This window comes from Acidilobus sp. (assembly GCF_049973875.1).
GTDB lineage: Archaea > Thermoproteota > Thermoprotei_A > Sulfolobales > Acidilobaceae > Acidilobus.
This window is the reverse complement of sequence record NZ_JBMFJI010000005.1, coordinates 1-56,137: the sequence shown is the minus strand read 5'-3', so window position 1 is coordinate 56,137 and position 56,137 is coordinate 1. Positions and strand designations below refer to the sequence as shown.

Below are 56,137 nucleotides of genomic sequence, written 5' to 3'. Positions count from 1 at the left end.
CACTGGGCAACTTGCTCTCCTCTACTTTGGCTGGAGTTAAGGGGGTAGTAGATGCCTACTACGAGTTGGAGCACCCTCTGTTCAGGAGAATCAAGGTCTACGTAAGATTAGAGGATGGCTACGACATAAAGGAAGTTTTGAAGGAAGCGCTAAACAGGATAAAAGATATGAACGAGGCCTTTAGAAAGGAGTTCATTGAGCAAGCGAAGTCCCTGGGCGTAGAGGACCTCTCTTGAAGCGTGAGGCCAGAGTCCTGGTAAGCAAATGCAGTGGGCAGTTATGCGTCGGTATAGTGATCAGGCTGAACTCAATAGACGGTCTAGCTATTTCATTTGAGAGCTGTGAGGGGCTCTGCAGGAGGCTCGGCCATAAGGGATTCCTCGATGAGATAAGGTATTACATTGGCGATTGTGGCTGTGGCTTAGCGCTAATGCCAGGCCGTCAGGAGGTGCTTGGCTGGGCGGTTGCCTTTGCAGAAGATATAGCCAATTCCTTAGCTAGGGCGAGGGGCCTTCTGGGCGAATAATTTAAAGGGAACCAAAATATTTTGTAAGTCTGGTGCGGGGGTGCCCGAGCCTGGCCAAAGGGGACGGGCCTAAGACCCGTTGGCGTAGGCCTGCGTGGGTTCGAAGCCCACCCCCCGCACCACCTTATTATGGGTAAACAGCTTTGCCGCTTTCCGGTAAGGTTCTGTACCCTGGAAGCGTTCTGCTCAAGGCCTCTGAGAACTCAGGGCTCTTTAGAGTCTCTAAAAACGTCCTCACGCTCAGCTTGTTGATTCTGTCTTTCCTTACCACGAAGTCGTATATTTCCTCGCCCACAGGTATGAAGTCAAGGTTAAACATTCTTGCCACGGCCTCAAGCGAGAGGCCTACGTCAGCCCTCCCCTGTACTATGGCTGTTGCGACGGCGGTGTGAGTCTTGACCTCGTAGGTGTACCCATTTATCACCTTCTCCGGCCTCTCGCCCTTGAGCAGAGGCCTGAGCTTCATGTCAAGAAGTACCCTCGTGCCTGAGCCCTTGTTCCTGTTAACCATGACTACGTCAGGCCTCAGGAGGTCCTCAAAGCCCTTGATGTTCTTTGGGTTACCCTTCTTCACCAGGAAGCCTATCCTTCTGGCATAGCCTCTGTATATGTAAACTTCGTTTTCGAGGCCCATTATCTTAGGCATGTGCACGTTATACTGCATTGTGTTCTCGTCAAGTATGTGGGTTCCGGCTATGTCCGCATCCCCTCTCTTGATAGCTATCCACCCACCCATGGAGCCAACGCTTATTACTCTGGAACTCTTTGTCAGACCAGCAACCCTAAGAACTACTTCAATGCCAGGGCAGTTGCTGCCTATTATGTTAAGCTCGGGTATCCTGAGGCTGGGCGAGAACAGGTTGACGGTTACTTCCTCATTTTCATCGAAGTACTCTCTGTTCTCCTCTGCTGCAATGAAGCCATCGGAGAGGCCTATACCCGCGACTGATCCAGAGCCCGTCATCAGTGGGTAAGCAGAGAGGCTGCCATCAATGTTTTGTACTAGCTGGACAGGTATTAGCTCCATGAAGCCCCTCCCGGCTGGGAACCTGAAAGGTATCCTGGCCTTAACCTTAGGCAGCTCAACATTTGGCTCTAGGCCCCTCATAATCATTATGACAGGGGCTACTATGGTGTACATGTTCATCATGGCTGACAGCGGGAACCCTGGAAGGCCAAAGAGTATCTTACGATCCTTCACAGCTATGGCTGTGGGCTTTCCTGGCCTGGCCTTAAGGCCATGTACTATGAGCTCCGCGCCCAGGTCCCTAAACACCTTATATATCATGTCGCCGTAGCCCGCTGAGGTGCTTCCTGTCGTGATAACAATGTCAGACTTTTCAAGGGCGTCAGCTATGGCGGACTTCATCGCGTCATAGCTGTCTGGCACTATGCCTTTGAACGTGGCTTCCGCTCCCAGCTCGTTAAGCATGGAAGTTATAACGTATCCATCTACGTCATAAAGTTTGGCCGTTGTCAGTGGCTCTCCTGGTGGAACCAGCTCCACGCCAGTTGAGAATACGGTGACCTTAGGGGGCCTGTACACTCTGACCTTGCTTATCCCTAAGCCCGCCAGGACTGCTATCTCCCTTGAAGTTATTAAGGTGCCAGCTCTGAGGACATAGTCGCCAGCTGAGATGTCTGACCCAGCTTGGTTTATGTTCTCGCCAGGGGCCGTTGGCCTGTAGACGGTTAGCGTGTCGCCCTTTCTAACTACGTACTCCTCCATAACAACGGAGTCTGCCCCTCTGGGTATCATGGCTCCCGTAGCTATCTCGACAGCCTCGCTGGGACCCACGTGGTTCTCCGGAACGGAGCCTATGGACGCCTTACCTACTATTTTAAGCTGCACAGGCGTCACGTCGCTCGCGCCGGCCACATCGAAGCTCCTTATGGCGTAGCCGTCCACCATAGAGCGGTCAAAGGGCGGATAATCTATGGGGGCTTGTATATCCTCAGCTAAAACCTTGTTGAGCGACTCTAGCAGGGGAACCTCGATAACCCCAAGAGGTCTTATGCCTCCTAGCTTCTCTTCGAGCAGTTTGAGAGCCTCGTTTACAGAGACCAGCTTGTGGAACACTAGTGCCAAGGTTCACCTGCACCCAAGCGCTTTCAGTAGCTCTCCAATGGCATTAAACGTATACCGGGACGGGACAAGAAGCCTGGCCCCAGGGCACATGGAGTTAACCGTCGAGGCTGCCTTAGGTCCCATCGCTATAATTATGGCATCGCCCAGGTAAGGTCTTATATGGCTGCATGAAATTCTGGCTATCTCGGCAGAGGACACTATTATTAGGTCAAAGCGGGAGGCCAGCTCATTTACGTCTATGTCAGCTGGAACCTCACGATATATATCGACCCTGTTTACCTCAATCCCCGCCTCCCTAAGCTTTTCCTCAAGCTCGTGGTCCCCGGCCTCGGACCTTAGACTCAGGACTCTCCTGCAGTGGGACAACTTAATGAGCTCAGCGAGTCTGCCGCTGCTGTAGGTCTCAGGATAAGAAGCGTCTATGCCAAAAGCCTCCTTGAAGGAAGTCGCCGTAGAAGCGCCAACCGCGAACGCCCTGACATTAGGCGGCCAGGAGCTCATAAATTGCCTTAGAAACCTCGGAGACCTTGGGCTCAGGAAGGCGACGCAATCATAATAGCCTCTGACTACATATTCAGCTGCAGCTCTCAGAGCCTCAGGAACAGGTACTATCTCAACCGACTTTACCCACTTGATGCAACTGAAGCTACTCAGCGCCGTCGGGAGCTCCGGCCCTAAGTAGAGTACTCTATACCTCTTCTCCAAAGTTTTACCCTCTCGTTGATGCCCCTGCCAACATATATGACCGCTGGATTAATTATTACTCCTCTTCTCCAGGCATCCAACAGCGACGACATCGTGCCAGCGACCGTTAGCTGTCTCTCCGTGGTGGCCCACATCACGGCGGCCGCCGGTTCGTCCCAGCCCCTCACCTTAGCGATTTCAGTGAGTATCAGGTCAAAGTTCTTAACGCCCATAAGTATTATTAGCATGTCTGCGGCCTGCGCCAGGCCTCTTACTCTCTCAAGATACTCCCTCACGTCCTTGCCTTCGGCCAGGTGGCCAGTTATCACTGCAAACGACGAGGCGAAGCCCCTGCCAGCCAGAGGAATGCCTGCGTATGCCGAAGCCCCTACAAAGCTTGGTATCCCTGGCACCACCTCACACTCCACATTATTTGAAACTAAGAACTCGCACTCCTCCTCGCCCCTTCCAAAGGTGTATGGGTCCCCTCCCTTCAGCCTCACGACCAGTTTGCCTTCCTGGGCAAGCTTCACGAGAAGCTCGTTTATCTCCTCCTGGCTCATCTCACGTTTCTGCGGTTCCTTGCCCACATAGATCTTGACTGCCCCAGGTTTTGCTTGACTTAGGAGCTCAGTCGGAATCAGCCTATCATATACTATCACGTCAGCAGCCCTGATGGCCTCAAGGGCCTTAACAGTGATGAGCGTTGGGTCGCCCGGGCCAGCCCCCACTATCACTACCTTTCCGGGCAAGTCACGGCACCTTCAGGTTCTTGGCCAGCTCCCTGGCTATCCTTTCAGGTTCCCCTAGGCTGCCGGAGGCCCGGGCAAAGTTCATAACTTCGCCGTCAGGCGAGGCCGCGGCCGCTGTCATAGTTAGCCTGCCGCCTTCCAGCATGGAGACGGCCCCTATGGGCGTGTGACACCCAGCACCTATGAGCTCCACGAATTTCCTCTCGGCCATTGCCATAGCATAAGTTACCTCGTCCGAGGCCCTGCGTAAAAGATCGAAAAGCGATGATGAGGAGGGAGCCACGACTGCTATTATCCCCTGGCCTGGCTCAGGCGGGAACTTGTCGAGAGGCAGCATAACCCTTTTCTGAAGTATGTTGAGCCTCCTTAGGCCTGCCTCAGCCATTAGTAAGTAATTAACTTCCCCCCTGTTAAGTTTAGCTATCCTTGTATCTACGTTGCCCCTCACGACCTTTATGATGACGTTTCTGTTATAATGCCTTAGAAACGCTATTCTCCTCACGCTTGATGTGCCGACGCTGAGGCCTGAGGGCACGTCCTCCACGCCAGTGACCTCAGGGGATCCCATGCCTATTACAAGGGAGTCGTTAGGGACCTCCCGGGGAGGCACCATTGCTATCTCTAGGTCCCCCTCAAGTTGCGAGGGCAGGTCCTTCATGCTGTGGACCGCTACGTCGGCCTCACCGTTAAGGACCGCCCTGTTAACCTCCTTCTCAAAGACGCCCTTAACGCCTATGCTAAAAAGGGGCCTGTCCTGCATCACGTCGCCCCTGGTCTTAACTATCACCGGCTCATATTCTACTCGCTCCCCGAGCCTCTGCTCAAGGAACCTCATAGCTATGACTACCTGTTCAAGGCTTAGCTTGCTGCCCCTGGTGGCCACCTTGAGCTTTATCATTTCAGTTCACTCGCTACCTTCCTGAGGGCCTCCTCCGTAGTCGAAATGACCTCATCGCCGTGAACTGCGCTGGTGAACTGGGATTCAAATTGGCTTGGAGGGACAAACACCCCGTATTTTCTCATAAGTTCGTGGAACTTGGCGTACTTCTCGCGGTCGCTCGCCCTGGCATCATCGGGGCTTACAACACTGCGATGCGTGAAGAACAGCTGAAACATGCTCTCTACCCTGTTAACGCTAACAGCGCCGTTGAAGACACTTTCCGCATACTCAGCGATCTCCTTTGCCGCCTTTGAGGCCTTTGAGAGGGCGTCCGTTGCCTCAACGGTCTCTATGGTAGCTAACCCCGCGCTCATAGTTACTGGGTTAGCGTTGAAAGTGCCTGCGTTGAATACCGGCCCCCTGGGCGACAGAAGGTCCATAATTTCAGACCTGGCCGTCACAGCGCCTATGGGGAAGCCGCCGCCTATGATCTTACCTAGCGTCACTATGTCAGCCTTGACACCAAAGTACTGCTGGGCGCCCCCCATGGAAAGCCTGAACCCAGTAATAACTTCGTCAAATATTAACAACGAGCCATACCTGTCAGCTATCTCCCTGAGACCTCTGAGGAACTCCCTATCCGGAGGTATAACGCCCATGTTACCTATTACGGGCTCCACTATGATAGCGGCCAGGTCGTCGCCCGCTGCCTTGGCGGCCCTCTCCGCGGACTCGAGGTCGTTGTACTTAGCCACAACCGTGAGCGCTGCCGCCTGAGGAGGCACGCCTCTGCTGTTGGGCACCCCATACTCGCTGGCCGCGCTGCCGGCCTGAACTAGAACATAATCATGTGCGCCGTGATAGCAGCCGTCAAACTTCATTATCTTGTTCCTTCCCGTGAACCCCCTGGCAAGCCTTATGGCAGTCATTGTGGCCTCCGTGCCAGAGTTCACAAACCTTACCTTGCCCCCAGGCATCACATAGCTGACGACCTTCTTAGCCAGCTCAAGCTCAACTCTAGTTGGCGTTCCATAAAGCCAGCCCTTCTCTATCTGCTCTATGACCCTCCTCTTGACGGCGTCATTTGCATGGCCAAGTATGAGGGGCCCGTATCCTAGGACATAATCTACAAGCTTCTCGTTGTCCTCAGTAATTATGTAGGGCCCAATGCCTTCCTTGACGAAGAAGGGGTAAGGCCTGACGGCGGCGCGCACTGGGCTATCAACGCCACCTACGAGGAACTTTGAGGCCTCGTCATAGAGCTCCTTACTCATCTCCCGCGCCCCAGGGAATGCGCTTCCAGGGCTTTAATAGGAGGAACCTAAAGGGCGCCTTGTATGAAGCCTATTTCAGTCCATGTAATTGAACACAGCCTTTGCGTTCATGAGGTCTCTAGTGGTATTACAGGCCAGCCTACACCTTGTGGGGAAGTTAGGTAGTAAGTGCAGGAGGGTGTAACCCCTGTGTTGAGTCGAACGGACTGGGAGCTCTCGAAGGAGGCCCCGGCGGCCGTCGTTGAAGCGGCGATGAGAATAGCGGGGTCCGATAATTTGCCGAACTTAGTGGCTGTGCTCAAATCAATGGCCGACTCGGGGGACTCCTGGGTTTCGAGAGTAGCGGCCGAGCTTTCCAGTAATGTACAAGAGCTTAGCGCTCTAGTAAAAGACATGAAGCATGGCCTTAGGCCTAGGGAGGAGCTCGTGAGGGAGGTCCTCGGCAAGGTTAAGGGGGTTACTAAGCCTAAGATCTGATGTCCCTAACGCCTTCATTTAACATGTCCTGTAAGATCTTCTTGGCAGTTTCCCTTAAGTCCTTAGCTCTTGCCCTGATTAGGCTTAGATGGTCATCCATGTAGTCGGAGTATGCGTAGAGCAGAAGCACAGGGATAGAGCTCTGATCTACGATAGCTCTTAGGTAGGAGGACTCGCTCCAGTTGAACATGTTGGAGCCCCTCCGTAGCCTGTCCAAATTTATTATGGAACTGGAAAAGCAGTCTACCATGATATTGGAGTTACCTGTGGCCTTCCTAAGGTCGTCCTGGATGGCAGAAACTTTGTTACTAACATAGTTTAGTAAGTGGGATAGATTAGAAGGCGACGGCTCTAAACCGCGCTTCCTCAGGGTCTCCGTAGCCAATACCATCACTTCCTCGCTCCTCTTTATTAATGAAAGCGGAAGGAGGTCGCGCCTCTCTAGGAGGCTCAGCGCCCACCGCTTGATCAGCTTCTCTTCGCCGTGTGCTGCAGTTCTAGCTATAACGTCCAGCTCTGAGTCGTCAAAGTAATAGAGGTCATCAGCTATGGCTTTAGCCAGGGAGCTGGGCTTTATCGCCTCTCTCAGGTCCCCGCCGTAGGCCTCAGGCAGCTGTATGTGTGACTGGGGCAGCTCCCTTATGAACCTGGAGACCGATTTAGATATGGCTATGACCTTATGGTGATAGTATACCGAGCGGTACATCTTGTACCTTGCGTCAAAGACATCCTCAAGGGGTTGAAGGCTCTTTATGTCAAGCGATAAGAACGGCCTTCCGTCGTCAAGTAGCGAGACGCCTATTCCCTCCACCAGCCTGTCTAGGTCTATGTTGCCATATACTATTCCTGTGGCCTGCGCGTCCCTCTGGAGATAGTCAAGCCTGTCGGCGTCCGCTATTTCATTTGATATGATATCGTGAATAATGCTGTAGGCCTCAGGCCTTATACCGAGCTCTTCCAGGGGCTCCCTCACAGTAGGCCCTCCGGGTTTTAGGAGCTCCGTGACGGCGGACAGGTAGACCTCAAGCAGGGACCCTTCGAAGGAGGACGAGAGACCCTTTAGCTTCGAGAGGAAGGAGACTCCATAAGCTTCATGCACTTTAAGTGCGCCGCCTGAGAGCTCGGTTAACTCCTTGAAGAGTCCTTGCGACTGTTTATCTTCGCTGTACTTGGCCATGTACTCTATGGCCTCCTCGCTCATGTGGCTGTAGGCCAGGTGCCCCACGTCATGAAGTAGGCCGCTGAATCTAACTGTCTGCACGAAGCTGTTAAGATGCTCATAGTTACATTCGTAGAGAACTTCAGAGCAAAGCTTATCGTTATGCGACAGTGAGCCGGCTATTCTCTGGGCCATACGCGAAGCTATATGCATGACCCCCAGCGAGTGCTCAAGTCTGCTGTGGCGTGCCGATGGGAACACTAGGAACGCCATGCCAAGCTGCTTTATGTTGTGAAGTCTTCTCATGAACGCCGTCTGAAGGAGCCAGTACTCGGCTTCATTTATCGGTATAAAGCCGTGCACGGAGTCCTGCACTACGCCCTTCTGCTGATATGCGCCTACCAGCTCGCCCTGCATTAACTGCACCTAAACACTCTTCCGCTTGCTGGTACCTTACGGAACCTTAAAATGCATTGCTAAATTCTTAGTTAGGAAAGTCCTGCCTTCTCGAGGGCCTCCTTATACCTTCCTGTTATTGAGGTGTCGCGCGGGTCCACGCCATTAAACATAGCTAAATACGTTGACGTGTAGCCTCCAAGCAGCGAGCCCTGGAGCAGCTGGGCCAAAACTCCGTTGCCCCTGGGCGTTACTCTAACAACCGCGTCCCTCTGGTCGTTATAGATTTGCCTTAGGAGGTCTTCAAGGACAGCGCATACCCTACCGTCGCCCTCTATGAGCACAAAGCCCTTCCTTACATTGTGCAGCAGCTGCCACACAACCATATCATTATGGGCTGACTCGGGGTAGAACTCGGTCTTAGTTATAGCCTTAGCGTTCTCGCTGAACTCCTGCCTCCACCTGTGGGCCACTATGTCAAAGAGGCCGCACCCTGCGACCACGTATACGTCCTTGCCGGCGAGGGCCCTTGCTATGGTTTCGCCCTCGCCCCTTGAAGTTGACCTAAGGGCGTCAGCCGCATCCTCAACCTCCTTATCAGCGGCTATCTTAATTCCGGAGGAGTTGATGATACCTATGGTGGCCCCAGCCAGCATTCCGAGCGCTGTCCTTGGGTAGTAGCCCGGCTCTATGAGCGCGAGCGGGAGCCCGTTCTCTTTAGCCCACGACGCCAGCTTGCCGCCGCTCGTTACTGAAAGTACTGTAGCTCCTCTGGCCTTAGCTTCCCTTGCGCAGCTCACGGTCTCGTAGGTGTTCCCGCTGTAACTTATTGCAACAACCAGGTCCTCCGCTGTTACCCAAGGGGGAACGCCCTCGGCCTTGTGAACTATAACTGGGAACCTTAGAGCCTTGGCTGCGGCAAGTGCCCAGATGTAGTCCCCTGCAACTCCGCTGCCTCCCATACCACACAGTAACAACGCGCGGGGGCTCACCTGGGGCGATTTAATCGTAACTGCGCTGTTGTATGACGAGAGGAGCTGAGAAGGCCACGTATCATAAAGCTTCAACATTTCCTCAGCAGCTGCCTGCGCGCTCAAGCCTTTCACGCGAGTAACCTGAGTTCAAAAACTAATTAATAAGGACTTGCAGCGTTACAGAAATGGTAAAAGGCTTGACCCATTTATGTTTGAAGTGTGGCACTAGTTAATTAAAAGTCCTGTAGGGCCTTAACGGTAGTCCTTAATCTCTGGGTCAGCGGGCTCTTACGTCAGGTCGAACTCTCCATATAGTATCCTCATTTCATCAAGGCTCAGGGCCTCTCCTCTCTTGGCCTTCTCCTCTATCTCCTTGCGCCTCTCCTCAAGGGCTTTGAGCTCAATGCCGCGCTGCCTTGATATCTTAAGCTCCTTTAGCTTCACCATCAGCTCCCTGTACTTGTTGTAGAGCGCGTCAAGCTCCCCAGACAGAATGTCTATGTTCTTACTCTTCTCGTCAATGGTCTGCTTGAGCGAGTTTATCTGCTTGTTAAGCTCGTCAATCTTGGGCGTTAACGATGCAATCTGGGCCTTGAGGTTCCCTGCCTTCTGCCTGAGCTCGTTTATCTTTGTGTTGAAGTCGTTAAGCTTCATCTTGAGCGCCTTAACCTCAGCCTCTATCTCCATTATTGAGATCTCTTCCTGGCGCGCTTTCCTTATCCTCTCCGCAAGCTCCTCAAGTCTTTCAATTTCCTCTACAAGCCTCCTTTCCTCCTGTGGAGGCAGAACGGAGGTCTGCTGCCTCCACTCGAGTTCCTCTATTCTCTTCTGAACTCTCTTGAGGCTGAGCTTAGCGACGTTGCCCTCCTTATCAAGCAGCTGCCTGGCCTCCTTGAGCTGCTCTATCTTAGCCTTAAGGTCGTTGAGCGTCGAACTCCTGTCCTGGTTAAGCTTGGCCAGCTGATCAAGAACTTCCTTGCGGTCGGACCTCAGCTTAAGCAGCTGGCTCACAAGCTCCTTCTTTTGCTCAATTAACTTGACCCTCTGGTCGCGCAGCCCCTTAACCTCATTAATGAGCTGCATTCTGTTATTTTTGACCTCAATTATCTTATCCCTTATTGCATCTACAAGCTTGTAAAGGTCCTCCTCTTTCATGTTAGACGTGTCCGTGGTTACCAACTGCCTTATATCTTCAGGAAGGGCCTCTGGTGGCAGAGGCTCAGGGGCCCTCCTAGGCCTCCTGGCTTCCTGCTGGTTTCCTGTCTGCCGAGCCTGCACAGCCTCAGGGGAAGTCTGAGGTTGGACATTCTTAGGCTCGTTGCTGTTTGTGTCAACGTTCTGGGCCTTCTCAGCAGCCAGGCGGTCACTTCCCTCCAAGCTTTTTATCCACCTCCAACTATTATGCGTGCGTCAACGGCTGTCGCTTGTTCTATGCGTGCCAGAACGGGATTTATATCTACCTCTTTTATAGGTAAGTGGTTGTAAAGTAGGATACTTAACCTAGAGATTACTTCTGCCACGCTTTCTAGGTTGGCCTGCTGCATACCTCTGTAGCCCTTGAGCAGCGTGTACGCCCTAGTGGTTGAGATCATCTGTAAGGCTTGCTTCAAGCCAACAGGGGCTAGCCTCATGGAAATGTCAGAGACAAGCTCCACCAGGAGGCCTCCTAAGCCGAAGGTAACTATGGGGCCAAACTGGGGGTCGCGCGTGCCTCCTACTATAACCTCATATCCATCTCTTACCATCCTCTGAAGTAGGACGCCCCTAACATCAGCGTGAGGCGCGCGAAGCCTAACGTTAGAAAGTATTGACCTGTAGGCAGAGGTCGCTTCACTAACGCTATTTATGTTAAGCACAACGCCTCCCACGTCGCTCTTGTGAATGATGTCAGGGCTTATGACTTTCATTACAAGGGGAAAGCCAAGCCCCTGCGCGCACGTCTTTACAGCATCCTCATCAGTGGCGGTGCAATAATCGGCAACAGGGATCCCATAGACCCTCAGGACTTCCAGCGACTCATCCTCAAGCAGCTTGTTACGGCCCTCCTTGATAGCGCGGGCTATTATATTATTTACCAACTCGGCAGCGCTGCTATTAACGGTCGGCATAATGTCACCACTATTACTTTCAGCCTCGACGCAGAGCCTGCACTTCCATAGGTCAGACAGGGCCCTGGCGGCGCGGTCAGGGAACTCGAATGTTGGTATCCCAGCGGCCTCGAGCATCTCCGCCAGCTTTTCGCCGTAGCTGGCGCCTATGGTAACTACAGCCAGGGGCAGGTCAGGGTGGCGCTTCCTGACATTTATTATGGCGTCAAAGGTCTTGTTGAGGTCCATGGTTGGCGGCTGCACGAGGGCCACCAGCAGAAGGGCGTCAGCGTCGTTATTAGAGAGGAGCGTTTCTGCGACAAGTTCTACCTGCTCGGGCCTTGCGTCGCCCGTCAGGTCAAACGGGTTGCGCAGCGACACCCGATGGGGGAAGAGTCCCTTGAGCGCATCTAACGTGGCCTGTGACGGCTGAGGTACTTGCAGCCCCCTGGATACCAGGTTATCGGTGGCTATGACGCCGTGGCCCCCTGAGTTGGTTATAACTGCCACCCTGGGACCCCTTGGCAGGGCGCCTGAGCTGAGGACCTTCGCAGCGTCAAACATCTCCTGGAGGTCCTCAACTACTATTGCGTTAGCTTCGCTCATGGCCTCCTTGAAAACGTTGTAGGAGCCCGCTATTGATGCCGTGTGGCTAAGCGTGGCCCTGGAGCCCTCGGCTGTCCTGCCTCCCTTGAGCACGAGCACCGGCTTCCTACTGCCGTAGGTTACCTTCCTGATGGCGTCAACCAGCTCCCTGCCTTTTGTGACACCCTCCAGATATATTAGTATGACCTTCACGTCAGGCGCGCCGGCAAGGTAGTTTAGGCTATCAATCTCGTCAATATCAACCTTGTTGCCAAAGTTTATGGCTTTAGATATACCTACGTTGTTAGCAGCTGCCCAGTCCATGAGGGTTGCCAGCAGGGCCCCGCTCTGGCTTATTATTGCTATGGGCCCAGGCCTGGGTCTCCTCATTCTCTCCTCTGGCAGGAAGAAGGTGTCAACGCCGTTTGCAGAGTTATAGACTCCTATGCAGTTGGGCCCAAGGATTCTCATGGAGTACCTCCTGGCTATCGAGACCACTTCCTCCTGAAGCCTTATGCCCTCCTCGGTGCCCGTCTCGGCGAAGCCCCCGCTGAATATTATGGCCCCCCTGACGCCCTTCTTGCCAGCGTCCTCTAGCACTGAAGGCGTTAGTGCGGCGTTAACCGCAACTACAACCAGGTCCACATCTTTATCTATCTCGCTCAGGGAGCGATAGCTCCTCAGGCCTTCAACATAATCATATTTAGGGTTTACTACGAATAACTCGCCCTTATACTTGGACTTCAAGTTAGAAAGTATTACTCGGCCCATATTGTCAGCTCTCGGCGAGGCTCCCACTATAGCTATGCTCCTTGGCTCAAAGAACACTTTGGCGTCAGCTGTATACATTATTACACCATCAACTGCTACTCCGCATATTGAGTTTAATAAAGCTTAAGATTTGAATGCTGAGGGAGCAGAGGCCCTACGAGTTTAAATAAGAGTTGCAGCGCTAATCGCGGGATTCTTTAAGATAACCTATGAGGGACCTATGGCCTCTTAGGCCCTTGTTAGTAATGCATATTAGTCCTGTGGAGTTGATATACTAGGGGCTTATTAATGGCCTCACAGAGCGTAACGCTAACCGTGGAAGAAGCCTACAGGAGTGACAGGCCAGGAAGAAAGATCGTGAGGATAAGCGACTCGGCCATGGAGAGGCTCGGCATAGAGACAGGGGACTTCGTGCTGATAAGGAGCTCTAAGGCAGAGGAGGTTGGCGTGGCATGGCCGCTCAGGGACGACAGTAACCCTGACATAATAAGGATAGACGGACACATGAGGCAGGTCCTTGGGGTTAGCGTGGGGGACAAGGTAGAGGTCATGAGGGCTGACAACGTTAAGCCGGCGCACAGGGTCGAGCTTGCCCCAGTGGGCCAGGCCACGGTTCAGACGTTCTTCGGAGCCGTTCCAATAAACATGGTTGTGTCGCCCGAGGATCTGAGGGATGAGCTCATACGCAAGCCTCTCATCAGGGGTGACCTGGTGCCGCTCTCTGACGAGATACAGTTGGCTGTAGTAAACACTAACCCCTCCGATCCAGTTTACATAACCGACGATACGGAGATAATCATAAGGAACGAGCCGGTCAAGCCTTCAGAGTACCCATTGTTGAGCAGAGGCACCAGGGTTACGTGGGAGGACATAGGCGACCTTGAGGAAGCAAAGCAGCGCATCAGGGAGATAGTGGAGCTCCCCATGAAGCATCCTGAGATATTCCAGAGGCTCGGAATAGAGCCTCCCAAGGGAATACTCCTTTACGGTCCGCCTGGCACCGGCAAGACGTTACTTGCTAAGGCGCTAGCTAATGAAATAGGCGCTTACTTCATAGCAATAAATGGACCTGAGATCATGAGCAAGTTCTACGGCGAGAGTGAGGAGAGGCTGAGGGAGGTATTCAAGGAGGCGCAGGAGAACGCGCCGTCAATAATTTTCATCGACGAAATAGATTCCATAGCGCCCAAGAGAGAGGAGGTGACGGGCGAGGTTGAGAAGAGGGTGGTGGCCCAGCTCCTGACGCTGATGGACGGCATACAGGAGAGAGGAAAGGTGATAGTGATAGGGGCTACTAACAGGCCCGAGGACCTGGACCCCGCGCTCAGGAGGCCCGGGAGGTTTGACAGGGAGATAGAGATCAGGCCGCCAGATAAACAGGGGAGGCTTGAGATACTTCAAGTTCATACGAGGAACATGCCACTTGACAGTGATGTAAATCTTGCTGAGATAGCCGACCTCACAAAAGGCTACACCGGCGCTGACCTAGCTGCATTGGCCAAAGAAGCCGCCATGGCCGCAGTGAGGGAGTTCATGAGCTCAGGCAAGGTAGACCTGTCAAAGCCTGGGGAGATAAAGAAGGAGATCCTTGAGACGCTCAAGGTGGGCAGGAGGCACTTCCTTGAGGCTATGAAGGTTGTCAGGCCAACGCTCATACGCGAGGTCTTCGTGGAGGTGCCAGAGGTTCACTGGGACGACATAGGTGGCCTTGACAACGTGAAGCAGGAGCTGAGGGAGGTCGTCGAGTGGCCTCTTAAGCACCCAGACGTGTTCCAGAAGATGGGCATTGAGCCCCCCAAGGGGGTCCTGCTCTTCGGCCCGCCGGGCACCGGAAAGACAATGCTTGCCAAGGCCGTCGCCACCGAGAGCGGGGCCAACTTCATAGCCATAAGGGGGCCCGAGGTGCTGAGCAAGTGGGTCGGCGAGAGCGAGAAGGCCATAAGGGAGACCTTCAGGAGGGCGAGGGAGGTAGCGCCTGTAGTGGTTTTCTTTGACGAGATAGATTCCATAGCGCCCGCGAGGGGCTACAGCTTCGACAGCGGGGTCACGGACAGGATAGTGAACCAGCTCTTAACAGAGATGGACGGCATAGTTCCGCTCTCTAACGTAGTCATACTGGCAGCCACCAACAGGCCCGACATACTGGACCCCGCGCTCCTCAGGCCAGGGAGGTTTGACCGCGTGATCTACGTGCCGCCACCCGACAGGGAGTCCCGCAAGCAGATATTCAAGGTGCACCTCAGAAAGGTGCCGCTTGCCAACGACGTAGACATAGACAGGCTCGCTGACCTGACAGAGGGCTACACTGGAGCAGACATAGCGGCCGTTGTAAGGGAGGCCGTCTTTGCAAAGCTGAGAGAGAAGCTGGAGCCAGGCCCTGTTGAGTGGAAGCACTTCGAGCAGGCGCTCAAGAGGGTCAAGCCGAGCCTTAGCCGTGAGGACGTTATGAGATATGAGCAGATGGGCGACAGGCTCAAGAAGATGATAATGTCCGTCTGAGGCGATTTACTTGGATCATGTGGAGGTGGAGGTCAAGCTAAGGGTGCCCTGCAGCCAGCTTGAACAAATTGCCAAAAGGGCTATAGAGGCGGGCGGCAAGGTGGAGGGACCCTTAGAGGAGGTTGACGTCTACTATCAGCATCCCTGTAGGGACCTTAGAGCCTCCGACGAGGCTTTGAGGGTCAGGTACGTTAACGGAAGCCCTCGCTCCATAACCTATAAGGGACCTAGGGAGACAGGCCAGTTCAAGGCAAGGAGGGAGGTTATAGTAGACGTGGGCTCCGACCCCGATATACTTCTGAGGCAGCTAGGCTTTGAACCAGCCATAAGGGTGTCTAAGGTTAGAACTTACATAAGGCTAGGTAACGTGGAGCTCACGCTCGACAATGTAGAAGGGCTCGGATGCTTTGTTGAGGTGGAGTCGCTAAGAGGTAAAGAGGAGGACGTGAGTACGGCTGTCAAGGTACTTGATATACGCGGCGAGGTTGTAAATCGTACGTACGCAGAGCTTGTGGCAGAGCTTTCCTCAGGGTCGGTTAGAAGTACTTAGCCAGCTCAGGCCTTTCCTTTACTATCTCGTTGGCTATTTCCTTGGCGACCTCATCAAGGAGCGAGCGTCCCTTGGGGCTTAAGACCCTTCCGTGCCCCGTGCTTTTGACAAGGCCTGCCTGCTCCAGCTGCTGCAGTATCCTCCTTACGTTACTTCCCCCTCCTTCAGCAAAGTGCGCGGGCCTAACGCCGTTGCGCTTCCTGCCGCCATATATGACCCTGAAGGCGCCCACCCCTATTGGCTCCTCGGAGAGGTAGAGCTTTCTTAGTATTGAGGCGGCCCTCGTGTACCACCAGTTTGGGTCGTCAGGGGGCCTCTCCCTTGAGACGCCGGTCTTAGCGTAAAGCGTCCACTCTGGCGGCTTCACCTGCTCAATGTTCTTCAGTCTGGCCGCAAGCCTCTCGATGAACTTGTCAGCCGGCACGTCAGCCACGGTTACCATATCTACTCCCACCAAGCCCTTATTCGCCTAGGGGATTAAAGCGTTTTGGGCGAGCAAGGGTTGATAAAGGGCGCATATTATGAGTTCATAGCGTTTCCATGCACGGCTAACGCAAGGTACTCGATGCCGTTAGGCGTTCTGTGGAACGATGAAAGGACGTTCTCCGTGTACCGCGGCGCCGGCCTCCTCAGGTTCCTTGCGGACGGGGGGACCTTAATGCTGCTCTCGCCGTCCGACCCCTTGCTCTTTGTAAAAAGCGTCAGCCACTCCTTGGAGCACGAGGTTGAGTGGGGACCTGACGGCTGTCCTAGGCTTTCAGGCTTAGGCGGCATCTACAGGTGCGAGTACCGGAGGCTGAAGGAGCGCCCTGAAGAGGTGACCTTCAGCTGTAGTTTAACGGAGGTTGAGAGCCCTCACGTGCCCTATACTAGAGCCTATGGATGTCTTGTTGAGTTATTAGTTCTGCTAACTAAAGCTAGGGCTGGAGTTGTCGAGAGCTGGTACGTTGACTATGCCAGGGGGCTCAGGTGGTGCGTTGAGAGGTCGACCAGAGGGTTACGGGACTACGTGGACGCCGCTGACGCAATACTGCGCGAGCTTGAGGGAATTGCTGGCAAGGGCAGAGGCGGGGGTGAGGGCCTACAGGGAGGTAGTTGAGAGGATGCTAGGATATCCTGAGGTTAACGAGCTTAACACCGCAATGCACTTTGACGGCTTTATTTCATGCGACGAGCTGTGCGCCAAGCTCCTGGAGATAATGGAAAGGGTCTCCGGAAAGGAGGTCTGCGTGGTTGGACCCCTGGCCTCGCCAGATGAGATCAGGGGCTGCAACGCAATAATGGCGCCTGAGGGCGGCGTTATTTCCCTGCTCGAGGCAGGCCTCAGGCCCCTTGCAGTCACCACAGACGGAGATTCATCCCTTCAGGTATTTTATCAGGCAGCGGAGGTCTCAGACTACGTGCTGTTGCACATACACGGAGACAACCTGAACAGGGTCTCGTCGCTGGCTAAGGAGATACCCAGGAGCAAGCTGCTCATAACGTCGCAGGTCTACACGCCTTACTGCGTGTACCCTTCAGGCGCGTTCACAGACGGCGATAGGGCCATAGCTATATCCATGGAAATGGGGGCCGATGAAGTCAAGGTATTTGGATTTAACTTCGATCTCGTCTCATGCGCTCACAAGGACTACTGCGCTGACACAAAGCTTCAGAAGCTCAGGGCTGGCAGGGAGGTGCTCCTTAATATAGCGTCAGGGCTTGGGTACAGCGTTGACATAAAAAATAATTTAATGGTTTTTAGCAGGGTAAACAAGGCTTAGCCTCTATCCCTGGGCCTTATAAACTTAAAGTCTAGGCTTATTGTAGGAGAAGAAAAGTGCGGACGCGGAAAGGGGAATATAGAGCGCAGATGGAAAAGACCTACCGGACTTAGAGCGTGGGGAGAGGTCATGTCGGTAAAGAGAACTATGGAAGGCTTTAAGATGCTCGTCAGCGTCGACGAGGCGCTCAGGAGCATCCTAGATAATATAAACGTGATGCCAGATGTAATAGAGGTAAACATACAGGACGCCCTAGGCATGCCAGTAGCTGAGGACGTGATTGCGCCATTGGACGTGCCGCCCTTTGATAGGAGCGCCGTCGACGGCTATGCTGTGAGGTCATCCGACACTCTCGGGGCCACCCTCCTGAACCCTGTGAGGCTTAGGATTGTAGGCGAAGTTCAGGCGGGCGATGACCCATCAAGGCTCCCACACGTTGGCGAGGGCGAGGCGGCAATAATATACACCGGGGCGCCGCTGCCCCCAGGAGCTGACGCTGTAGTAATGGCCGAGGACGCGTCCAGGGCCGGGGAGTACGTCGAAGTTAAAAGGCAGGTGACACCATATATGAACGTCTCAAGAAAAGGCGAAGACTTCACTAAGGGTAAGATAGTGATTAGAAGAGGCTATAAGGTTCAGCCATGGCATGTAGGCGCCCTGGCCTCGCTGGGCATAAGGAGAATCAAGGTATTCAGGAGATTAAGGGTCGCCGTTCTCTCCACTGGCACCGAGGTAGTAGAGCTGGACGATCCGCGCGCGGGTACCCCGGGAACAATAATAAACAGCACGAAGCCTATGCTAATTTCATTGCTTAGACAGGACGGCTTTGAGCCCATAGATATGGGTACGGTACCTGACGACGTTGACATGATAAAGTCAAAGATATCCGAGGGGCTGAGGGTCGCCGACGCCTTTATAACTACAGGGGGCACCAGCCTGGGAGCCTACGATCTAGTTCCTGACGTTATTGCTCGCATGGGCAAGGTGCTTTTTAACGGCGTCAGGATGAGGCCTGGGAAGCCCACGGGTGCTGGCATAATCGACGGCAAGCCCGTTTTCATGCTCTCAGGGTTCCCAGTGGCGTCTCTTACGGGCTACATAACGTTTGTAAGGCCAACCCTGAGGCACATTACAGGCACCCCCGAGGACCCAGTACCCATAGTAAAGGGCAAGATAACTAGGAGAGTGGCTAACGTGGCTGGCATAAGGACCTACCTGAGGGTGAGGGTATACCCCAATGAGATAGGGGAGCTCATGGTTGAGCCCCTGGCGATAACAGCGTCAGGTGTGCTCTCCACGCTGACGGACGCCAACGCAATACTAATACTTAATGAGAACGTGGAAGGCTACGATGCCAGCGATGAGGTTGAGGTCATGTTAATTTCCCCACTTGAAACTTACTAGCTGCTAAACTTATTTGTCTTTCAGGTAAACCTCTGAGAGGGCCCTCTGTATTGGTAACTAACATAGAGATTTCAGGCTTCACTGAAGAGGTGCTAGAGGCCCTGGTAAAGGCTGGCATCTATGGAAGCAAGACAGAGGCCATAAGGGATGCTATAAGGAGGCTCCTAGAAAGCTACGACCTTAAGGAGATATCTCTTAGGGCGTACAAGAACGGGGGCATCAGCTTTCAGCTGGCAGTAGAGATAAGCGGCCTTAGCATGGATGAACTTACGTGGTACTTTCTCTCAAGGGACACCACCCCACTGCTTGGATCCGACAACGCCTCTGAGATTGTATCAGGGGAGGAGCAGCTGAAGTCCAGGGACTCAATAACCTTCGACCTCTCGTCCCTTTATGCAGTGCTTGAGCTGAACGCGCTTGACCTCCTGTCGCAGCTGGGTAAGAAGCTCTCCATATCGTCCAAGACTATGGAAAGGGCTAAGGCTTTAGTCCTGAGGCTCTCCAAGGCTAAGGGCGTTGCGTACACGTTAAGTAGCTTCGACATAGTCAATATAAACAAGTCGCTCATGGAGTTCTCCAGGAGGAACGGCATATCGCTTCAGGAGGCCCACTCAATTTACATAGCTAAGAAGTTAAATGGCATTTTAGTTAGCGATGACGCTAAGACTAGGCAGGTTTCAAGATCCTATGGGGTCCCTGCGGTTCCTACGCTCTCCCTTTTGTCCTACGCCAGATCCCAGGGACTTGTAAACAATAATTACTTCAAAGAACTTGTGATGAAGATGGCCACAATACCCTTTATGGTCCCCAAGGACTTCATAGGCTAGTAGATAGTCATGAGGCTACCCCTTTAAGGCTTATTACTGCAATGTTACAGTAAAGAACTAAGGTACTTGAGTATTGAGCGCCAAAACCTCCCCAAAGGGCCTAGGCCTTGCACTAGTAATAGCCATAGATAGCAGCGCCAGCATGATGCTCAAAGACGTGAAGCCTAATAGGCTGGAGGCTGCAAAGAGGAGCGCTATTGTAATAATTAGGAGTGTCATAGGAAGCGGCATTCCAACGTTGGTTGGCGTGATCTCTTTCTATGGAAACTCCTTCCCAGTGATGGATCTTACGGACAGCGTGGAAGAGCTTGAGGAGGCGGTCAACTCAATAAAGGTCTCAGGCAAAGCTACAAATCTAAGCATGGCTGTGAAGGACGCGTTCTATATGTTCAAGGACTCGCCGCCTGGCTATTCAAGGAGGCTCATAGTAATAAGCGACGGCGACTTCAACGAGGGGCCTGGACCTGACGAGGTTCAGTTCCTTGCTAAGTCCAGCGGCATGAGGGTCGACTTTCTAGTGATAGGTAATTCCCAGCACGTTAAGTCTGACCAAATGGTTAAGCTTGCTAACGTAACAGGTGGCAAAGTGGTCTACGCCAGGTCCCTTGAGGAGGCGATAAAGAACGCCTACAAGATAGCTATAGGCGAGTGAGCGGCTCCTTAGCCTTTTAAATTGCCCAGGCCTCCTCAAGCCTGGTGCGAAGGCATGGGGGACAAGAGGAACAAGGTAGTCTTCATATTCATGGGGAAGGGTAAGGGCTACCTCAAGGTCAGGCTCTTTAAGAAGAGAAAGGAGGAGGACCCTGACCGGGTCGTCGTGCTTGGCAAGGTCGAAAGGCCTCTCCCGGGGTACCAGGTAATAAGGCTTGAGGAGCTGGAGGCAGCTGTCAGGGAGAAGCTCGAGAAGGCTTAGAATGCTTAAAAAGCAGGTCTCAGCCAAGGGAGCGAGGAGCTGATAGGTAGGTGCTGAAGGTTGCCAAAAGCGCTCTACGTCAAGAGGGAGGTCGAGGTCCCGCAGGGCGTGACGGTGAGGGTAGAGGGCCTTAAGGTTACTGTGAAGGGTCCTAAGGGCGAGGTTCAGAAGGACTTCTCTCATGCCAGGGGCATAGAGCTGAGGCTTGAAAACAACAAGGTTATAGTGGAGGCCAGACTCGCAGATACTAAAACTAAGGCGGTAGTAGGTACAGTGGCCGCGCACGTAAAGAACATGATAACCGGAGTTTCTAAGGGCTTCAGGTACAAACTTAAGATAATATCAACTCACTTCCCTATAACCGTCAAAGTTGAGAAGAGCAGGGTAGTTATAAGCAACTTCCTGGGGGAGAAAGCCCCGCGCTATGCCACAATAATGCCCGGCGTCACAGTGAAGGTGCAGGGACAGGACATAATAGTTGAAGGAAGCGACGTGGAGGCTGTAGGACAGACCGCAGCTAACATCGAGAGAGCAACACATATAACTGACTTTGACCGTAGGAAGTTCATGGACGGCATATTCATATACTCAAGGGAGGTGGCCAGCTGATGGCCTCGGAACAGCTAAAGCTCCCAGAGCAGCTCAAGGAGAGGAGGAGGGTGCAGGCTCTCATAAGGAGGAAGCTGAGGCTTCGCTTTATAAGGTACCTCTCGTGGCGCCTGAAGAGAATTGATGAGCCGTGGCGTAAACCAAAGGGAATAGACAACAAGCTGAGGCTTCAAATTAAGGGCTTTGGAAGGCTTGTTAAGGTGGGCTACGGCTCTAGCTCCGAGATCAGGGGAAGGCACCCTTCAGGACTTATACCGGCCGTGGTGTCCTCCATAAAGGACATTGAAGGCCTCAGCCCAAGCACTCACATAGTTTATATTTCTGCTAAGGTCGGGCTGAGGAAGAGGCTCCAGCTGCTTGAGGAGCTCAGGAAGAGGGGCTTCAGGGTAGCTAATGGTGGTGAGTGACCGTGGACTACAAGCTTCAGAGGAGGCTGGCGGCTGAGATACTGGGCGTCGGCGAGAGCCGTATATGGATAAGTCCAAACCCCGAGGACAGGGAGGATATAGAGGGGGCGGTCACAAAGGATGACGTCAGGTCGCTGATAAGCAGGGGGCTCATAAAGGTACTCCCTGCCAAAGGAAATGCCCACAGATGGCTTGAGAGGAAGGGGAAGAGGTCCGAGGGCCACAGAAGGGGCCCTGGAAGGAGGAAGGGAACGGCGTTCTCGCGCAGGGACCCAGAGACTATGTGGGTCAACAAGGTCCGCAAGATGAGGGCATACATAAGGTGGCTGAGGGACCATGGCATGCTGAGCAGGAAGGACTATAGGGCCCTCTATACGCTTATTAAGGGCAACAGGTTTGCAAGCCTCTCAGACTTAAGGAGGTACGCCGAGTCCACTGGTATGATCAAGGGAGGTGGGGCTAAGTGAAGGGAGGCCCTAATTACAGGGTTCCGCTTAGGAGAAGGAGAGAGGGCAAGACCGACTACTACAAGAGGTTCGCACTTCTCAGTTCAGGGAAGCCAAGGATGGTAGTCAGGATATCAAATAAGTACATATGGGTGCAGTTCATTCAGTTCGACCTTAAAGGGGACCGTGTCATAGCGGCAGCGCATTCAAAGGAGCTAACAAAGCTTTATGGCTGGAAGGGCGGCGGCAAGAGCGAGTGCGCCGCTTACCTGACAGGTTTCCTTGCTGCAGCAAGGGCCCTGGAAAAGGGCGTTAAGGAGGCCGTGCTTGACATAGGCCTTCACAGGCCAACGCCGGGAGGCAGGGTATTTGCCGCCCTTAAGGGGGCTCTAGACGCCGGCGTGCACGTGCCACACAGCGACGAAGTTCTACCCTCGGAGGAGAGAATAAGGTGTGAGCACGTGGCATCATATGCTGCTGAGCTGAGCAAGAACGACCCAGAGAGGTACAAGAGGCTCTTCTCGGCACAGCTAGCCAGGCTGCCACCTGAGGAGATACCGAAGAACTTTGATGAAGTCCTAGAAAATATAAAGAAGGCCTACAAGACTGTCCTGGAGGCTGCCGGAGGAGCTGAGCAGGCGGTGATGGAGAAGTGAGCAAGCAGACGGGTGCGCCAGGCCCGAGCGCTCCTCAGGCTGAGGAGTGGGCGCCGAAGACTAAGGTGGGCCAGCTGGTCAAAGAGGGCAAAATAGCGTCCATAGACGAGATATTTAGGAGAAACCTGCCTATATTGGAGCCGGAGATAGTTGATGTCCTGCTGCCAAACCTGCAGACAGAGGTGCTAGACATATCCCACGTCCAGAAGATGACCGACGCCGGAAGGGTCACGAGGTTCAGAGTGGTAGTTGTAGTAGGCAACAGGGATGGCTACGTTGGCATAGGAAAGGGGAAGGCCAGACAGCTCAGGGAGGCCCTAGACAAGGCTGTCAGGAATGCCAAGCTTAACATAACGCCGGTTAGGAGAGGCTGTGGCAGCTGGGAGTGCACGTGCGGAGAACCCCATAGCGTGCCCTTCACCGTAGAGGGCAAGAGCGGGAGCGTGAAGGTCATACTCAAGCCAGCGCCCAAGGGCACGGGCCTCGTGGCCGGCAACATAGCCAAGGTAGTGCTCTCAATGGCAGGCATCAGGGACGTGTGGTCTCAGGCGTTTGGCGAGACCAGGACAACGTATAACTTCGCAAGGGCTGTATACATGGCGCTCCGTAACACCTACAAGGTGGTCACCTATCAGGACTGGACGAGGTGAGCGGACGTGGCCTACCTTATAATAAGGATACGGGGCGAGCCTGACCAGAGGCCTGAGGTCAGGGCGACACTTAACGAGCTGAGGCTGCGGAGGATATTCACGGCTGTGGTTTACCCTGACAACATGCAGGGCATAAAGGAGATGCTGAGGAAGGCCCAGCCAGCTATTACTTGGGGTGAGGTCTCGCCAGATGTTCTGGCCAGCCTGATAGCAAGGAGGGGCAGGCTGGTGGGGGATAAGCCGATAACCGATGAATGGGTCAAGGAGAGGCTCAAGCTCAGCGGCTTAAGGGAGCTTGCAGAGAAGGTCGCAAACAATGAAATTAAGTACTATAAACTGGATGAGGTGGGAGTTAAGCCCTTCTTCAGGCTCCACCCGCCCAGCGGCGGCTTCAAGAGGTCAGTTAAGAAGCTGTACCCTGCTGGAGAGCTGGGCTATCGCGGCAAGGAGATAAATGACTTAGTTCTCAGGATGTTCTGAGCTCCTAGCTTTTTAATCCCCTTTCCTTAGTGTGGTAGAGGGCTGAGCGAACATGACCTGGACAATACCAAGAGCCCGTAAGAAGGTGAGGAAGCTAAGGGGAAGGACTCGCTCAATGGGCTGGGGCCGCATAGGGCAGCACAGGAAGACTGGCAAGAAGGGAGGCAGAGGAGCCGCAGGCATGGGCAAACATAAGAAGAGCTGGATGCTAAAGTACGCCCCAGACTGGTTTGGCACAAGGGGCTTCAGGAACCCTACGAGCAGAGGCGAGCTTAACACTATAGACTTGGAGAGCCTTGACAGGCTGGTAGCTGACCTGACCGCCAAGGGCCAGGCCAAGACGGAGGACGGGCTCATAGTTGTTGACCTTAGGGCCCTTGGCTATGAGAAGCTGCTCGGAAGGGGAAGGCTGACAAGCAAGGTCAAGGTAATAGTGCCTATGGCAAGCGATAAGGCCGTCCAGAAGGTTAAGGAGGCGGGCGGTCTAGTAGTTACAGAGGAGGCGGGCGAGGGCTCAGAAGAGCAAGGCGGCGAGGAGAATGAGGGCCAGTGAGCGGCCCCTGCAAGCCCCTCTCGCCTCTTCCCAGGGAGCTTTCTGAGCTTATTGATATTGACAGGTTTGTGGTGGTTTATGGCCCCTTTGGCACTGGAAAGACCAGGTTGGCCTTCGAGGTAGCCAGGCACCTAATGTCAAATGGTCATAACGTGAGGCTCCTGGCTACGGAGCCAGGCACGCTGTCCTACGCAAGGAACGTAGTGACGTGCGTGCCATACATGACGATATTAACAGCTGACCAGCTGGTAAACGAGGTTGTCAGAGCCGCATCAGAGGGCGTGAAGATAATAGTAGACTCCATAAACTGGCCCTTCAGATCGCTGCAAGGGGACTACCCTCTCAGGCTGCTCTCCTTCGTCTCGGCAGTACTAAGGCAGGTGGGGGGCTTCGCCGTAGGTCAGATAGCTGACGTGGAGGGCGGCGAGTTCGAGATGTCCCTCGGGAGGTGGGTCCTGCCGTGGGCTGACGCTATAGCTTACACTGAGAGGATAACGTGTAAGAGGGGGCCCTGCGTGGCTCTAACCTTTATCAAGCCGTTCATTAACACGCTCATATTTGAGCTGAAGAAGGAGGGTGTTGAATGGGTGGCCTGATAATTTCGCTGCTACTGCTGTTAGAGTACATAGCGCCAGCGATGGTTGCTAACGGAGCCCCAGTCGTGCTTCATGGACCGCCGCCCATAGACTTTGGAAAGAGGCTACCTGACGGCAGAAGAGTTTTTGGCGATGGAAAGAGTTGGGGAGGCCTCCTGGCTGGCATAACTTCCGGTACCTTCGTAGGGATCATAGAGTGGCCGCTCCTGGGTCCTCAACATATAGCCTATGCCGCGTTGGCCTCAGCAGGCGCCATGTGCGGCGACCTCTTTGGCTCATTTATTAAGAGGAGGGCAGGCCTTGAAAGGGGGGCCGAAGCCCCGGTCCTCGACCAGCTAGGCTTTTATGTCTTCGCATTGTTGTTCCTCTACATGGGTGGCATCACGTTTTCTATATACGCTGAGCTTATATGGGCCGTCATAATATACGTGCTCCACCGCGCGACAAACTGGGCCGCCTATAAGTTAAAGCTTAAGTCGGTTCCCTGGTAGCAGCATTAGCTCATGCGGTTGGCAAAATGTCAGGCAACATTACTTTTGGAATTTTAGATATCATGGGCCTCATGTTTCAAAAATAGAAATATAAGGGTGACCCGCACCGCATTCATGGGGATTCTAGTGTCGTCTGGTGGGACAAAGACTACCCTGAGCGTGATAAAGGCAGATATCGGGAGCATAGCTGGGCATCATAAAGCTCACCCAGACACGCTTCTTGCCGCCTCAAGGGTCCTGGCCGAGGGCAAGAAGAAGGGTATAATAGTGGACTTCTACGTGACCGCGATAGGTGACGATATTCAGCTCATAATGACTCACTTCAGGGGCATTAACGATCCCCAGGTTCACGAGCTTGCGTGGGACGCGTTTAAGGAGGCAACGTCCGTGGCTAAGGACCTGGGCCTATATGCTGCCGGCCAGGACCTGCTAAGCGACACCTTCAGCGGTAACGTCAGGGGGCTGGGGCCGGGGGTCGCGGAGCTGGAGTTTAGTGAGAGGCCTTCAGAGCCCGTAGCCATTTTTATGGCTGACAAGACGGAGCCAAGCGCCTTTAACCTGCCTCTCTACAAGATCTTTGCTGACCCGTTTAACACTGCAGGGCTTGTAATAGACCCTAAGATGCACAGCGGCTTTGTGTTCACAGTGCTAGACCTTTACGAGGGCAAAGCAGTTGACCTATCGACGCCTGAGGAGCTCTACGACCTGTTGGCGCTCATAGGCACCACGTCGAGGTACGTCATAAAGTACGTCCATAGGAAGGACGGCGAGCCGGCGGCCGTGGTCAGCTCGGAGAGGCTCAACCTAATAGCGGGCAAATATATAGGCAAGGACGACCCAGTTATGATAGTTAGGCTTCAGTCAGGCTTCCCCGCGCTCGGGGAGGCGCTTGAGGCCTTCTCGTTCCCTCACCTGGTGGCCGGCTGGATGCGCGGCAGCCACTTCGGTCCACTTATGCCAGTTGGCCTTAAGGATGCCAAGATGACAAGGTTTGACGGGCCCCCGAGGGTACTTGGCCTTGGCTTCAATGTAAAGGCTGGCAGGCTTGTGGGCCCCACAGACCTCTTTGATGATGTGGCCTTTGACGAGGTCAGGAGGCAGGCCGCAGAGATTGCAGATTACATGAGAAGGCACGGCCCCTTCATGCCGCACAGGCTAGGTCCTGAGGAGATGGAATATACAACGCTGCCCGACGTACTAAAGCGCCTTGAGGGCATGTTCAGGCCGTTTGACCTAGGGTATAAGCCCATCGTAAAGCACGAGGACCTGCTGGAGTGATGGCTTGTTACGTTAACATGTCTTGGAAGAGCTACATGTCCTTTTTAGGAACGGGGCTTGCTCTTAACTTGTGACCAGGCATGCCTAGGCTAGTCTTTGCCGTGAATTTTAAGGCATACGAGACCGCATTTAATGAGAAGTCCCTGGAGATAGCTAGGGAGGCGTCAAAGGCTTCCTCAAGATACAGCAACGTCCGGGTGATTCTTATAGTGCCTGCTGCGGTTGTATCAAAGGTGCTCCAAATCTACGACGACATCTACATTGAGCATGCAGATCCGGTGGACTACGGGGCTTACACGGGTTACTTGCCAGCCAAGGCAGCTAAGCTGCTTGGAGTTAGGGGCATTCTAGTGAATCACAGCGAGCACAAGATGATCTACAGGGATGTAGCTAAGGTTGTCGAAACAGCGTCCAGGGATGGTATTGAAACTATGGCCTGCGCCGACACACCTGGCGAGGCCGCCGGGCTGGCTTACTTGAGGCCAACCTACATAGCAATTGAGCCGCCAGAGCTCATAGGCACTGGGGTCTCAGTTTCCAAGGCCAGGCCCGAAGTTATTACTGAGGGCGTTAAGGCCGTAAAGGCGGTGGCCGATATACCTGTGCTGGCCGGCGCTGGGATCACGTATAGGGAGGACGTCATACGTGCTGTGCAACTCGGCGCCAGCGGCATACTGCTGGCAAGCGCTGTAATGAAGGCCGCGGATCCAGGCAAAGCGCTCAGCGAGTTCGTAGACGCGCTCAGCTCTGCTGCATGACTGTTTGAGGTCCTTCGACTTCCTTAGCTTTGGACTCTATTAGCTTCTCGACCTCGTCGAGGCTCTTCCTGCACTCGTCGAGCATTGCCAGCAACTTGTTGACATTAAGTTTGACCAGCTTTCTCGGCCTCCCCCTTCCCTCTATCTTGAGCTTGCTGGTGGTCACTATTCCCAGGCCCGTCAGGTCGTTGATTACCCTTAGGACGAGCGGGTAACTGACGTTCAGCTCTTTCGTAATATCCCTGACGCTTATCTCCTTGCGATCAAGTAGAACCTCTATTATTTGTGCGGAGACCTCGGGGTCCGGCACGGAGGCGCACTGAATTAAGGCTTTCAGATACTTTAAGGTTTTACCTTCCACTTCTAGTCCCGTGTCGCACTTTTCAAAGGAAACTTATTAATTTTTCTCTTTTAAATATTAAGACTTAGAACCCAGGTTCAAGCTCCTCTGTACTTCTTGACGACCAGGTCACCTATGAAGTCATAGAGCACCTCCCTGGCCCCAGCGCCTATGTCAAGCATCCTGGCATCCCTCGCGAGCCACTCGAGCCTTGATCCTCTTGAGAAGCCAGTTCCGCCCATTATCTGTATTGCGGTCCACGTAGCCTTTTGCGCAACCTCGGCTCCGAGCAGTTTTGCCATAGCGGCGTCGTATGGATCTAGGCCTTCCTTCTCAGCCTTGTCTATGGCGTCCCTTATAAGGGCGTCGAGGGCCCTTGACCTAATCTCTAGGTCAGCTAACATCCACCTCACGCCCTGGAACTCCCCCAGCTCCTTGCCGAATATGACCTTTCTCAACGCCTTGGGGCCTGCCTCCTCGAGGGCCCCTTCCTTTATGCCAAGACCTATCATGCCATATCCCAGCCTTTCGTAGTTGACAGTCTCTAGCGCCTCCCTAATGCCTTTGCCTGGGGTTCCAATTCTGATGCCGTGAGAGCCGTTGAACTTGACTCTCGAGACTCCGGCGCCCCTGAACGTGAAGAGGTCCTGAACTTCAACTTCAACTGAGGAGTCCCTTGTGACCATATACAGAGTTGGTCCCTTAGGGCCATTGGCAAGTACTAAGAACCTGTCCGCGTAGGCCGCGTTGCTAGCGAAGACCTTCTCACCGGTAATTATAGCCTCGTCGCCCTTCTCCTCAGCAACGGTTTTTAGGTTAGCCTTTATGTCAGTGCCTCCCCCCGGCTCAGTTATGCAGATTGAGTATATGTGGCCCTCCTCCTTAAACCTGAGGGCGACCGTTGATGACGACATTATTACGTGTGCCACTGCTGGGCTCCACTTAGAGGCCTCCCTCACGACCTCGTATACGGACCTCATGCCAAGGGATACCGCATTGAAGGCTCCAGCTGAAGAAAGCTTATCTATGATGTCCTTATCAACTAAGTTCCTATCGTCTATATCCTTTGCCTTGGTAGGCAGCAGCTCATTAAGGACTTTCAGCACTTCCTCCTTTGACGCCATGTCAAACACCCATGCGACCAGGCTTCAAACTAATATTTAAAGTCCAACCAAGGAAGCTATCTGGAGGGCGAAGCATTATGCCCATGAGGCCTGGTCGCTGCTATTCCCATATAACTAGCCAGCCTTATACTAGGAAAGAGTATATACATGGGGCTCCACAGCCAAAGATCTCGAAGTTCACTGCTGGAAGCCCGGCCGTTCAGGGCAACTACGAGGTGAGGGTTCAGCTTATCTCGCTTGAAAGGGGCCAGATAAGGTCCAACGCGCTGGAGTCCGCGAGGTTGATGGCCTCTAAGTACCTTTCAACGACCGTAGGGGATTCAAACTATTTCCTCGTGGTGAGGACATACCCACACCAGGTTATAAGGGAGAATAAGATGATGGCTTTTGCAGGCGCCGACAGACTCCAGGACGGCATGAGGCTCTCGTTTGGAACTCCCGTCGGCGTGGCCGCTGTCGTGGACATAGGCGATGCGATAATCGACGTGTTCGGCAGGGCATCAGACCTAGACAAGATAAAGGAAGCTCTCAGGAGGGCTGCCTCTAAGATACCTCACAGGACCCGTATCGTGATAAGGGAGATGAGAGGCCAGGGGCCTACCCAGAAGGCGAGCCAGGGGCCCTCCAAGGCAGCTTAGGCTCTAACAGCCAAGTTCTCTTGATTGGCGTCTCTAATCTCTTTTAACAGTTTAACAGCATAATCACAGCAACGCCGTCATTAGCACGCCAGTCGGGGCTACCAAAGCCGCTAAGCCGCCACTGAGGGATGCTGCTGGGTGCCAACAAGGACAAGCTCCGAGCGGCCAGAGTCGCCTAGTGCTGCATTCTCTATGACAGCCTGAATAATCTCCTCTACGAGCTCCCCATATGACTTGAGCGGATCAACCCTTATCTCTTTATCGCCTACCACCACAGTTGGGTCTTCGGTCGTCTGGATAGGCGCAGTTAAATGGCTGTTTATCTCTACGAAGACCATAAGCGAGTACTCCCTCCTCAGCACCTCAGCGGCATCAAAGGCGGCCTTCACTACCATCTCATCATCCCACGGCGTCTCATTAACTATCAGGTTGAGCATTCCAGACACCCGGGTAAGCGGAAATCCTATGCTCCAACCGGAATACTTGTCATAGGGCATATTTATTATATTAGGGCTCGTAATCCGGTGCTTCTGGATGAAGGAAACTAAAATGTAAAATACGACTACCAAGCTAAACTGATGCTTTAACAGTATGGTATACTTTTAATCAAAACAGCGAAGCCTCATTTGAGGCCTAAACGTTATCTCAATATTTGTTTTGTTGCCATTTATCTGCGCATTGGGAGCCACCTAGAGGTGGGATGCTGACAGGCATAATAACTCGCGGCGGCAGCTCACTTGTGAGTGGGAAGATTGATAGACAGGGACACCTTTGTCAAGATTTTTGAGTTAACGAACTCTCAAAACGTGTGGAGGCTAAAGGAGACCATAAACCTCATAGCAAGCGAGAACGTTATGAGTCCCGCGGCTATGGCCGTTTACATTAATGACTTTATGCACAGGTATGCGGAGGGCAAGCCCTTCAAGAGGCACTACCAGGGCACCAAGTACATAGATGAGCTTGAAGTTCTTGCGGACAAGCTCATGGGTGAGCTGCTCGACACCGACATGGTCGACTTAAGGCCCATAAGCGGCACCATAGCTAACGCTGCGGTCTTCAGGGTGCTAGCCGCCCCAGGCGAACAGGCAGTCATAGCTCCCGTCCAGGCTGGCGCCCATGTGAGTCACACAAAGTTTGGCACGCTGGGGGCCCTTGGCATCAAGCAGATAGAGCTGCCCTATGACGAGGAAAGAATGAACGTAGATGTAGACAAGGCCGTTAAAGTAATAGAGCAGGTGAAGCCTAAGTTCGCCGTCCTAGGAGGCAGCGTCTACCTTTTCCCACACCCAGTTAAGGAAATAGCGGACGCTGTCCATTCGGTTGGCGGCAAACTTGTCTACGACGCAGCGCACGTGCTCGGACTTATAACAGGTAAGGTGTGGGAGAACCCGCTTAAGCACGGCGCTGACGCCATCACGGCGTCGACGCACAAGACGTTCCCAGGGCCCCAGGGGGGCGTCATATTCTTCTCGGACGAGGCCACGTACAAGGAGGTTGGGAAGACTATATTCCCATGGTTTGTGAGCAGCCATCACCTGCACAGGATACCTGCCACTGCAGTTGTAGCCCTGGAAATGAAGGACTACGGTCATGACTACGCCGAGCAGATAACTAAGAACGCAAAGAAACTGGCCGAGGCCCTTGCTGAGAGGGGGTTCACAGTCCTTGGAGAATCTATGGGCTATACTATGAGCCACCAGGTTCTAGTTGACGTCTCGAAGCAGGGAGGCGGAGCCAAGGTCGCCGCTGAGCTGGAGCAGGCCAACATAATACTTAACAAGAACCTTCTACCTCACGACCCACCTGAGGCTGTAAAGAACCCAAGCGGACTGAGGATAGGAGTTCAGGAAATGACAAGGTTTGGCATGAAGGAGTCCGAGATGGAAGTGATAGCGGACTTCATGGAGAGGGTAGTGATCAAAGGCGAGGACCCAGCTAAGGTGAGGGAAGAGGTTAAGCGGTTCAGGTCACAGTTCACCAAGATCCACTACGCCTACGCGCTTGAGGACCTGCAGGGCATAACTTTCATGGACGCGATAAAGCTCCTAGAGTGAGCCTCCCGCCCTAAGCTCACGCGGATAATAGTATACATTTTTGTATTAAGATAATACCCTTAAGTTAAAGTCTTAGACCAGCGCTGATCAAACTCAGGCTCTTTTTAGGCAGCTCTGCAGGTGCTTATGGTAAGAACAGGATCGCCTAGCATAATAATTTAAAGTTCAGATCTGTAGCTGTAAAAAGGCCCCAAGAAGGAAGGGGAATTGCATGCCGCCTCTACTTAAGGTGGAGAACCTGAAGATATACTTCCACATGCCAAGGGGCTACGTGAGGGCAGTAGATGACGTGAACCTTGAGCTGAACGAAGGCGAAATAATAGGCGTGGCAGGGGAGAGCGGCAGCGGCAAGAGCACCCTGGCCCTAGGAATAATGAGGCTCATAGTGCCCCCAGGGTTTATAGAGGGAGGCAACATATACTTTGAGGGTAACGAGATCCTGCACCTGCCCGAGAAGGTCTTTAACTCGGAGTACAGGTGGAAGAGGATAGCCATGGTCTTCCAGGGCTCAATGAACGGCTTCACGCCCGTCTATAGGATAAGGGACCAGATCAAGGAGGTTCTGGAGGTTCATGGATATACGGGGGACCCGGACCAGCGGGTCAATGAGCTCATGAAAATGGTGAACCTGGACCCCTCAATAGCAGATAGGTACCCACACGAGCTCAGCGGAGGGCAGAGGCAGAGGGCCTTCATAGCTATGGCCCTAGCGCTCAATCCAAAGGTGCTGCTGGCTGACGAGCCTACCACCGCTCTCGACGTTATCACTCAGACCCATATAATAAACCTGCTCAAGCAGCTGAAGAAGGAGCTCAACCTTTCAATACTGTTCATAACGCACGACCTGGCGCTTATGTCAATGCTGGCGGACAGAATTTATGTGATGTACGCTGGCCGGATAGTTGAGCACGCGAGCACTGGAAATATAGTCAAGAACGCGAAGCATCCATACACTAAGCTCCTTATGGAAGCAGTCCCTGACCTAAGTAAAGACTATGTTAAGGGCATACCAGGCTCAATGCCTGACCTGGCCAGGCTTCCGCCCGGCTGTAGGTTCAGCACCAGGTGCCCCTTCGTAATGGACAGGTGCAAGGTCGAGGAGCCGAAGCTGAGGAGGGTAGGTGAGAACGATGTCGCGTGCTGGCTTTATTGAGGGGTGAGGTGGATGGTGTCGAATGATATCTTAATAGAGACGCGTAACCTCAAGGTGTACTTCCAGAAGGGGGGCCTCCTCGGCAAGAAGTCATTCGTTAAGGCTGTAGATGACGTAACTATACAGATACGCAGGGGCGAGATACTCGGGCTCGTGGGGGAGAGCGGCAGCGGCAAGACAACCCTAGGCAGGACCACAATAGGGCTTCAGGCGCCCACGTCAGGGCAGGCTATATACTATGACAGTAAGGGGACGCCGCACGAGATAACTCCCAAGAAGATAAATAAGGAGATCAGGAGGAAGCTCCAGATGATTTATCAGGACCCCTTCTCATCAATAGATCCCTACATGAAGGTGTACGACGCTTTAAGGCAGCCCCTCTACTATGCTGGCGTTAAGGACTCGGCCGAGGCCACGGAGATAATTCACAAGGCTTTAGACGAGGTAGGGCTTCCATATGACCTCTTGTCGAACTTCGTGTTTCAGCTCAGCGGAGGGCAGAGGCAGAGGGTAGCCATAGCCAGGGCCCTCATGCTAAATCCTGAGTACCTGGTTGCTGATGAGCCTGTGACCATGTTAGACGCCTCGCTCAAGGGACTCATAGTTGACGACCTGAGAAAGATAAACGCCGAGAGAGGAATATCTATACTGTTCATAACTCATGAGCTCCCAATAGCAAAGGTAATCTCGCACAGGATAGCCATAATGTATCTAGGAAAGATAGTCGAGATAGGTCCGACCAAGAAGGTGATCGAGAACCCGCTTCATCCATACACTCAGGCCCTGCTTCAGGCCTATCCAAGGCTGGACCCAAGCCTAAGGGATAAGATGATAAAAGTTAATGTCAGAGAACTAGAGCTAGTTGTGCCTAAGAGCGGCTGCAGGTTCCACCCCAGGTGCCCCTTCGTAATGGACAGGTGTAGGGCTGAGGAGCCGTCGCTTAAGGAGGTGGAGCCTGGCCACTTTGTAGCATGCTATCTCTACTAGGTTGGGGGGCTTTTGTTGAGAGTCTACTTCAGGTTCCTCATCGTTGGGACGATAATGATGGGCTTAACTTACATTCTCACAATAATAGCCATAAGGTATACGAGCCTTCCGTTGGAGGTATTGGCGTTCGCTATAGCCTTGGCAGGCGCCATGATACTCTTCAGGGGCCTTGCAGAGTTCTTAAGGGACGTGATCAGCGGCGAGTACAAGAAAGAGAAGGCAGCGCCAAGGGGCGCAGCGACGAATCAGATGAGGGCCAGGGGACTGAGTGAAAAGGGCGCAGCCCCTTTCCTTTTCACTAGGCTCATAATTAGCACCTATGGTGCGGGGGGTGGGCTTCGAACCCACGCAGGCCTACGCCAACGGGTCTTGGGCCCGCCCCCTTTGGCCAGGCTCGGGCACCCCCGCACCATAAGAAGCTGTAAGTGTGAGTGGAAATAAGGCCTTACTCTGGCAGAGGCTCACTAAGCTAGCCCACAGTTTAGGCCTCTATCTTAACTACCATAGTTTGTTGCGCGTTGGGGCCCGTGGCTACTGGGCTTGGAGTGGTCGTCGAGGGCTGGGGCTGCACGGCTTTCTGAACCTCGCCCTCGCTGGCCAGCTGCACCACCTTATCTAGCTTGTCCAACAGGTCCTTGGCAGCCTTCTTTTCCTCGCCTAGGCTGTCCTGGAGTTTCCTGAGGTGATTCATGCTCTGCGTGTAGCTTCTCTCGCTTATCTCCCCGCTGAAGTAGGAGATCCCTATAGTTGCTATTGCCCTGGCAACTTTGAGGCTTTCGTCATCTATTTCACCTATTCTTGAGTTTACGACCTTCTTGACCTCGTCAGCCTTTAGTTTGAGCGCCTTTATCTCGTCTTCAAGCTTTCTCTTCATGGGTTCTATTACGACAGCTGGAAGGTCATTCCTGCTGCTTATGTTCTCAATGGCCTTTCTCCTCTTGTAGGCCCTGTCAAGATTCTCTATCACCTGCAGTATCTCAAACTTCCACTCAGGAGTCACTGTTATCTTGTCGTCACTAACCTTGACTCTCTCACCTTCTATAACATCAAGTGACAGGTCCTCGGACTTAACTATTATAGACGACACCTTGCCGTCTATGTCACTCTCCACAGCTATGAGCGTGCCGAGGCTCCTGCCGAAGTCATCAAACACTTCAGAACCTATGAACTTAGAGATCTCGTCAACCTTAATTGCGGGCATTCGCTGCACCAGTGGGTCCTAGCTGGGCCGTATATAAAACGCGGAAGCCCGCTTAACTTTGGCTGTCCCCCTTTAAGCCTATGTAGTCAAAGGCGCTGCTGGAGCAAATCCCGGTGATAAGAAGTGAGCGGGATAGAGAGCTGGCCCAAAAGGTGGAGTGAGGAGCCAAAGAGGGACACGATAGCTGAGAAGGTTAAGAACTTCATATCTCCACCCCCGCCCCTGAAGAGGCAGATAATGATAGCGAGCTATAGGGTAGCCACACAGATGAACAAGCTGGACTACACGCTCAGCAAGCTGCAGGCCTACGACAGGCAGCTCTTTGAGAAGGTGGTCAACAGCCTCACGGAGGGCGACAGGAGCAGGGCTGCCATGTATGCCAATGAGGTCGCAGAAGTAAGGAGAATGACTAAGGTAATAATGACCGTCAGGTACGCTCTCGAGAAGGTCAAGCTGAGGCTCGACACGACGCTGATAATGGGTGACGTTAACGCCGACCTGGCGCCTGCAATAGTGGCCCTGAAGCAGGTGGCCGGGTACCTCAGGGGTACCATGCCTGACGTGTTCACTGACCTGATGGACATAGACGAGGAGCTGCAGACCGCAGTAACGCAGTACACAAGCGGAGCTGTGCCAATGCTTGACAACGAGTTCGTGACTGAGGAGGCGCAGAAGATACTGAAGGAGGCAAGCATAGTCGCGGAGCAGAGGATGAAGCAGGAGTTCCCGGAGCTGCCCTCCGTGGAGGGAGCCCCAGCCTCTACGGGCCAGCAGGGAAGCGCGACGGTCGGGGCCTCAAAGTGAGGCCCCACCGGCCTCAGCTTCGTAAGGTTATTTTAATTATACCCTAAGTTTGTTAGTTATAGTCCAGTAGTTCAAATCCTTTGCAGAAGTAGCAGATATTAGGTCTTTGTAGCATTAAATAAAGGGCAGAGCAAGGATTGAGCAGTGAGGATAATATAATAGAGGCGCTCAGGAGGGCCCTGGACCTAACGCTCTACGAGGCAAAGCTTTACGTAGCCCTCCTTCAAGGGGCCAAGGACCCAAAGGAGGCGAGCGCGATAAGCGGGGTGCCGCTCCCCAGGATATATGACGTTATAAGGGTCCTTGAGTCTAAGGGCATGGTTTACCGTGACCCAAGCGGCTGGTACAAGGCCATAAGTCCTCAGTCATTGGCCGCAATGAGCATTATAAGGATAGAGGAGGAAATGAGGAGAAGGGTAAAGGACGTAGAGAGCGCGGTTAAGATGCTGGAGAGGTTTGACAAAAGACTTTCATCTCCCTCAGCAACTGTTGTCAGGGGCCTTCTTAACGTGATAAGTGCTGCCGTTGATTACTTCAGAACTTCCTCAGTGGTTTACGTTACTGCGGCCTACGTGCTGGCAAATGGAGACTACCTGGGCAAGCTCGTCAGCTCTCTCGCCGCGTACGTTTCTGACGTCAGGGTTCTCGCAAGCTTTACGCCTCAGCTTCCTCAGTCGCCTGGGGTCAAGCTGAAGAGTAACGTGGCCTCGCTGTATGTCGACTCAGTGGCCTCAAAGTCGTCACTGATGGTTATAGTTAAGGATCCAGCAAACGATGAACCTATGAGCCTTCTGGTCAACGACCCTGTGCAGGCCAACACGTCATTCAAGGCCCTCTCAACTCTCTGGCAAGTAGCCCAGTAAGCAGTGATTACTTAATGTATATCATTTAAATCAGCGAGTGGCTGTGCTGGTGGCGTAGCCTGTAAGCCTTAATACCCTAGCTTGTGAGAAACCTGAATACGGTATAATGGGAGAAAAGCAGTGCCTGCGCTGCTGCCAATCTACGAGCGAATGTGTCCTAACTGCGGCAGGGAGATAACAGCTGACAGGCTTGAGAAGGGGCTTCCCTGCACTGTTTGTCTCCCAAGGGAGCCTAAGAGCAGCGACATACTTGAGATAGGGCTTGAGTTAGCGAAGGAGGGCAAGTTAAAGGGTTATTCCTCGCTATACCTCATGGAAAAGAGCTTCCGCGAATTCTCTAAGTTCTTCGAGGAGAAATACGGTTTCAAGCTCTCCAGCGCGCAGAGGAGTTGGGCCAGGAGGCTCCTCTCAGAGGAAAGCTTCTCCATAGTGGCGCCAACGGGCGTCGGAAAGACTACCCTCCTGATGGCTTACGCCGCCTTCAAGGTAATGCAGGAGGGCTACAAAGTAATGTATCTTGTCCCCACGGAGAACTTGGTGGCGCAGACAGCCGGAAGGCTCGCATCAATGTTGGGGGATAAGGTGGCCTTTTACTATAGCAGCCTTCCGAAGGCCCAAAGGAGCCAAATGCTGGATAAGATAACGAGAGGGGACTATTCCGTTGTAGTTATAACTCCAGGTTTCATGGTAAAGAACTTTGACGTGCTTAAGAAGCAGTCACCGTTTAACCTAATGATAGTGGACGACGTTGACAGCCTGCTGCGGAACAGCAAGAATATAGACAGGGCCCTGATACTCATAGGGTTTGACGAGGATTCCATAGCTACGGCATTTAAGATAGTCCAGGAGAAGCTTGAGCTGGCAACCTTAGAGGCCTCTGGGAGGAGCGAGGAGAGAATTAGGCAGCTCCAGAGCGATATAAGTTCACTGTCGCTTAAGCTTAGTGAGAAGGTCCTCGAGGGCCCTAAAGGTCAGCTAGTAATAGCGTCTGCCACCGGAAGGCCTAAGGGGGTGAAGCACCTCATATTTAGGGAGCTGTTAGGCTTTGAAATAGGAGGCGGCACTGACTACCTCAGAAACGTTGTGGACACCTTTCTCATAACAACCTCGCCGGTGGACTCTGTAGTAAGCCTGGCTAAGAAACTTGGGAAGGGGGGCCTGATATTTATCTCTCAAGCTTATGGGAAAGCTTATGTTAAGGAGCTTTTGGACAAGCTCGCAGGGGCTGGAATCAAGGCCGTTCAGGCCATAAGTAACTCCAGGAGGGCTGTGGAGAAGCTCTCGTCAGGAGAGGTTGACGTGGCTATAGGCCTCGCGAGCAGGTACGGCGCGCTGGTCAGAGGTATTGACCTGCCCGAGGTTATCCGTTACGCGATATTCCTTGGAACGCCAGCAATAAAGGTGGAGCTTAAGACGGCCCTTCTCTCGCCCAGAAGGCTTCTCAGGGTCCTAATATTTCTTGAGGAAAAAGATAGCGGCTTCAAGGAGTACAGGGAAAAGCTGGAGAACCTGCTCAAGAGCTTTAATGTCGAGAGCAACATCCTGTCAGCCGCCATTAGGGGTGAAATAGAGGCCAAGGGGAGGCTCGAGGTGCTGAGAGAGCTCGTCCTAGAGGCCTCAGCCAAGGCCGTTCAGGCGATCAGCAACATGATTGTCCAGGACGGACAAGTTCTGAGGATAGGCACGATGGTACTCAGGAGGGAGGGCTCATCAATATGGCTTTACTCACCTGACGCGCCGTCGTACTTGCAGGCAAGCGGCAGGACCAGCAGGCTCTACCATGGAGCTATGACCAAGGGACTCTCTGTCATAGTTGATAACATGAAAGAGCTCGTAGATGCTATGGAGGACAGACTTAGGTGGATGAGCCAGGCGACCTTCGTAGACTTCAACAGCGTAAACCTTGAGGACGTGATGCGTGAGATAGAGGCCAGCAGGTCTGAGAAAGGAGAGAGAAAGCAGGTTAACATAGTGACTGAGCTCATAGTTGTGGAGTCGCCCACTAAGGCAAAGACCATTGCCAACTTCTGGGGCAGGCCAGCGAAGAGATCCGAGGGAAGGGTTAGCATATATGAAACCACGGTAGTTGACCAAGAGACGGGAACAGTGCACCTGATAACTATAACGGCGTCGAAGGGCCACATTTATGACCTCGTAATAGAGGGAGGTGACGAGGCTGGCAATAGCCTCTTCGGAGTCAGGTTTAACAACGCCATACAGCCGGTCTACACTACAATAAAGAGGTGCCTCAGCTGCGGCTACCAGTTTACTGAAAACGTTGATAGGTGTCCAAGGTGCGGTTCAACCGCAATAATAGACTCCAAGGGCATAGCTGATACCCTGAGAAAGCTCGCGACGCAGGTCGACAGGGTAATCATAATGACTGACCCTGACAGGGAGGGGGAGAAGATAGCATGGGACCTATACCTTACCATGAGGCCGTACAACCAAAACATTTACAGGAGCGCGTTCCATGAGGTGACGCCAAGGGCCTTCATGGAGGCCCTGAGGCTTCCGGGCTCCATAGACGTAAACCTAGTGAACGCTCAGATGGCGAGGAGGATAGACGACAGGTGGATAGGCTTTGTGACAAGCCAGTACCTCTGGCTTAAGATGAACAAGAACTGGCTGGGGGCTGGAAGAGTTCAGACACCGGTTCTGGGCTGGATAATAGACAGGTATAACGAGTACAAGGAGGTCATGGGCTACAAGGTCAGGGGCCTGCTTCCCTCCGGGACCCCAGTTATATTTTACACGAAGTCAAGCGAGGAGGCCGAGGAGGCGTCAAAGCTCAACGTAGCGATCGCCGTTACCGAGAAAGTCTGGACCGAGGACGTAAACCCAATGCCCCCATACACCACGGACGAGATGATATTTGACGCCTCGGCCAAGCTTGGCTACTCGGCGGAGCTTACAATGAAGTTGGCCCAGGACCTCTTCTACTCAGGCCTCATAACATATCACAGGACGGACTCGACAAGGATTTCAGAGGCGGGCATGGCGGTTGCGAAGCAGTACCTCGAGTCACATGGTCTTGCCCAGTACTACAAGCCGAGAAGCTGGGGCGCCGGGGGAGCCCACGAGGCCATAAGGCCCACGAGGCCTCTGAACGCTGAGGAGGTCGAGAGGGCAATCCTTGACGGCTCCCTGAGGGTTCCCACGGCGCTCTCAGGCGCTCATTATAAGCTGTACCAGCTAATATTTGAGAGATTCATGGCAAGCCAGATGGCCCCTGCAACGCTCGAGAAGGCGTCAGTGACGCTGAGGCTGGGGAACCTTACTCAGTCCATGGAGGTGGTGACAGCGGTGGTAAAGGAGGGCTTCACGGCTATAATGCGTCCAAAGCTTGAGACTTGGGTCCTCAGGGAGACTGACAAGGAGTATGAGGTCCCCTTAACTAACGTGGTCATGTTTAAGGGAAGCCTCATTCAGCCTTACAGGAGCGGCGACCTAGTTATGCTGATGAAGAAGAAGAACATAGGGAGGCCGAGCACGTACGCAAAGGTAATAGAGGCGAACCTAAGACATGGATACGCGGTTGAGACTAAGAAGCTGAAGTTCCTAATACCAACGCGCCTCGGGATAGAGGTCTACAGGCTGCTCAGCAGCTCGCCCTTCAGTGACATGTTGAACGAGGAGGCGTCAAGGAGGCTTGAGGAAAGCTTAGATGCCATAGAGTCTGGGTCTCAGGACGCTGGGAGCTTCATAATGAGCGTTAGGGAGGAGATCTTCAGGAAGCTCAGCGAGGCTAACCTAAGGCTCAGGTGATGTAGCTCCGCGTAGCATATTTAGCAGCTTATCATACTCGCCATCCTTCATGTGCCAGTACATTTCCTCTGGAGGGAACCTGCTGTTCTCTACGTCATCCTTATATGACTTGATAGCGGAGGCTATGATATCCTTGAGGTTCACGTATCTTTTGGTGAACGGCGGCGACGCGTCAGAGAGCCCTAGCACATCATGAATTACTAGCACTTGTCCGTCACAGAAGGGACCTGAGCCTATACATATTGTGGGCACCTTGACCCTTTTGGTGACCTCCGCGGCGACCTCGGAGGCTGTGTACTCTATTACAATTGAGAACGCGCCGGCCTCTGCTATGGCCTCCGCGTCCTCAATGATTTCCTTGGCCTCCTCCGCGGTCTTGCCCATGAGCCTGTAACCTCCCAGGAGCTTGTGCTTTTGGGGGGTCAGACCCACGTGACCCATGACTGGGATGCCAGCGCGGGTCAAAGCCTTAACTACGTCGGTATACTCCGAACCTCCTTCAAGCTTGACTGCGTCCGCGCCAACCCTGAGGAACTCACCGGCATTTCTTACGGCCTCGTTAACGTTAACCTCATAACTAAGGAACGGCATGTCGGCCACCAGGAGCGACTTAGGCTGAGCCCTCGACACCGCTGCTGTGTGCCTTAGCATGTCGTTCATGTCAACCTGCAAGGTTGAGGGGTTACCGAGAACGGTCATTGACAGGGAGTCCCCGACCAGTATTATGTCAACACCTACCTCGTCAACAATTTTTGCGGTAGGGTAGTCGTAAGCTGTTATCATCACTATAGGTTTCTTGCCCTTGAGGTTTACGATCTTACGCACGGTGACCTTCTCCCTTTCAGCCACCTCGAGGCCACCTCCACCGCCCTGTACACAGAGAGGTTTGCCACGGCGCGTACCTGTAAGCTTACTGAGGCGTTCCAGACAGCCAAGTTAATATACTTAAGTTCCGTCTCCCTGTTGGCGGCCAGGTCCTGAACTGTTGAGCTGCAGTTGTCAGCGGTTTCCCTTGCTGTCCTGTAGGTGGCCTCGACGGGGTCCTCAGGGAGCTTTATGCCAAGTTGGGACGCCACATTGCCCGTTTCCGCTGCGAGATACGCTGCGAGGTCCCTGGCGCTATCATCTTTAATTATCACCTCGTTCTTATCCCAGGACAGCGCTGTGACAGGGTTTATGGCACTGTTGACGGCCAGCTTAAGCCACCTTTCTGACTGAAAGTCCTCAGGATTTGTAACTATTGCATCAAGGCCGCCGGTTTTCAAAGCCTCGGAGAGGTCCCTCAATAGCGCCTCATCACAGCCCCTGCGGCATCCAAGTATTACCTTTCCACCTCCATTGTACCTGGACCTACACCTGGACACCCTTGTAGCTCCATAATAGACTATGGCGCCTGCGGCCCTGCTTCCAGCCCTCTCCTCAAGAAGTTCGAGTGGGCCGAGACCATTATGAGGCGAGACGTAAAGTTTAGCATTAAGTTTGACAGCATCTTCTATGGCGCCACCGGCGTCGTATGCCTTGGTGAACAGGATAACAACATCGTAGGGTCCCTTTGCTGAGTCCCAGCCGCATACCTTCAGACGCCCTTTCCAAAGGCCCTCAACTTCGACCTCCTCGCCACTGCAACTTTTCTTGCCTCTATCTATTATCTCAACGCTGACGCCTCCCTTGACAAGGGCCGCCGCGGCCACAGAGCCTGCGGCGCCGCATCCGCCAACTATGGCGACTCTGAGCAAAGCCCCTCTGGCTAGTTCTGCCGCTGAGCCCCTAAAGTGCTGTGCTCCCGGCATGCGGTCTGAAGGAGGTTTAAGGCCAAGGGCGCAGTTAAGCTAAAAAGCCAGTAAGTCCGCAGTGGTTTTGGGAAATGCCATGGAGAGCAGGAGCAGAATAAACATAACCTCAAGCAGCTCAGCCGAGGACTACGCCCTACAGGCCATACTGGAATTTAACAAGGGGTTTAAACAGGTCGAGCTTTATGCTGACAGCGACGATGCCTGTAAGCTAGTGGACGTCTACTTAATAATGAAGCAGAGAATGGGGGAGGCCCTCAGGGTCGTCTCCGCAGACGTCGGATCTTCAAGGCCAAGGGGGAGGAACGCTGGCTACCTGAGTATAATAATTGAAAGGCTGGCCTAATGAGCGGTAGCTTATGTCGCGGAGGAACATTTTTAAAGAGAGAGTGTTAGGTAGGCTTTTGGGTGTAAGGCAAGATGAGCGTTCAGTTTGCCACGCTAGGCGACTTAAAGAAGGGCAATTACATAGTAATTGATGGGGAGCCCTGCAGGATAGTTGAGATCACAAAAGCAAAGACTGGGAAGCACGGCAGCGCAAAGGCTCACGTGGTTGCAATAGGCCTGTTCAGCGGCACTAAGAAGACGATGGTTGCACCTACCGACACCCAGGTCCAGGTTCCAATAATTGAGAAGAGGAACGGGCAGGTACTCGCTGACCTAGGCGACTCGATCCAGCTGATGGACCTTGAGACATACGATACTATAGAGGTGGAGAAACCTAAGGATGACCCTGAGCTGCTAGAAAGGCTTAAGCCAGGGGCTCAGATAGAATATTGGCTAATAATGGGGAAACCTAAGATTATGAGAACAAGGCCCGAAGAGGGCTAACGCCCTTAATACAAAAGGCTTCTTCATAACGTCATTGTTGGGCAGTCATATCTAGTAGTTTTAGCAACAAAGTCAATAAATTTAATTAAGGACATGGATTAGGTTAACTAAAGATATTAAGGTTGCTGCTCAAGGTAGGATTCCAAGGTAAGACAAAACATTGCTATTAAATTAAAAAGAAATAAATAAAAAGAGTTACTGTGTCTCCCCCTTAAGCTCGTCCCCCACAAGCTCCTTATACCGGTTTCTCACTGTGACCTCAGTGACGCCGGCCACGTGGGCTATCTCCTTCTGAGTCCTCCTTAGGCCGTTCTTCAGCGCTGCGAGGTAGACAGCCGCCGCGGCTAGGCCGCTTGGATCTTTGCCAGCGGTAACTCCCTTGTTTCTGGCCTCCCTTAGTATCTTGGCAGCCTCGATAGTTATATAGTCTGGCAGGCCAAGGGCGCTTACTATTCTACTTATGAATAGCTCCGGCTCTATGACAGGTATGTCAACGCCCAGGTCCCTCACAAGCAGCCTATAGCACCTGGCTACTTCCCTCTTGGTGTCAGCGCTCTTGCTGGGCAGGTTCTTGGCTATGTCGTCTATGGTACAAGGTATCTTTAGCTTACGGCAGGCGGCATACAGGGTGGCCGCGACCACGCTCTCTATGCTCCTGCCCCTGGTGAGTCCCTTCTCGGTGGCGTCCCTGTAGAGCTTAGAGGCCTCCTCCTTAACCCTGTCTGGGAGCTCCATCCTGGTGGCTATCTCGTCGAGTATCTTGAGGGCCTGGTTTATGTTCTTCTCAATGCCGCTTAGGGTCCTTCCCATCTTAAAGCTACGCTGCAGCCTTAGGTTCTCTATCCTCCTGGAGAGCCCCCTTATCCTCTTGCCGCTCCCCTCGTGGAACCCGCTCAGGTAAACGTCAAGGCCCATATTTGGCTTGGCAAGGGAGAGCGGGCCTCCGACCCTGGTTCTCCTAGCCCTTTCGTCGGGCGTATAGGCCCTCCACTCGGCCTCGTCACCTATAACCTGCTCCTCTATAATCTCGCCAGTGTCAAGGCATATCCTGGCGCCTGTGTTAGGATCATAAATTATGTGGTCAGGGGAACACTTAGAGGACTTCTGGGCAGCTGCCTCGGAGTCCTTTTTAGGCTGTTCAGCGTCAGACACGCGCTGACCCCCAAATACTTGCATCTATTTAGTCAGGGGAGCAAAGCTTATAAGCTCAGATGCTTTTCCTGATGCCATGGCCTCTGGGGCTGATGTAATGCATAAATAGTAGTAAATGTTTATAAACACTTAATCTGCCGCTCGGCACCTCACTTTGGGGAAGGCCACAGTGCAGCTAGCGGATTGGCGTTCTCTGGCCAGAATAATAAAAAGGTCTGACGGCATACTTGAGGTTCTAGACGCGAGGGATCCCTTGGGCACGCGAAGCCCTAGAGTTGAAGAGATGGCGAGGGCCTTTGATAAGAAAGTCCTATTGGTGATTAACAAGTCGGACCTGATACCTAGGTCTGTGGCTAAGGCATGGCTGGAGTACTTCAGCTCTCACAATGTCAACGCGGTTTTGGTCTCAAGCCTCAAAGGCTATGGTAAGGGGACCCTAAAGGCTGAGCTCAAAAGGATGTCCCAGGATAACGTCTCGACGTTCTGCGTAGTGGGTTACCCCAAGACCGGCAAGTCCAGCTTGATAAACATGTTAAAGGGCTACAAAAGCGCGCCCGTGAGCAAAGTGCCAGGGAGCTGGGGCTACACTAAAAGCTATACTGTCTACAGGGTCGCCAGCAACATATACATTATAGACACCCCGGGCACTATACCTGTCGAGGGGGATGAGCTGGAGTCCGTGATCAGGGGCAAGAGCCCTGAGGAGCTCTACGACCCAGTAAAGCCTGCGATGTTCTTGCTCGAGAGGGCTATGAAGTATAACACTAACTCGGTCGTTGAGGCTTATGGAATAGTTGAGAGGGACCCCTACAGGATACTTGAGGAGCTGGCGGCGAAGAGAATGTGGATATACAAGAGCACCCATGAGCCTAACGTAGAGGAGGCCGCCAGGGCTGTCATAAGGGACTACCACAGGGGCAAGCTCTGGTTCTTCGTGCCTCCGCCTTAGCTCAGCTTCACGTACTTCTCGAGCTCTGGTATGACAAAGTCGAGGCCCAGCCTGTGAAGGGTCGCCTTAGTGGGGACGCCGTTGTAGTCCCAGCCCCTTAGCTCATAGTAGTAGTTTAGCAACTGGTTATACTTATCATAGTCCAAGTGCATGCCGCTCAGCGGCCCCTTGGTCAGGGGCCTCTTAAACCACTTGACGGGCGGCATGTCGTAGTCCCTGCTCCAGCCGCCCTTCTCCCTTATCCATATGGCCCTTATCAGTGCATACACGCGGTCGCCTATAGCGTAGAGGTCGTCCCACGTATACTTGACGCCGGTGGAGTAGTAGAGCAGCAGCGGGTAGTGCTCTATGTTAAGCCCCACTTCGACCCACGGCAGCCTGCAGGTGGTGAAGCTCTCGAAGAGCCCGCCCCTTATCCTCTGCAGCTCTATAACCTTGGCGGCCTTTTCCTTGCTGTACGCAAATCTGTCGTTCTGGATCTCCCAGCTTATGACCCAGGCGTCCTTGTGATGGGCCCCTATGGGGCTCGTCGCAAAGGCGAGCGCCATGCCTGGGGCCGCGTGGCAGTCGTAAGCGCTAACCCCAAGCCCCTTGACATCCATTGAGAAGTCGCAGCCCCCGACCTTCCTGCACGCGCCGGAGCTGGCCTCGGCCAGTAGGTCTCCCAGGGGCGTCGACCTGTTAGCTATCTGGTACGCCACGTCGGCGAGCGTCTTAGCGTCGCCCCACTCAAGCCTCAGCCTGCCGTCGTAGTCCTTTAGGAGCCCCGCCTGACTGGCCTCTATGGCCCAGCTCAGCGTGGTTCCGAGGCTTTCCGTGTCATAGCCCATCTGGTCCCCTATCCTGTTGAGGTATGCAGCGTCTGCCAGGTGGTCAATGCCCAGGTTGCTTCCCAGGAGCGCCACGTTCTCATAGTCGAGCTCGCTCTTGACTCCAGTCCTGTCAAGCACTACGTTGCCGCACTGCATGTTACAGTTAGGGCAGCCCCTCTGCTCTACCTTCATACTCTCCATGGTGTAGCCGTCTATTCCCTTAAAGCCGTCAAAGACCCCCTCATTAAAGTTGTATGTGGGGAGCACGCTGGTCTCCTGGGCCCAGTCAATGGTGGCCATGGTGCCCTGGCGCATCCAAAACGGGTACCCGGGCCTGCTCTTTATCTCTATGAGGGCCTTAGTCGCCTCAGCCATGTACTCCTTGTTGTCATAGAGCTCATACTTCTCGCTTCCCCTCATGACTACGGCCTTGACCTTCTTAGAGCCCATGACAGCGCCTATTCCTGGCCTTCCGCCGCTCCTGCCCTCCTGGCTTATGATGGTTGCAAACTTCACCAGGTGCTCGCCCGCGGGGCCTATCTCCACTATGCCGGCAAAGCGGCCATAGCGCTTCCTTAGCCTCTCCTCGGTGGTCCACGTGTCAAGTCCCCACAGGTCGTCAGCTGGCTCAAAGTTAACCTTAGTATTCTCTATTTCGATAACGACCGGTTTGTCAGAGACCCCGCTGAAGACCACAGCATCAAGGCCGGCCTTTCTCATCTCATTAGAGAACGTGGTCCCAACGTTGCCGTCCCCATAGCCCCCAGTCAGGGGGCTTTTGGCCGCCACCTGAAGCTTGCCTGTGCTAGGTCCCGGAAGGCCCGTGAGGGGTCCTATTGCAAGGATCAGAAGGTTGTCAGGCCCCAGGGGATCGGCCCCTGGCTTCATGTACTCCCAGAGGATTCTCGCTGCAAGTCCCCTGCCCCCAAGGTACATCAGGGACCATTCAGCAGGATAGTTTATGACCTTTGACTCCTTCCTTGTCAGGTCAACCCACAACAGCCTGCCGCTCCATCCCTTCATTGATGGTTACCTCACCTATATCCACGTGTGAAAATTAATATAGTTATCTTCATTAGTGCTATGAAGGCGCCGCAGGTGGTAATAAGGGAGGGAAAGGGAGAAGGAGTCCTAGTATTAACATTAAACATTAGATATTAAGTTAAGGGACTACCTAACGCGAGGGTCCTTATGCATTAAAATAATAGGCCTGGAGGCCTTTCTCGCACAGAGGTGCGGAAAGTGTCGTCCAGGCAAGATATAACAGACTTCCTGCGTAACCTAGATAGATGGGTAGTTATGCAGCAGAGCATACTTCAGACCTTCAAGGAGAACGAGAAGAGAATATCGCAGGCTGACAGGCTTGAGCTTATAGTTAACACTAGGCTTGCCTTCAGCCACATGATGAGAACTATAAAGGCCTTTGACGACTGGCTCCAGGACCCCTTCATAACTACGAACGCGCCCAGAGACCTCCTTGTTGATGTGTGGGAGAGAACGGTGAAGATACTTGAGGAGCTCCTGGAGCTTGACATAGAGCACACCTCGAGCATGAGGAACACCCTTGACAACTACTTTAAGATGGGCCAACTGAACCCCATACTCACTAGGCTGAGGGAGATAGGCTCGACCCTTGGCGGCGAGCAGGAGAGAGGGCGGGGAGAGATAGGGGGCACAACGATATCATTCTGAGGCCCCTGCTCGCTCAACCTTTTTAAACCAGCCTAAGTCGCTCATAGGCCGGGTGATGCTAAGTGTCAGAGCAGCCAAGGAGACAGGAGCAGGCCAGGAAAGCTCAGGGAGCCAGGGGCTCAAGGCAGCAGGCCAGGGCCCAGGCAGCGGCGCCCGCGCTTGACGTCACGCCAGAGCTCATAAACAGGGCTAAGAGGGACGTAGCCAAGATGAGCTACGTGACGCCAGCAAAGCTAGCGTCCATGCTTAACGTGAAGCTTTCTGTGGCCAGGAAGATACTTAAGAAGCTAATTGCTGACGGCTCCATAGAGGTCCGCGCAAAGAACAGGAGAATTATAGTCGCTGTGCCCAAGTCATCCTCTTAGAGATCGCAGGTCGGGCACCCCCCAGCGTACTCTTCGCTAACGGCTGAAAGCGATGAACCCTCAACATTTATAACGCCAGGTACCATTTTGGCCTTGGCCCTTATCCTCAGCTTTGGCGGCTCCCTGATGAGGGCATCGATATTTTGATCTACACTCATCACCTGGACCCCCTTGCTTTGGTCCCTGAACACTGTTATGCCTTTGCACTTAAGCCGCCATGCCTCCATGAAGACGCCCTTCACGTCATCCACAGTGGCGTCCCTTCTCATGTTGACCGTCTTGCTGACAGCGTTGTCAACCCACCTCTGGAAGACCGCCTGCATCCTGACGTGCCACCTCCAGTCTATATCAAGCGCCGTGCCGAGAATTGCCTGGATGTCGCCTGGAACCCAGCTCAGCCCCCTGACGGACCCCCCGTGCCTTATAACGTCCTTAATCTTTTCCGCGTTAAGGTTGTTGCTCTCCTGAAGCCAGTCTCTCAGGAACCTGTTAAGCTCAACCCATGAGAAGAGGGAGCTCTGCCTGATGTATATGAGCGAGTAAAACGGCTCTATGCTGCTGCTGGCGTCAGCTATTATGCTTATGCTCCCCGTAGGCGCGATTGTAGTCACGGTTGCGTTCCTTGTGCCCTCCATCATCTCGGACCTGACCCTCTCCCAGTCAAGCTTAGGCCTTGAGCTTACTATCGAGTGAACGGCGTCAGAGACCTTGGACTCATCATAAATCTGCGAGCTGCTGAGCTGTGGCTCAAAGTTGAACCTTCCATCCTTGTGTATACTTCCTGGAAACTCAGGGTAGGGTCCCCTCTCCCTTGAAAGCCTGTTGCTTTCATCCCTAGCGACGTAGGCTATGAACTCCATAAGCTTATCAGCGAGGTATAGCGCCGAGTCGCTGTCATAGGGTATCTTTAGCTTAGCTAACATGTCAGCCCAGCCCATAACTCCAAGCCCTATTTTCCTGGTGCGTTTGACCGCCGCCTCTATTTCGGGCCGTGGGTACCAGGACGTCTCTATTACGTCGTCCAGGAACCTAACCGCAATTCTTATATCGTGCTCCAGTAGTTCCCAGTCTATGCCCTCGTCCTTGACGTAACGTCCGAGGTTAAGCGAGCCTAAGTTGCAGGCCTCCCAGCTCAGCAGCGGGGTCTCCCCGCATGGGTTTGTAGCCCTTATTCTGCCAAGCCTTGGAGTCGGGTTGTGCTGATTTATCGTGTCAAGGAACACTAGGCCCGGATCGCCGGTCTCCCACGCGGCCCTCGCGGCCTCTTCAAGCAGGGAGCTTGCCTTCACGGTCCTCCTGGGGCTGCACCTTCTCCAGAGGTCAGGGAGGTCACCGCTGAGGAGGCCCACGAGCTGGGGGCACTCATTTGGGTCATAAAGGTTCCACTCACTGTCGCTCGCGGCGGCCATCAGGAAGGCGTCGTGAACTCCTACACTTATGTTGAAGTTCTCCAGGCCGCCCGACAGCTTTGAGTTTATGAATTCCTCTACATCAGTATGGACATCATGAAGTATTCCCATCATGGCGGCCCTTCTTCTGCCTCCTTCCTTGATTACGTCGGCGACCTCGTCAAAGAGCTTCATGAAACTGACAGGCCCGCTGGCGATGCCTCCAAATGATAAAGGCGATCCCCTCCCCCTGAGGGGAGTGAAGTCAAAGCCTGCGCCCGCGCCAGTCTTGAAGATCCAGGCGGCTGTGTTAAGCGCCGAAAAGATGGAGTCCATGTCGTCTTCCAGAGGTATCACGAAGCACGCTGCCAGCTGGTGGTACTTGGTTCCAGAGTTCATTATAGTGGGGCTGTTTGGCATGAACCTACCTGACGACATAGTTTCGTAGAACTCCTGCCTGGCAGCGTCGAGGGAGCCCCCGAGGCTGAGCTCGGCCTCGGCCACGAAGGAGGCTACCCTCTCAAGCGCCTCGTTGGGTGTCTCAACCACGAGACCTTTGCGCTTGACTAGGTACCTCTCATAAAGTAGGTTCAGGCCAACCCATGTCGCCCAGGACTCTATGCCCTCAAGCTTGCCAGGGGCCTCCGAGCCCTTCTCCTCATATATTTTGTAAAGGATCAGCCTCCTTGCGGCCTCCTCCCACCTCGGGTCCAGAAGGCTCCATGATGCGAAGGTGCTGAGGGCCTTAGTGAAGAGCTCCTGCGGGCTGCTAGCCTGAAGCCTTAGTAGTTCGAACTCTATTTGAGAGGGGTCGAGGCCAGCGTCGCGCGCGGCCTGCTTAGCCCACGCTATAACCTTCGTTCTTGTAAGCTCTCTCATAGTTACCCTGTTCTATATTGTAGGGAAAAACTAAATAGTTAGCCTCATTAACTCAGATCAGAAGGTTAAGCTGTGGGATTTCTTACGATAGATACCTAATAAAAGCCGCTGCTCGGCAATGTATACACGAGGGATTCAAATGTACGATTACATAGTGGTGGGCTCTGGCATAACTGGGCTTGCGACAGCTTACCACATAAAGCTGATGAGCCCTGACTCCTCGGTAATAGTCATTGACAAGGAGGACTCTGTGGGGGCGGGGGACACATCTAAGAGCGCGGCGGCCTTCAGGGCGGCCTTCACAAATAAAGTAAACTTAATGTTAGCCAAGGGCAGCATAACGTTCTATGAGAAGGTTCAAAACGAGGGCTTTAGCCTAGGGATGCTGAGGGTGGGCTATCTATTTGCAGTTGACGCCAACTCTGACAGCGTAGTAAGGCAGGGGGTCAGGGCTGCGGAGTCCCTGGGAGTTGACGTTGAAGAACTACAGCCGGAAATACTTAGCAAGACGCTGTTCATGAGGACAGAAGTTAGCGGAAGCGAGGAGTCCAAAATAGTTGGAGCCGGTGACATAGTCAGGGGGTACCTGTTTAGGTATGCAGGGGTCCTGGACGCTGAGAAGCTGGTAGATTACTACTACAGCAAGCTTAAGTCCATGGGCGTGGAGTTTCAGCTCGGAGTCCCAGTTAAGGAGTTCGTGGTTTCCCCCACGAAGCCGCTTGGCATAGAGGGTGAGCCGTTCCCCTGGGAGGAGGCCAGGGTCAGCGGCGTCAGGCTAGAGGATGGAAGGGTTCTGGAGGCCAAAAGGAAGATCATAGCAGCCATGGGCGTCTGGGCCAACGACCTCCTGAACCCCATAGGAATAGACACGTACAGCAGACCCAAGAAGCGGCAGATCTTCGTGGTGAAGGCTGACACTCAGGAGCTGAGGTCCATGCTTTACGCTGAAGGCCTTAACAGCGAGAAGGTGATGCCATTTACAGTGCTGCCAAAGGGAGCTTACATAAGGCCTAACCCCGCGGAGGGCACGTTCTGGATCGGGATGGCCGACGAGCTTGGCAGGCCCTTCGTCAGGGATGAAAACCCAACGGCCGAAGAGAGGTACTACACGTACGGAATCCTGCCAGTGTTAAGCCTTTACTTCCCTCAGCTTGGCCTTAAGTACCCTGAGGCCTCCTGGGCCGGGCATTATGATATGAGCTTTGATGGGCTGCCTATAATATATGAGCCTTACTCAAGCGGCCTGGTGGTAGTGGCGGGGACCAGCGGCAGCGGCATAATGAAGGGGGACTCCATAGGCAGGGTGGCGGCGGCCCTCGCACTAGACATGGATGAAGTAGAGCTCGGTGACGGCACCGGCTTCAAGGTCTCTCTGCTGGGCCTGGAGGGCAGGGGAGCGGAGAGGGAGCTGCTGATACTATGAGGGTGCTCCTGGTAGTCACAGGTGGCGCGTCTAAGTATAAGGACATTATAACGAGAAGGGTCCCGCGTGACATTAAGGTTGACTTCTTGGAGGTCAGAGACCTCCTTTTCCTAGATCCTGAGGCGCTGAGGGCCGCAATAATTCAGAGGGCAGGGACAGACTACGATTACATAATAATTCCAGGGAGTTATCCCTGGAGCGCTGGGCTAGTTGGAGCTAATGTATATAAAGGTCCCGAGGGTTTGGGGCTCCTAGCTCAGATGTTGGAGAGGGGAGACCTTGATCTTAGCAGGGACCTCAGCCTTGAAAAGTATAGGTCTGACCTTGTGAATGTCATAGCCAGGGAAGCCTTAGAAAGCCTCAGAAATTACGAGCTTATTCCTCTTAGGCCGCCTCCTGTGAGAGTTCTATCAGAGGTGGTGATCAAGGGCTCTGAGAATGTTGAAGACATAGCTAGCACGGCCAAGACCTTGGCTGCTGATGGAGCCGATGCAGTGGTGTTGTCGCCCATTACTGCGAAGGCCGAAGGCATGCTTAAGGACGTCCTGGCGGCGGTAAGCGGCATGAAGATTGCGCTGGGCCTTGACGCGAGAGCTGAGGTTTTGAGCAAGTTTTCCTCAGATTTTGAAGTGCTTCTGAGCCTTAGGCCGTGGCAGCTCGAGGACCTTTCATGGGCCAGCGGTAAGTATCTAGTGGTGACTGTGAGCAGTAACGATGAAATAAGCCTTGCGAAGAGCTACGTGGAGCATTTGGTTAGCGAGGGCGTTAGGCCGATTTTAGACCCGGTTATAAGGCCCCCTCTGGTGCCAGGCCTCTGGGGCTCACTCCAGAGGCTTGCTGCGATTAGAGAGCTTAGCGCGCCTATAATGATAGGGCTCAGCAATGCAGTAGAACTCATGGATGCCGACACGGCGGGCTCAGCAGCAATGTTGACTTTCATCTCTGCTGAACTTGGAGCCTCGGCGCTCCTAGTGGAGGAGGCAAGCTTCAAGGCTAGGGGGCTAACGGCCGAGGCCAGGGCCGCAGCGGATATGGCGTCGCTCTCACTCATGTGGCTGAAGCCGCCTAAGGACGTCGGTGTGAGCCTGCTGAATTCTAAGCTTAAACATGGGACGGTCAAGGGTGAAAACTTTGAGATCAGGCTTTTAGATAGGGATAAGATAGAAGTAAAGCTAGGCAGTAAAACCCTTACGCTAAGTTGCAGGGACAGGTGCCCGCCTAAGTCTCTTGGAGCCGCGGATCCCTCCCTTATAATAGCAGTATACAGGGCCTGTCTGCCTTGGTCATCCAGGTGGGTCTGTTAAACGATAGCTTGAATCTTGGGGACGCTCAAATAGCGCTACAAGAGGCCCGCGAGGGCCTCCTTGAGCTTACTTAAGGAGCTCGCAGGGTAGGTGGCGACGCTCAGGCACCTTATACATATAGGTGTCAGTGAGGCGTAGCCTCTCTTGACAACGTCCACGTCGCTTCCCTCCTCTCCTCCAGAGTAAGCTACGCTTAGGTCGTCAGTTCTCCAGCCGAGCACATGGTAGGTGTTCTTGTCCTCGCCGTTGTAGATCTCTATGTTAGCTATGTTGGCTATGGGCGCTATGGTTATCCCTCTAGGCTCTCCCCTGGGGAAGTTAAGGTTTATGATGTCTACATCAGTGAGCTCATAAATTACGTCTACAAGCCTTGCAACTATGTCAGCTGTAATCATAGATGCTGTCCTGAGCCCCCTTAGGTCCTTCTCATCCCTGAGGCCGCGTAGCACTGCATAGCTAGAGGCCACGGCCTTGACGCCTAGCAGGGAGGCCTCGATGGCAGCCCCTATTGTGCCGCTCGTGAAGAAGTCCACGAGGCCCATGTTAGGGCCAATGTTTATCCCTGAGATAACCATTACCGGCCTTGAAGGCAAGAGAGCCTTTATTCCTATGGCCACAGCGTCCGCGGGCCTTCCATCTATAGCCCACGCTCCCCTAGCTCCTTCAAGTTTGCGCTTCTCAACTTTCACAGTGAAGGAGTTAGATTTGCTGGCGCCGCTCACCTGCGAGGCCGGCGCTACAACATAGACCTCGAGTCCTCTTGAGGCGAGCTCCTCCACGAGGTATCTCAGTCCCGCGCTGTCTATACCATCATCATTAGTCGCTAGCAGACTCTGCAATTTCTTCCCACGCTCCAGGGCTTGCGAAGCGTCAAATATGTGATGCACGGAAGATAAAAGCGTTAACGTTAGGCACTACAACAGGGTCTGGCTAGCCCTCCATGACAGAAAACATGTAATTAAGCTGCCTCTCCAGGGAAGCCTTGTTGCACTCAGGTTTTGCGTCAAATAGCCTTAGCTCGTTCAGCAGCTGGCTCTTCTCGTTGTCGCTGGTGTACATTTCGACATAGGCAAATGCAACGCTGTTCTCCTTCTCCTGGTGGCTGAGGAGCCTCTTTACTAGGTCTCCAAGCACAGCGTCAATAAGGCTGACGTCGCTGGTCTCCCAGGCGACCTTAAGTTTATCTGTGAGCGCCCTGATAGCGTTATGATCCTCCTCTAGCTCAAGCTCCAGCGACTTAACGTCGTCGCCTAGGGCCCTCAGCTTAGGAAACACGTAAAGCTCTTCCTTTGCGAAGTGGCACGAAATTACGAAGTCCCTAAGAAAGCTAAGCTGCGATGAGACGAAGTCCTCGTCTAAGCCCACGCCTGACTCCACTCTCGTCCTCGTCCACTCAAGGACAGTCGTGAACCGCTCTATTAGCACGTGTTCTTCCTGAAGGCCTAGAGTGACGGCCTCCACTCGAAATCCCATTTAGACGTTACCTGCCTGTAGCGTTTTTAAGTTAGGACCACGGTTAGTAAATCATAAAAGGTGAGGTTAAGACTAAGCTTTTACTTGTAAACAAGTGAGGCTATCTGTGGAGACCCGTCTTGAAGGCCACGTTAGTGCTGGCAGACATTCATTACCCTCACACGAACCTGAAGCTCTTAAGGCAGTCGCTGGAGGAGGAACACGACTCAGTGGTTCTACTGGGGGACTCTGTCGACTTAGCAGCCTCCCTGCCAGAGCTTCTGAGGTTAGTTAGCGACAACGGGTCTGTACCCGTTACGCTGGTAAGAGGAGACAATGAAGAGTCGCTAAGAATAGGAGGTGTAGACCTCTACTCAGCGCTCGGGGGAAGAGTGCTCATGGTTCATGGACATCAAGGTAACGTGGCCAATGAGGGCTTTACAAAGTTCGCTGCAAGGCTTGCCGCTAGGGCCAGTAGGAGGCTCGTCCTGAGCGTTTATGCAATGAGACTGCACAGGCCTGGGGTTTTTGTTGTCGCCGGGCATGCCCATGCTCTGTGGTACTCACGCACTTTCAGGGTCGCTATTGCGGGTTCACTGTCCACTAAGAGCAGTTCAAGGCCGTTCAACGAGCAGGGCTATGCGATCTTAAGCGGGGAGAGCCTGACCCTTAAGGTTGACCCCGACGACCCGGTGGCCTCCGTGAAGGTCTGAAGGCTTGGAGAATTGAAAAGAATTGAAAAGGGGCTTGTGGTGTGCGCTGACCTCCTCCCCGCCCTGAAGGGCGAGGGCTCCCCCAGGGCGGCTCACCGGTTCGCGGCTTACCGCCTTCACCTTCATCACCTCATAGCTGGCGGGCGCGTTACGCGCCCACCCCGCTCCGCTCGTCCAGCGGCAGGCCGCGGGCCTGGCCTTAGGCCCGTTACCCCTATCCCTCGCCGGGGGTTGCCCTCATCCCCCAGCCCCCTGGGACTCGGGGGTATGCAGCAGGGGCGCGGGGACACGCGGGCGCAGCGGAGCCCCTCTCGGGGCATCCCCACGCCAAACGACCATGACCTTCCAGGGCTTAAAAGGCCTCACCCCGCCCCTGGAAGGGGCGAGGCTTGTCGTTCCTTTTGTCAAGGGCCTGCTCAGGTCTAACCAGCCCGTCCTTGTCAGGGAGTTCTACGAGGACGCCCTCAGGCTCATGGCCAGGGCGGACAGCTGCGCCGAGCTCAGGGGCCTCAGGCCCGTCATATGCGAGCTCTACAGGGCGTACAGGGCCAGGGCCGTCAGGGGCGAGGCGAGGGAGTACGTGCTATGGGTGAAGGGGGAGCCCTACATCAGGGGCCCAGGGGCTTCTACAGCGCGGAGCTCGGGTACAGGGGTCATGACACTGACTACTACCTCCAGTACCTCGCCAGGGCCTGGGAGACCCTGGAGGGGATCCTACGGTGATCACGGGCTTCCCGGAGCTCGACGAGCTGGTGGCGAGGGACCTCATAGTCGAGTTCTTCTCGACAGATGGGGGGCTCCTGGAGGAGCTCTACTCGAGGACCATAGCCCTCTCGTCATACCCCGAGGTCAAGGTTCTCGTGGTCGCGGAGAGAGGAGGCCTGAACCCCTGGCTCATAAGGGCGTACCAGAGGGCGTCAG

At 53.7% G+C, this 56,137-nt stretch carries 59 protein-coding genes, 2 tRNA genes and 1 pseudogene (1 of these 62 cut by a window edge); 40 read left to right on the top strand and 22 right to left on the bottom strand.

Annotated features, from left to right (window positions below; all coding sequences use genetic code 11):
• From ACP5H1_RS03235 to ACP5H1_RS03225, 3 genes are all read left to right on the top strand, one after another.
• Positions 1 to 236: the 3' portion of an RpoL/Rpb11 RNA polymerase subunit family protein gene (locus ACP5H1_RS03235; RefSeq protein ID WP_427971633.1), read on the top strand. The gene continues 70 nt to the left of window position 1, outside the view; 236 of the gene's 306 nt are visible here — the last part of the coding sequence; its start codon lies beyond the left edge, outside the window; it ends in the stop codon at positions 234 to 236.
• Positions 233 to 526 (top strand): hypothetical protein, encoded by a 294-nt coding sequence (locus ACP5H1_RS03230; protein ID WP_427971631.1) that lies wholly within the window; start codon positions 233 to 235, stop codon positions 524 to 526. The genes ACP5H1_RS03235 and ACP5H1_RS03230 overlap by 4 nt, the downstream gene beginning before the upstream one ends.
• Before the next feature lie 34 nt (positions 527 to 560).
• Positions 561 to 648 (top strand) — tRNA-Leu (locus ACP5H1_RS03225).
• Between the two features lie 5 nt (positions 649 to 653).
• On the opposite strand, the gene ACP5H1_RS03220 is transcribed toward ACP5H1_RS03225, so the two are convergent.
• From ACP5H1_RS03220 to hemL, 5 genes are read right to left on the bottom strand one after another with little or no spacing between them, the layout of a single operon-like run.
• The gene (locus ACP5H1_RS03220; RefSeq protein WP_427971695.1) at positions 654 to 2,606 is read right to left on the bottom strand and encodes a molybdopterin biosynthesis protein; all 1,953 of its coding nucleotides are present in this window, start codon (positions 2,604 to 2,606) and stop codon (positions 654 to 656) included.
• Between the two features lie 12 nt (positions 2,607 to 2,618).
• Positions 2,619 to 3,320: a uroporphyrinogen-III synthase gene (locus ACP5H1_RS03215; protein WP_427971630.1), complete on the bottom strand. Its 702-nt coding sequence runs from the start codon at positions 3,318 to 3,320 to the stop codon at positions 2,619 to 2,621.
• Positions 3,290 to 4,051: a uroporphyrinogen-III C-methyltransferase gene (cobA, locus tag ACP5H1_RS03210; RefSeq protein ID WP_427971628.1), complete on the bottom strand. Its 762-nt coding sequence runs from the start codon at positions 4,049 to 4,051 to the stop codon at positions 3,290 to 3,292. The genes ACP5H1_RS03215 and cobA overlap by 31 nt, the downstream gene beginning before the upstream one ends.
• Before the next feature lies 1 nt (position 4,052).
• A complete protein-coding gene (gene hemC / locus ACP5H1_RS03205) occupies positions 4,053 to 4,949 on the bottom strand; it encodes a hydroxymethylbilane synthase (protein ID WP_427971625.1) in 897 nt (298 codons plus the stop codon).
• The gene (hemL, locus tag ACP5H1_RS03200) at positions 4,946 to 6,205 is read right to left on the bottom strand and encodes a glutamate-1-semialdehyde 2,1-aminomutase (RefSeq protein ID WP_427971623.1); all 1,260 of its coding nucleotides are present in this window, start codon (positions 6,203 to 6,205) and stop codon (positions 4,946 to 4,948) included. The genes hemC and hemL overlap by 4 nt, the downstream gene beginning before the upstream one ends.
• A gap of 168 nt (positions 6,206 to 6,373) precedes the next feature.
• Here hemL and ACP5H1_RS03195 point away from each other — a divergent pair, with 168 nt between their 5' ends.
• Entirely contained in the window at positions 6,374 to 6,682 is a 309-nt protein-coding gene (locus tag ACP5H1_RS03195; protein ID WP_427971621.1) for a hypothetical protein, read from the top strand.
• On the opposite strand, the gene ACP5H1_RS03190 is transcribed toward ACP5H1_RS03195, so the two are convergent.
• The 4 genes from ACP5H1_RS03190 to ACP5H1_RS03175 form a co-directional block, all read right to left on the bottom strand.
• Positions 6,672 to 8,258 (bottom strand): HD domain-containing protein, encoded by a 1,587-nt coding sequence (locus ACP5H1_RS03190; RefSeq protein ID WP_427971619.1) that lies wholly within the window; start codon positions 8,256 to 8,258, stop codon positions 6,672 to 6,674. The genes ACP5H1_RS03195 and ACP5H1_RS03190 overlap by 11 nt on opposite strands.
• Before the next feature lie 71 nt (positions 8,259 to 8,329).
• Positions 8,330 to 9,343, bottom strand: coding sequence for an SIS domain-containing protein (locus ACP5H1_RS03185; RefSeq protein ID WP_427971616.1), 1,014 nt, complete (start codon positions 9,341 to 9,343; stop codon positions 8,330 to 8,332).
• Between the two features lie 156 nt (positions 9,344 to 9,499).
• The gene (locus ACP5H1_RS03180; protein ID WP_427971614.1) at positions 9,500 to 10,588 is read right to left on the bottom strand and encodes a coiled-coil protein; all 1,089 of its coding nucleotides are present in this window, start codon (positions 10,586 to 10,588) and stop codon (positions 9,500 to 9,502) included.
• Positions 10,589 to 10,593: 5 nt separating this feature from the next.
• The gene (locus ACP5H1_RS03175) at positions 10,594 to 12,732 is read right to left on the bottom strand and encodes an acetate--CoA ligase family protein (RefSeq protein WP_427971612.1); all 2,139 of its coding nucleotides are present in this window, start codon (positions 12,730 to 12,732) and stop codon (positions 10,594 to 10,596) included.
• A gap of 210 nt (positions 12,733 to 12,942) precedes the next feature.
• Between ACP5H1_RS03175 and ACP5H1_RS03170 the strand changes: the two genes are divergently transcribed.
• Both ACP5H1_RS03170 and cyaB read left to right on the top strand, forming a co-directional pair.
• On the top strand, positions 12,943 to 15,153 hold the full coding sequence (locus ACP5H1_RS03170) for a CDC48 family AAA ATPase (RefSeq protein ID WP_427971610.1): 2,211 nt from the start codon (positions 12,943 to 12,945) through the stop codon (positions 15,151 to 15,153).
• A gap of 19 nt (positions 15,154 to 15,172) precedes the next feature.
• Positions 15,173 to 15,703, top strand: coding sequence for a class IV adenylate cyclase (gene cyaB, locus ACP5H1_RS03165; RefSeq protein ID WP_427971693.1), 531 nt, complete (start codon positions 15,173 to 15,175; stop codon positions 15,701 to 15,703).
• On the opposite strand, the gene ACP5H1_RS03160 is transcribed toward cyaB, so the two are convergent.
• Positions 15,690 to 16,145, bottom strand: coding sequence for a 30S ribosomal protein S19e (locus ACP5H1_RS03160; protein WP_427971690.1), 456 nt, complete (start codon positions 16,143 to 16,145; stop codon positions 15,690 to 15,692). The genes cyaB and ACP5H1_RS03160 overlap by 14 nt on opposite strands.
• A gap of 45 nt (positions 16,146 to 16,190) precedes the next feature.
• Here ACP5H1_RS03160 and ACP5H1_RS03155 point away from each other — a divergent pair, with 45 nt between their 5' ends.
• The 17 genes from ACP5H1_RS03155 to ACP5H1_RS03075 all read left to right on the top strand — a co-directional run bounded on the left by ACP5H1_RS03155 (position 16,191) and on the right by ACP5H1_RS03075 (position 27,534).
• A complete protein-coding gene (locus ACP5H1_RS03155; protein WP_427971608.1) occupies positions 16,191 to 16,802 on the top strand; it encodes a hypothetical protein in 612 nt (203 codons plus the stop codon).
• A complete protein-coding gene (locus tag ACP5H1_RS03150) occupies positions 16,753 to 17,466 on the top strand; it encodes a hypothetical protein (RefSeq protein WP_427971607.1) in 714 nt (237 codons plus the stop codon). The genes ACP5H1_RS03155 and ACP5H1_RS03150 overlap by 50 nt, the downstream gene beginning before the upstream one ends.
• A 129-nt stretch (positions 17,467 to 17,595) precedes the next feature.
• Positions 17,596 to 18,870 (top strand): molybdopterin molybdotransferase MoeA, encoded by a 1,275-nt coding sequence (locus tag ACP5H1_RS03145; RefSeq protein ID WP_427971605.1) that lies wholly within the window; start codon positions 17,596 to 17,598, stop codon positions 18,868 to 18,870.
• Positions 18,871 to 18,920: 50 nt separating this feature from the next.
• Positions 18,921 to 19,697, top strand: coding sequence for a PIN domain-containing protein (locus tag ACP5H1_RS03140; RefSeq protein ID WP_427971603.1), 777 nt, complete (start codon positions 18,921 to 18,923; stop codon positions 19,695 to 19,697).
• A gap of 73 nt (positions 19,698 to 19,770) precedes the next feature.
• Complete coding sequence (locus tag ACP5H1_RS03135; protein ID WP_427971601.1) at positions 19,771 to 20,349, top strand: vWA domain-containing protein; 579 nt, start codon at positions 19,771 to 19,773, stop codon at positions 20,347 to 20,349.
• Between the two features lie 54 nt (positions 20,350 to 20,403).
• Positions 20,404 to 20,610 carry a DUF5622 domain-containing protein gene (locus tag ACP5H1_RS03130; protein WP_427971598.1) on the top strand — a complete coding sequence of 69 codons (207 nt, stop codon included), beginning with the start codon at positions 20,404 to 20,406 and terminating at the stop codon, positions 20,608 to 20,610.
• A gap of 60 nt (positions 20,611 to 20,670) precedes the next feature.
• Positions 20,671 to 21,219, top strand: coding sequence for a 50S ribosomal protein L6 (locus ACP5H1_RS03125; protein ID WP_427971595.1), 549 nt, complete (start codon positions 20,671 to 20,673; stop codon positions 21,217 to 21,219).
• On the top strand, positions 21,219 to 21,626 hold the full coding sequence (locus ACP5H1_RS03120) for a 50S ribosomal protein L32e (protein ID WP_427971593.1): 408 nt from the start codon (positions 21,219 to 21,221) through the stop codon (positions 21,624 to 21,626). Before ACP5H1_RS03125 ends, ACP5H1_RS03120 begins: the two co-directional genes overlap by 1 nt.
• 2 nt (positions 21,627 to 21,628) lie before the next feature.
• A complete protein-coding gene (locus ACP5H1_RS03115) occupies positions 21,629 to 22,093 on the top strand; it encodes a 50S ribosomal protein L19e (RefSeq protein ID WP_427971591.1) in 465 nt (154 codons plus the stop codon).
• A complete protein-coding gene (locus ACP5H1_RS03110; protein ID WP_427971589.1) occupies positions 22,090 to 22,728 on the top strand; it encodes a 50S ribosomal protein L18 in 639 nt (212 codons plus the stop codon). The genes ACP5H1_RS03115 and ACP5H1_RS03110 overlap by 4 nt, the downstream gene beginning before the upstream one ends.
• Positions 22,725 to 23,378 carry a 30S ribosomal protein S5 gene (locus ACP5H1_RS03105; protein ID WP_427971586.1) on the top strand — a complete coding sequence of 218 codons (654 nt, stop codon included), beginning with the start codon at positions 22,725 to 22,727 and terminating at the stop codon, positions 23,376 to 23,378. The genes ACP5H1_RS03110 and ACP5H1_RS03105 overlap by 4 nt, the downstream gene beginning before the upstream one ends.
• A 6-nt stretch (positions 23,379 to 23,384) precedes the next feature.
• A complete protein-coding gene (locus ACP5H1_RS03100) occupies positions 23,385 to 23,858 on the top strand; it encodes a 50S ribosomal protein L30 (protein ID WP_427971583.1) in 474 nt (157 codons plus the stop codon).
• A gap of 52 nt (positions 23,859 to 23,910) precedes the next feature.
• The gene (locus ACP5H1_RS03095; RefSeq protein WP_427971581.1) at positions 23,911 to 24,411 is read left to right on the top strand and encodes an uL15 family ribosomal protein; all 501 of its coding nucleotides are present in this window, start codon (positions 23,911 to 23,913) and stop codon (positions 24,409 to 24,411) included.
• Positions 24,408 to 25,007, top strand: coding sequence for a hypothetical protein (locus ACP5H1_RS03090; RefSeq protein WP_427971578.1), 600 nt, complete (start codon positions 24,408 to 24,410; stop codon positions 25,005 to 25,007). The genes ACP5H1_RS03095 and ACP5H1_RS03090 overlap by 4 nt, the downstream gene beginning before the upstream one ends.
• Entirely contained in the window at positions 24,995 to 25,498 is a 504-nt protein-coding gene (locus tag ACP5H1_RS03085) for a CDP-2,3-bis-(O-geranylgeranyl)-sn-glycerol synthase (protein ID WP_427971575.1), read from the top strand. The genes ACP5H1_RS03090 and ACP5H1_RS03085 overlap by 13 nt, the downstream gene beginning before the upstream one ends.
• A gap of 126 nt (positions 25,499 to 25,624) precedes the next feature.
• Positions 25,625 to 26,776 (top strand): fructose-1,6-bisphosphate aldolase/phosphatase, encoded by a 1,152-nt coding sequence (fbp, locus tag ACP5H1_RS03080; protein WP_427971573.1) that lies wholly within the window; start codon positions 25,625 to 25,627, stop codon positions 26,774 to 26,776.
• A gap of 80 nt (positions 26,777 to 26,856) precedes the next feature.
• On the top strand, positions 26,857 to 27,534 hold the full coding sequence (locus ACP5H1_RS03075) for a triose-phosphate isomerase (RefSeq protein WP_427971570.1): 678 nt from the start codon (positions 26,857 to 26,859) through the stop codon (positions 27,532 to 27,534).
• Here the strand turns inward: ACP5H1_RS03075 and ACP5H1_RS03070 are convergent.
• Positions 27,518 to 27,844 (bottom strand): HTH domain-containing protein, encoded by a 327-nt coding sequence (locus tag ACP5H1_RS03070; RefSeq protein ID WP_013267148.1) that lies wholly within the window; start codon positions 27,842 to 27,844, stop codon positions 27,518 to 27,520. The two genes, ACP5H1_RS03075 and ACP5H1_RS03070, sit on opposite strands and share 17 nt — an antisense overlap.
• 128 nt (positions 27,845 to 27,972) lie before the next feature.
• On the bottom strand, positions 27,973 to 28,998 hold the full coding sequence (locus ACP5H1_RS03065) for an acyl-CoA dehydrogenase family protein (protein ID WP_427971567.1): 1,026 nt from the start codon (positions 28,996 to 28,998) through the stop codon (positions 27,973 to 27,975).
• A 77-nt stretch (positions 28,999 to 29,075) separates the two neighbouring features.
• On the opposite strand from ACP5H1_RS03065, the gene ACP5H1_RS03060 reads away from it, so the two are divergent.
• Positions 29,076 to 29,636, top strand: a complete 561-nt coding sequence (locus ACP5H1_RS03060; RefSeq protein WP_427971564.1) for a 50S ribosomal protein L16 — start codon at positions 29,076 to 29,078, stop codon at positions 29,634 to 29,636.
• 110 nt (positions 29,637 to 29,746) lie between these two features.
• On the opposite strand, the gene ACP5H1_RS03055 is transcribed toward ACP5H1_RS03060, so the two are convergent.
• Positions 29,747 to 30,205 carry a hypothetical protein gene (locus ACP5H1_RS03055; protein WP_427971562.1) on the bottom strand — a complete coding sequence of 153 codons (459 nt, stop codon included), beginning with the start codon at positions 30,203 to 30,205 and terminating at the stop codon, positions 29,747 to 29,749.
• Positions 30,206 to 30,388: 183 nt separating this feature from the next.
• Here ACP5H1_RS03055 and glyA point away from each other — a divergent pair, with 183 nt between their 5' ends.
• From glyA to ACP5H1_RS03040, 3 genes are all read left to right on the top strand, one after another.
• Complete coding sequence (gene glyA, locus ACP5H1_RS03050) at positions 30,389 to 31,690, top strand: serine hydroxymethyltransferase (RefSeq protein ID WP_427971560.1); 1,302 nt, start codon at positions 30,389 to 30,391, stop codon at positions 31,688 to 31,690.
• 211 nt (positions 31,691 to 31,901) lie between these two features.
• Positions 31,902 to 32,843 carry an ABC transporter ATP-binding protein gene (locus tag ACP5H1_RS03045; protein ID WP_427971558.1) on the top strand — a complete coding sequence of 314 codons (942 nt, stop codon included), beginning with the start codon at positions 31,902 to 31,904 and terminating at the stop codon, positions 32,841 to 32,843.
• 12 nt (positions 32,844 to 32,855) lie between these two features.
• Complete coding sequence (locus tag ACP5H1_RS03040; protein ID WP_427971555.1) at positions 32,856 to 33,830, top strand: oligopeptide/dipeptide ABC transporter ATP-binding protein; 975 nt, start codon at positions 32,856 to 32,858, stop codon at positions 33,828 to 33,830.
• 320 nt (positions 33,831 to 34,150) lie between these two features.
• Here ACP5H1_RS03040 and ACP5H1_RS03035 read toward each other — a convergent pair.
• A tRNA-Leu gene (locus tag ACP5H1_RS03035) sits at positions 34,151 to 34,238 on the bottom strand.
• A gap of 73 nt (positions 34,239 to 34,311) precedes the next feature.
• Complete coding sequence (locus ACP5H1_RS03030) at positions 34,312 to 35,031, bottom strand: CdvA-like protein (RefSeq protein ID WP_427971553.1); 720 nt, start codon at positions 35,029 to 35,031, stop codon at positions 34,312 to 34,314.
• Positions 35,032 to 35,154: 123 nt separating this feature from the next.
• On the opposite strand from ACP5H1_RS03030, the gene ACP5H1_RS03025 reads away from it, so the two are divergent.
• The 3 genes from ACP5H1_RS03025 to rgy all read left to right on the top strand — a co-directional run bounded on the left by ACP5H1_RS03025 (position 35,155) and on the right by rgy (position 40,466).
• Positions 35,155 to 35,835 (top strand): Snf7 family protein, encoded by a 681-nt coding sequence (locus ACP5H1_RS03025; RefSeq protein ID WP_427971551.1) that lies wholly within the window; start codon positions 35,155 to 35,157, stop codon positions 35,833 to 35,835.
• A 137-nt stretch (positions 35,836 to 35,972) separates the two neighbouring features.
• A complete protein-coding gene (locus ACP5H1_RS03020) occupies positions 35,973 to 36,698 on the top strand; it encodes a TrmB family transcriptional regulator (RefSeq protein ID WP_427971549.1) in 726 nt (241 codons plus the stop codon).
• 120 nt (positions 36,699 to 36,818) lie between these two features.
• Positions 36,819 to 40,466, top strand: coding sequence for a reverse gyrase (gene rgy, locus ACP5H1_RS03015; protein WP_427971546.1), 3,648 nt, complete (start codon positions 36,819 to 36,821; stop codon positions 40,464 to 40,466).
• Here rgy and panB read toward each other — a convergent pair.
• A complete protein-coding gene (gene panB, locus ACP5H1_RS03010) occupies positions 40,452 to 41,315 on the bottom strand; it encodes a 3-methyl-2-oxobutanoate hydroxymethyltransferase (protein WP_427971543.1) in 864 nt (287 codons plus the stop codon). The genes rgy and panB overlap by 15 nt on opposite strands.
• Positions 41,276 to 42,202 (bottom strand): ketopantoate reductase family protein, encoded by a 927-nt coding sequence (locus tag ACP5H1_RS03005; RefSeq protein ID WP_427971540.1) that lies wholly within the window; start codon positions 42,200 to 42,202, stop codon positions 41,276 to 41,278. Before ACP5H1_RS03005 ends, panB begins: the two co-directional genes overlap by 40 nt.
• A gap of 133 nt (positions 42,203 to 42,335) precedes the next feature.
• On the opposite strand from ACP5H1_RS03005, the gene ACP5H1_RS03000 reads away from it, so the two are divergent.
• Positions 42,336 to 42,602 carry a ribonuclease P subunit p25 family protein gene (locus ACP5H1_RS03000; protein WP_427971537.1) on the top strand — a complete coding sequence of 89 codons (267 nt, stop codon included), beginning with the start codon at positions 42,336 to 42,338 and terminating at the stop codon, positions 42,600 to 42,602.
• A gap of 74 nt (positions 42,603 to 42,676) precedes the next feature.
• Complete coding sequence (locus tag ACP5H1_RS02995; protein ID WP_013267163.1) at positions 42,677 to 43,087, top strand: translation initiation factor IF-5A; 411 nt, start codon at positions 42,677 to 42,679, stop codon at positions 43,085 to 43,087.
• Positions 43,088 to 43,282: 195 nt separating this feature from the next.
• Here ACP5H1_RS02995 and ACP5H1_RS02990 read toward each other — a convergent pair whose 3' ends face one another.
• Complete coding sequence (locus ACP5H1_RS02990; protein WP_427971535.1) at positions 43,283 to 44,239, bottom strand: transcription initiation factor IIB; 957 nt, start codon at positions 44,237 to 44,239, stop codon at positions 43,283 to 43,285.
• Between the two features lie 154 nt (positions 44,240 to 44,393).
• Here ACP5H1_RS02990 and ACP5H1_RS02985 point away from each other — a divergent pair, with 154 nt between their 5' ends.
• On the top strand, positions 44,394 to 45,188 hold the full coding sequence (locus ACP5H1_RS02985) for a GTPase (RefSeq protein WP_427971532.1): 795 nt from the start codon (positions 44,394 to 44,396) through the stop codon (positions 45,186 to 45,188).
• Here the strand turns inward: ACP5H1_RS02985 and ACP5H1_RS02980 are convergent.
• Positions 45,185 to 47,023 carry an aldehyde ferredoxin oxidoreductase family protein gene (locus tag ACP5H1_RS02980; RefSeq protein WP_427971530.1) on the bottom strand — a complete coding sequence of 613 codons (1,839 nt, stop codon included), beginning with the start codon at positions 47,021 to 47,023 and terminating at the stop codon, positions 45,185 to 45,187. The two genes, ACP5H1_RS02985 and ACP5H1_RS02980, sit on opposite strands and share 4 nt — an antisense overlap.
• Before the next feature lie 219 nt (positions 47,024 to 47,242).
• Between ACP5H1_RS02980 and ACP5H1_RS02975 the strand changes: the two genes are divergently transcribed.
• Both ACP5H1_RS02975 and ACP5H1_RS02970 read left to right on the top strand, forming a co-directional pair.
• Complete coding sequence (locus tag ACP5H1_RS02975) at positions 47,243 to 47,692, top strand: DUF2153 family protein (protein WP_083774091.1); 450 nt, start codon at positions 47,243 to 47,245, stop codon at positions 47,690 to 47,692.
• A 62-nt stretch (positions 47,693 to 47,754) separates the two neighbouring features.
• Positions 47,755 to 48,057 (top strand): hypothetical protein, encoded by a 303-nt coding sequence (locus ACP5H1_RS02970; protein ID WP_427971527.1) that lies wholly within the window; start codon positions 47,755 to 47,757, stop codon positions 48,055 to 48,057.
• On the opposite strand, the gene ACP5H1_RS02965 is transcribed toward ACP5H1_RS02970, so the two are convergent.
• The gene (locus ACP5H1_RS02965; protein ID WP_427971524.1) at positions 48,054 to 50,324 is read right to left on the bottom strand and encodes an adenosylcobalamin-dependent ribonucleoside-diphosphate reductase; all 2,271 of its coding nucleotides are present in this window, start codon (positions 50,322 to 50,324) and stop codon (positions 48,054 to 48,056) included. The two genes, ACP5H1_RS02970 and ACP5H1_RS02965, sit on opposite strands and share 4 nt — an antisense overlap.
• A gap of 139 nt (positions 50,325 to 50,463) precedes the next feature.
• On the opposite strand from ACP5H1_RS02965, the gene ACP5H1_RS02960 reads away from it, so the two are divergent.
• The gene (locus ACP5H1_RS02960) at positions 50,464 to 51,747 is read left to right on the top strand and encodes an NAD(P)/FAD-dependent oxidoreductase (protein WP_427971522.1); all 1,284 of its coding nucleotides are present in this window, start codon (positions 50,464 to 50,466) and stop codon (positions 51,745 to 51,747) included.
• Positions 51,744 to 53,051 (top strand): hypothetical protein, encoded by a 1,308-nt coding sequence (locus tag ACP5H1_RS02955; RefSeq protein WP_427971519.1) that lies wholly within the window; start codon positions 51,744 to 51,746, stop codon positions 53,049 to 53,051. Before ACP5H1_RS02960 ends, ACP5H1_RS02955 begins: the two co-directional genes overlap by 4 nt.
• 35 nt (positions 53,052 to 53,086) lie before the next feature.
• Here the strand turns inward: ACP5H1_RS02955 and surE are convergent, their stop codons facing one another.
• Together surE and ACP5H1_RS02945 are read right to left on the bottom strand one after the other, a co-directional pair.
• Positions 53,087 to 53,890 (bottom strand): 5'/3'-nucleotidase SurE, encoded by an 804-nt coding sequence (gene surE / locus ACP5H1_RS02950; protein ID WP_427971517.1) that lies wholly within the window; start codon positions 53,888 to 53,890, stop codon positions 53,087 to 53,089.
• A 91-nt stretch (positions 53,891 to 53,981) separates the two neighbouring features.
• Positions 53,982 to 54,524: a hemerythrin domain-containing protein gene (locus tag ACP5H1_RS02945; protein WP_427971514.1), complete on the bottom strand. Its 543-nt coding sequence runs from the start codon at positions 54,522 to 54,524 to the stop codon at positions 53,982 to 53,984.
• Between the two features lie 119 nt (positions 54,525 to 54,643).
• Here ACP5H1_RS02945 and ACP5H1_RS02940 point away from each other — a divergent pair, with 119 nt between their 5' ends.
• The 3 genes and pseudogenes from ACP5H1_RS02940 to ACP5H1_RS02930 all read left to right on the top strand — a co-directional run.
• Positions 54,644 to 55,216, top strand: coding sequence for a metallophosphoesterase family protein (locus ACP5H1_RS02940; RefSeq protein ID WP_427971511.1), 573 nt, complete (start codon positions 54,644 to 54,646; stop codon positions 55,214 to 55,216).
• 585 nt (positions 55,217 to 55,801) lie between these two features.
• The gene (locus tag ACP5H1_RS02935) at positions 55,802 to 55,939 is read left to right on the top strand and encodes a hypothetical protein (RefSeq protein WP_427971509.1); all 138 of its coding nucleotides are present in this window, start codon (positions 55,802 to 55,804) and stop codon (positions 55,937 to 55,939) included.
• A pseudogene (locus ACP5H1_RS02930) lies at positions 55,936 to 56,137 on the top strand (hypothetical protein); the annotation flags it as partial. The gene ACP5H1_RS02935 and the pseudogene ACP5H1_RS02930, both read left to right, overlap by 4 nt.

Excerpts from the sequence above, each read along its gene's own strand:
- ACP5H1_RS03175 (WP_427971612.1), bottom strand. The coding sequence starts at position 12,732 with ATGTATACAGCTGACGCCAAAGTGTTCTTTGAGCCAAGGAGCATAGCT.
- ACP5H1_RS03120 (WP_427971593.1), top strand. The coding sequence starts at position 21,219 with ATGGCCTCGGAACAGCTAAAGCTCCCAGAGCAGCTCAAGGAGAGGAGG.
- ACP5H1_RS03065 (WP_427971567.1), bottom strand. The coding sequence starts at position 28,998 with ATGGCGTCAAAGGAGGAAGTGCTGAAAGTCCTTAATGAGCTGCTGCCT.
- ACP5H1_RS03145 (WP_427971605.1), top strand. The coding sequence starts at position 17,596 with ATGTCGGTAAAGAGAACTATGGAAGGCTTTAAGATGCTCGTCAGCGTC.
- ACP5H1_RS03160 (WP_427971690.1), bottom strand. The coding sequence starts at position 16,145 with ATGGTAACCGTGGCTGACGTGCCGGCTGACAAGTTCATCGAGAGGCTT.
- hemC (WP_427971625.1), bottom strand. The coding sequence starts at position 4,949 with ATGATAAAGCTCAAGGTGGCCACCAGGGGCAGCAAGCTAAGCCTTGAA.
- ACP5H1_RS03000 (WP_427971537.1), top strand. The coding sequence starts at position 42,336 with ATGGAGAGCAGGAGCAGAATAAACATAACCTCAAGCAGCTCAGCCGAG.
- ACP5H1_RS02955 (WP_427971519.1), top strand. The coding sequence starts at position 51,744 with ATGAGGGTGCTCCTGGTAGTCACAGGTGGCGCGTCTAAGTATAAGGAC.
- ACP5H1_RS03085 (WP_427971575.1), top strand. The coding sequence starts at position 24,995 with ATGGGTGGCCTGATAATTTCGCTGCTACTGCTGTTAGAGTACATAGCG.
- ACP5H1_RS02945 (WP_427971514.1), bottom strand. The coding sequence starts at position 54,524 with ATGGGATTTCGAGTGGAGGCCGTCACTCTAGGCCTTCAGGAAGAACAC.
- ACP5H1_RS03190 (WP_427971619.1), bottom strand. The coding sequence starts at position 8,258 with ATGCAGGGCGAGCTGGTAGGCGCATATCAGCAGAAGGGCGTAGTGCAG.
- ACP5H1_RS02995 (WP_013267163.1), top strand. The coding sequence starts at position 42,677 with ATGAGCGTTCAGTTTGCCACGCTAGGCGACTTAAAGAAGGGCAATTAC.
- ACP5H1_RS03045 (WP_427971558.1), top strand. The coding sequence starts at position 31,902 with ATGCCGCCTCTACTTAAGGTGGAGAACCTGAAGATATACTTCCACATG.
- ACP5H1_RS03095 (WP_427971581.1), top strand. The coding sequence starts at position 23,911 with ATGACCTGGACAATACCAAGAGCCCGTAAGAAGGTGAGGAAGCTAAGG.
- ACP5H1_RS02965 (WP_427971524.1), bottom strand. The coding sequence starts at position 50,324 with ATGAGAGAGCTTACAAGAACGAAGGTTATAGCGTGGGCTAAGCAGGCC.
- ACP5H1_RS03075 (WP_427971570.1), top strand. The coding sequence starts at position 26,857 with ATGCCTAGGCTAGTCTTTGCCGTGAATTTTAAGGCATACGAGACCGCA.
- ACP5H1_RS03170 (WP_427971610.1), top strand. The coding sequence starts at position 12,943 with ATGGCCTCACAGAGCGTAACGCTAACCGTGGAAGAAGCCTACAGGAGT.
- ACP5H1_RS03060 (WP_427971564.1), top strand. The coding sequence starts at position 29,076 with ATGCCCATGAGGCCTGGTCGCTGCTATTCCCATATAACTAGCCAGCCT.
- hemL (WP_427971623.1), bottom strand. The coding sequence starts at position 6,205 with ATGAGTAAGGAGCTCTATGACGAGGCCTCAAAGTTCCTCGTAGGTGGC.
- ACP5H1_RS03030 (WP_427971553.1), bottom strand. The coding sequence starts at position 35,031 with ATGCCCGCAATTAAGGTTGACGAGATCTCTAAGTTCATAGGTTCTGAA.
- ACP5H1_RS02960 (WP_427971522.1), top strand. The coding sequence starts at position 50,464 with ATGTACGATTACATAGTGGTGGGCTCTGGCATAACTGGGCTTGCGACA.
- ACP5H1_RS03130 (WP_427971598.1), top strand. The coding sequence starts at position 20,404 with ATGGGGGACAAGAGGAACAAGGTAGTCTTCATATTCATGGGGAAGGGT.
- ACP5H1_RS03040 (WP_427971555.1), top strand. The coding sequence starts at position 32,856 with ATGGTGTCGAATGATATCTTAATAGAGACGCGTAACCTCAAGGTGTAC.
- ACP5H1_RS02935 (WP_427971509.1), top strand. The coding sequence starts at position 55,802 with ATGGGTGAAGGGGGAGCCCTACATCAGGGGCCCAGGGGCTTCTACAGC.
- ACP5H1_RS02980 (WP_427971530.1), bottom strand. The coding sequence starts at position 47,023 with ATGAAGGGATGGAGCGGCAGGCTGTTGTGGGTTGACCTGACAAGGAAG.